Annotated in this window: 53 protein-coding genes, 1 tRNA gene, 1 other RNA gene and 3 pseudogenes (1 of these 58 cut by a window edge); 29 read left to right on the forward strand and 29 right to left on the reverse strand. The window is 62.7% G+C overall.

Annotated features, from left to right (window positions below; all coding sequences use genetic code 11):
• Window positions 1-242, reverse strand: a 242-nt coding sequence (locus M511_RS13415; protein WP_139824588.1) for a transposase, incomplete at its 3' end; no start/stop codon positions are given.
• Window positions 243-638: 396 nt separating this feature from the next.
• Here M511_RS13415 and M511_RS19665 point away from each other — a divergent pair.
• A complete protein-coding gene (locus tag M511_RS19665; RefSeq protein ID WP_441339021.1) occupies window positions 639-1,769 on the forward strand; it encodes a recombinase family protein in 1,131 nt (376 codons plus the stop codon).
• Window positions 1,770-1,790: 21 nt separating this feature from the next.
• Here the strand turns inward: M511_RS19665 and M511_RS13430 are convergent.
• Together M511_RS13430 and M511_RS13435 are read right to left on the reverse strand one after the other, a co-directional pair.
• Window positions 1,791-1,910: pseudogene (locus tag M511_RS13430) on the reverse strand (pyridoxal kinase); the annotation flags it as partial.
• Window positions 1,910-3,142: a benzoate/H(+) symporter BenE family transporter gene (locus M511_RS13435; protein ID WP_085502453.1), complete on the reverse strand. Its 1,233-nt coding sequence runs from the start codon at window positions 3,140-3,142 to the stop codon at window positions 1,910-1,912. The pseudogene M511_RS13430 and the gene M511_RS13435, both read right to left, overlap by 1 nt.
• A 110-nt stretch (window positions 3,143-3,252) precedes the next feature.
• On the opposite strand from M511_RS13435, the gene pdxR reads away from it, so the two are divergent.
• The 3 genes from pdxR (at window position 3,253) to M511_RS13450 (ending at window position 7,050) form a co-directional block, all read left to right on the forward strand.
• Window positions 3,253-4,746, forward strand: coding sequence for a MocR-like pyridoxine biosynthesis transcription factor PdxR (gene pdxR, locus M511_RS13440; RefSeq protein WP_085502454.1), 1,494 nt, complete (start codon window positions 3,253-3,255; stop codon window positions 4,744-4,746).
• Between the two features lie 131 nt (window positions 4,747-4,877).
• On the forward strand, window positions 4,878-6,182 hold the full coding sequence (glyA, locus tag M511_RS13445) for a serine hydroxymethyltransferase (RefSeq protein WP_085502455.1): 1,305 nt from the start codon (window positions 4,878-4,880) through the stop codon (window positions 6,180-6,182).
• Between the two features lie 28 nt (window positions 6,183-6,210).
• Window positions 6,211-7,050 (forward strand): YggS family pyridoxal phosphate-dependent enzyme, encoded by an 840-nt coding sequence (locus M511_RS13450; protein WP_085502456.1) that lies wholly within the window; start codon window positions 6,211-6,213, stop codon window positions 7,048-7,050.
• Here M511_RS13450 and M511_RS19670 read toward each other — a convergent pair.
• Window positions 7,001-7,246: pseudogene (locus M511_RS19670) on the reverse strand (DUF3363 domain-containing protein); the annotation flags it as partial. The gene M511_RS13450 and the pseudogene M511_RS19670 overlap by 50 nt on opposite strands.
• Between M511_RS19670 and M511_RS13455 the strand changes: the two are divergent.
• Window positions 7,130-7,522, forward strand: a pseudogene (locus M511_RS13455) (recombinase family protein); the annotation flags it as partial. The pseudogenes M511_RS19670 and M511_RS13455 sit on opposite strands and share 117 nt — an antisense overlap.
• Before the next feature lie 75 nt (window positions 7,523-7,597).
• Here the strand turns inward: M511_RS13455 and ssrA are convergent.
• The 6 genes from ssrA to M511_RS13485 form a co-directional block, all read right to left on the reverse strand.
• Window positions 7,598-7,950: a transfer-messenger RNA gene (gene ssrA, locus M511_RS13460) on the reverse strand.
• A gap of 339 nt (window positions 7,951-8,289) precedes the next feature.
• Window positions 8,290-9,342 carry an ABC transporter substrate-binding protein gene (locus tag M511_RS13465; protein ID WP_010397961.1) on the reverse strand — a complete coding sequence of 351 codons (1,053 nt, stop codon included), beginning with the start codon at window positions 9,340-9,342 and terminating at the stop codon, window positions 8,290-8,292.
• A gap of 72 nt (window positions 9,343-9,414) precedes the next feature.
• Complete coding sequence (locus M511_RS13470) at window positions 9,415-10,359, reverse strand: TPM domain-containing protein (protein ID WP_085502458.1); 945 nt, start codon at window positions 10,357-10,359, stop codon at window positions 9,415-9,417.
• Between the two features lie 11 nt (window positions 10,360-10,370).
• Entirely contained in the window at window positions 10,371-11,276 is a 906-nt protein-coding gene (gene ppk2 / locus M511_RS13475) for a polyphosphate kinase 2 (protein ID WP_010397965.1), read from the reverse strand.
• Window positions 11,277-11,280: 4 nt separating this feature from the next.
• Window positions 11,281-12,207 (reverse strand): homoserine O-succinyltransferase, encoded by a 927-nt coding sequence (locus M511_RS13480; RefSeq protein WP_010397967.1) that lies wholly within the window; start codon window positions 12,205-12,207, stop codon window positions 11,281-11,283.
• Window positions 12,188-13,084 (reverse strand): ATPase, encoded by an 897-nt coding sequence (locus tag M511_RS13485; protein ID WP_085502459.1) that lies wholly within the window; start codon window positions 13,082-13,084, stop codon window positions 12,188-12,190. Before M511_RS13485 ends, M511_RS13480 begins: the two co-directional genes overlap by 20 nt.
• Before the next feature lie 263 nt (window positions 13,085-13,347).
• Between M511_RS13485 and M511_RS13490 the strand changes: the two genes are divergently transcribed.
• The 13 genes from M511_RS13490 to recN all read left to right on the forward strand — a co-directional run bounded on the left by M511_RS13490 (window position 13,348) and on the right by recN (window position 27,712).
• Window positions 13,348-14,517, forward strand: coding sequence for a peptidoglycan glycosyltransferase FtsW (locus M511_RS13490; RefSeq protein WP_010397972.1), 1,170 nt, complete (start codon window positions 13,348-13,350; stop codon window positions 14,515-14,517).
• Window positions 14,514-15,620: an undecaprenyldiphospho-muramoylpentapeptide beta-N-acetylglucosaminyltransferase gene (gene murG / locus M511_RS13495; RefSeq protein ID WP_085502460.1), complete on the forward strand. Its 1,107-nt coding sequence runs from the start codon at window positions 14,514-14,516 to the stop codon at window positions 15,618-15,620. The genes M511_RS13490 and murG overlap by 4 nt, the downstream gene beginning before the upstream one ends.
• Window positions 15,617-17,044 (forward strand): UDP-N-acetylmuramate--L-alanine ligase, encoded by a 1,428-nt coding sequence (gene murC, locus M511_RS13500; protein ID WP_085502461.1) that lies wholly within the window; start codon window positions 15,617-15,619, stop codon window positions 17,042-17,044. The genes murG and murC overlap by 4 nt, the downstream gene beginning before the upstream one ends.
• The gene (locus M511_RS13505) at window positions 17,041-17,316 is read left to right on the forward strand and encodes a DUF2484 family protein (RefSeq protein WP_010397979.1); all 276 of its coding nucleotides are present in this window, start codon (window positions 17,041-17,043) and stop codon (window positions 17,314-17,316) included. Before murC ends, M511_RS13505 begins: the two co-directional genes overlap by 4 nt.
• Complete coding sequence (locus M511_RS13510; RefSeq protein ID WP_227493514.1) at window positions 17,288-17,692, forward strand: hypothetical protein; 405 nt, start codon at window positions 17,288-17,290, stop codon at window positions 17,690-17,692. The genes M511_RS13505 and M511_RS13510 overlap by 29 nt, the downstream gene beginning before the upstream one ends.
• A gap of 54 nt (window positions 17,693-17,746) precedes the next feature.
• Window positions 17,747-18,667 carry a UDP-N-acetylmuramate dehydrogenase gene (murB, locus tag M511_RS13515; protein WP_010397982.1) on the forward strand — a complete coding sequence of 307 codons (921 nt, stop codon included), beginning with the start codon at window positions 17,747-17,749 and terminating at the stop codon, window positions 18,665-18,667.
• Window positions 18,668-18,772: 105 nt separating this feature from the next.
• Window positions 18,773-19,708, forward strand: a complete 936-nt coding sequence (locus M511_RS13520; RefSeq protein WP_085502462.1) for a D-alanine--D-alanine ligase — start codon at window positions 18,773-18,775, stop codon at window positions 19,706-19,708.
• Window positions 19,696-20,712 (forward strand): cell division protein FtsQ/DivIB, encoded by a 1,017-nt coding sequence (locus M511_RS13525; protein WP_085502463.1) that lies wholly within the window; start codon window positions 19,696-19,698, stop codon window positions 20,710-20,712. Before M511_RS13520 ends, M511_RS13525 begins: the two co-directional genes overlap by 13 nt.
• A gap of 22 nt (window positions 20,713-20,734) precedes the next feature.
• Window positions 20,735-22,069: a cell division protein FtsA gene (gene ftsA, locus M511_RS13530; protein WP_010397988.1), complete on the forward strand. Its 1,335-nt coding sequence runs from the start codon at window positions 20,735-20,737 to the stop codon at window positions 22,067-22,069.
• 220 nt (window positions 22,070-22,289) lie between these two features.
• Window positions 22,290-23,903, forward strand: a complete 1,614-nt coding sequence (gene ftsZ / locus M511_RS13535) for a cell division protein FtsZ (RefSeq protein WP_010397991.1) — start codon at window positions 22,290-22,292, stop codon at window positions 23,901-23,903.
• Window positions 23,904-24,139: 236 nt separating this feature from the next.
• Window positions 24,140-25,078 carry a UDP-3-O-acyl-N-acetylglucosamine deacetylase gene (lpxC, locus tag M511_RS13540; RefSeq protein ID WP_085502464.1) on the forward strand — a complete coding sequence of 313 codons (939 nt, stop codon included), beginning with the start codon at window positions 24,140-24,142 and terminating at the stop codon, window positions 25,076-25,078.
• A 140-nt stretch (window positions 25,079-25,218) separates the two neighbouring features.
• A complete protein-coding gene (locus tag M511_RS13545; protein ID WP_010397995.1) occupies window positions 25,219-26,061 on the forward strand; it encodes an outer membrane protein assembly factor BamD in 843 nt (280 codons plus the stop codon).
• A 7-nt stretch (window positions 26,062-26,068) separates the two neighbouring features.
• Window positions 26,069-27,712, forward strand: a complete 1,644-nt coding sequence (gene recN / locus M511_RS13550) for a DNA repair protein RecN (protein ID WP_010397996.1) — start codon at window positions 26,069-26,071, stop codon at window positions 27,710-27,712.
• Window positions 27,713-27,722: 10 nt separating this feature from the next.
• Here the strand turns inward: recN and M511_RS13555 are convergent, their stop codons facing one another.
• The 5 genes from M511_RS13555 to M511_RS13575 form a co-directional block, all read right to left on the reverse strand.
• On the reverse strand, window positions 27,723-28,046 hold the full coding sequence (locus M511_RS13555) for a hypothetical protein (protein WP_010397998.1): 324 nt from the start codon (window positions 28,044-28,046) through the stop codon (window positions 27,723-27,725).
• A gap of 106 nt (window positions 28,047-28,152) precedes the next feature.
• Window positions 28,153-29,028, reverse strand: a complete 876-nt coding sequence (mmsB, locus tag M511_RS13560) for a 3-hydroxyisobutyrate dehydrogenase (RefSeq protein ID WP_085502465.1) — start codon at window positions 29,026-29,028, stop codon at window positions 28,153-28,155.
• Window positions 29,025-30,032 (reverse strand): enoyl-CoA hydratase/isomerase family protein, encoded by a 1,008-nt coding sequence (locus M511_RS13565; protein WP_085502466.1) that lies wholly within the window; start codon window positions 30,030-30,032, stop codon window positions 29,025-29,027. Before M511_RS13565 ends, mmsB begins: the two co-directional genes overlap by 4 nt.
• Window positions 30,033-31,178 (reverse strand): acyl-CoA dehydrogenase family protein, encoded by a 1,146-nt coding sequence (locus M511_RS13570; RefSeq protein WP_085502467.1) that lies wholly within the window; start codon window positions 31,176-31,178, stop codon window positions 30,033-30,035.
• A gap of 165 nt (window positions 31,179-31,343) precedes the next feature.
• Window positions 31,344-32,843 carry a CoA-acylating methylmalonate-semialdehyde dehydrogenase gene (locus M511_RS13575; protein WP_010398007.1) on the reverse strand — a complete coding sequence of 500 codons (1,500 nt, stop codon included), beginning with the start codon at window positions 32,841-32,843 and terminating at the stop codon, window positions 31,344-31,346.
• Window positions 32,844-32,948: 105 nt separating this feature from the next.
• Here M511_RS13575 and M511_RS13580 point away from each other — a divergent pair, with 105 nt between their 5' ends.
• From M511_RS13580 to M511_RS13595, 4 genes are all read left to right on the forward strand, one after another.
• Window positions 32,949-33,842, forward strand: a complete 894-nt coding sequence (locus M511_RS13580) for a LysR family transcriptional regulator (RefSeq protein WP_029372343.1) — start codon at window positions 32,949-32,951, stop codon at window positions 33,840-33,842.
• A 95-nt stretch (window positions 33,843-33,937) separates the two neighbouring features.
• The gene (locus M511_RS13585; RefSeq protein WP_010398012.1) at window positions 33,938-34,375 is read left to right on the forward strand and encodes a CBS domain-containing protein; all 438 of its coding nucleotides are present in this window, start codon (window positions 33,938-33,940) and stop codon (window positions 34,373-34,375) included.
• 109 nt (window positions 34,376-34,484) lie between these two features.
• Window positions 34,485-34,979, forward strand: a complete 495-nt coding sequence (gene coaD, locus M511_RS13590; protein ID WP_010398014.1) for a pantetheine-phosphate adenylyltransferase — start codon at window positions 34,485-34,487, stop codon at window positions 34,977-34,979.
• A 66-nt stretch (window positions 34,980-35,045) separates the two neighbouring features.
• On the forward strand, window positions 35,046-35,900 hold the full coding sequence (locus tag M511_RS13595; RefSeq protein ID WP_240547634.1) for a DUF2189 domain-containing protein: 855 nt from the start codon (window positions 35,046-35,048) through the stop codon (window positions 35,898-35,900).
• A 53-nt stretch (window positions 35,901-35,953) separates the two neighbouring features.
• Here M511_RS13595 and M511_RS13600 read toward each other — a convergent pair whose 3' ends face one another.
• The 8 genes from M511_RS13600 to pyrC all read right to left on the reverse strand — a co-directional run bounded on the left by M511_RS13600 (window position 35,954) and on the right by pyrC (window position 44,693).
• Window positions 35,954-36,451 (reverse strand): bactofilin family protein, encoded by a 498-nt coding sequence (locus M511_RS13600; RefSeq protein WP_010398018.1) that lies wholly within the window; start codon window positions 36,449-36,451, stop codon window positions 35,954-35,956.
• Window positions 36,441-37,721 carry a M23 family metallopeptidase gene (locus M511_RS13605; protein WP_085502469.1) on the reverse strand — a complete coding sequence of 427 codons (1,281 nt, stop codon included), beginning with the start codon at window positions 37,719-37,721 and terminating at the stop codon, window positions 36,441-36,443. The genes M511_RS13600 and M511_RS13605 overlap by 11 nt, the downstream gene beginning before the upstream one ends.
• A 439-nt stretch (window positions 37,722-38,160) precedes the next feature.
• Window positions 38,161-39,555, reverse strand: a complete 1,395-nt coding sequence (locus M511_RS13610) for a helix-turn-helix domain-containing protein (RefSeq protein ID WP_010398023.1) — start codon at window positions 39,553-39,555, stop codon at window positions 38,161-38,163.
• 57 nt (window positions 39,556-39,612) lie between these two features.
• Complete coding sequence (locus tag M511_RS13615) at window positions 39,613-40,821, reverse strand: multidrug effflux MFS transporter (RefSeq protein ID WP_010398025.1); 1,209 nt, start codon at window positions 40,819-40,821, stop codon at window positions 39,613-39,615.
• Between the two features lie 64 nt (window positions 40,822-40,885).
• On the reverse strand, window positions 40,886-41,248 hold the full coding sequence (locus M511_RS13620) for a DMT family protein (RefSeq protein WP_010398028.1): 363 nt from the start codon (window positions 41,246-41,248) through the stop codon (window positions 40,886-40,888).
• A complete protein-coding gene (locus M511_RS13625) occupies window positions 41,245-42,744 on the reverse strand; it encodes a replicative DNA helicase (RefSeq protein ID WP_085502470.1) in 1,500 nt (499 codons plus the stop codon). Before M511_RS13625 ends, M511_RS13620 begins: the two co-directional genes overlap by 4 nt.
• A 237-nt stretch (window positions 42,745-42,981) precedes the next feature.
• Window positions 42,982-43,653: an orotate phosphoribosyltransferase gene (locus tag M511_RS13630; protein WP_085502471.1), complete on the reverse strand. Its 672-nt coding sequence runs from the start codon at window positions 43,651-43,653 to the stop codon at window positions 42,982-42,984.
• Window positions 43,650-44,693: a dihydroorotase gene (pyrC, locus tag M511_RS13635; RefSeq protein WP_085502472.1), complete on the reverse strand. Its 1,044-nt coding sequence runs from the start codon at window positions 44,691-44,693 to the stop codon at window positions 43,650-43,652. Before pyrC ends, M511_RS13630 begins: the two co-directional genes overlap by 4 nt.
• A gap of 63 nt (window positions 44,694-44,756) precedes the next feature.
• Between pyrC and M511_RS13640 the strand changes: the two genes are divergently transcribed.
• A complete protein-coding gene (locus M511_RS13640) occupies window positions 44,757-45,131 on the forward strand; it encodes an antibiotic ABC transporter (RefSeq protein ID WP_240547635.1) in 375 nt (124 codons plus the stop codon).
• A 129-nt stretch (window positions 45,132-45,260) separates the two neighbouring features.
• Here the strand turns inward: M511_RS13640 and gap are convergent, their stop codons facing one another.
• The 6 genes from gap to M511_RS13670 form a co-directional block, all read right to left on the reverse strand.
• Window positions 45,261-46,262, reverse strand: coding sequence for a type I glyceraldehyde-3-phosphate dehydrogenase (gene gap / locus M511_RS13645; RefSeq protein WP_010398039.1), 1,002 nt, complete (start codon window positions 46,260-46,262; stop codon window positions 45,261-45,263).
• Between the two features lie 243 nt (window positions 46,263-46,505).
• Window positions 46,506-46,649, reverse strand: coding sequence for a hypothetical protein (locus M511_RS13650; RefSeq protein WP_010398041.1), 144 nt, complete (start codon window positions 46,647-46,649; stop codon window positions 46,506-46,508).
• Window positions 46,650-46,909: 260 nt separating this feature from the next.
• Window positions 46,910-47,968 carry a flagellar motor switch protein FliG gene (locus M511_RS13655; RefSeq protein WP_085502473.1) on the reverse strand — a complete coding sequence of 353 codons (1,059 nt, stop codon included), beginning with the start codon at window positions 47,966-47,968 and terminating at the stop codon, window positions 46,910-46,912.
• A gap of 60 nt (window positions 47,969-48,028) precedes the next feature.
• Window positions 48,029-49,345 carry an adenylosuccinate lyase gene (gene purB, locus M511_RS13660; protein WP_085502474.1) on the reverse strand — a complete coding sequence of 439 codons (1,317 nt, stop codon included), beginning with the start codon at window positions 49,343-49,345 and terminating at the stop codon, window positions 48,029-48,031.
• A gap of 140 nt (window positions 49,346-49,485) precedes the next feature.
• Window positions 49,486-50,892 (reverse strand): type I glutamate--ammonia ligase, encoded by a 1,407-nt coding sequence (gene glnA, locus M511_RS13665; protein WP_010398047.1) that lies wholly within the window; start codon window positions 50,890-50,892, stop codon window positions 49,486-49,488.
• 95 nt (window positions 50,893-50,987) lie between these two features.
• Complete coding sequence (locus tag M511_RS13670) at window positions 50,988-51,326, reverse strand: P-II family nitrogen regulator (protein WP_010398051.1); 339 nt, start codon at window positions 51,324-51,326, stop codon at window positions 50,988-50,990.
• Window positions 51,327-51,467: 141 nt separating this feature from the next.
• Here M511_RS13670 and M511_RS13675 point away from each other — a divergent pair, with 141 nt between their 5' ends.
• The 6 genes from M511_RS13675 to M511_RS13700 all read left to right on the forward strand — a co-directional run.
• Window positions 51,468-53,000, forward strand: coding sequence for a bifunctional ADP-dependent NAD(P)H-hydrate dehydratase/NAD(P)H-hydrate epimerase (locus tag M511_RS13675; RefSeq protein WP_029372350.1), 1,533 nt, complete (start codon window positions 51,468-51,470; stop codon window positions 52,998-53,000).
• Between the two features lie 85 nt (window positions 53,001-53,085).
• Window positions 53,086-53,170, forward strand: a tRNA-Leu gene (locus M511_RS13680).
• A gap of 90 nt (window positions 53,171-53,260) precedes the next feature.
• On the forward strand, window positions 53,261-54,838 hold the full coding sequence (locus tag M511_RS13685) for a tyrosine-type recombinase/integrase (protein ID WP_085502475.1): 1,578 nt from the start codon (window positions 53,261-53,263) through the stop codon (window positions 54,836-54,838).
• A 62-nt stretch (window positions 54,839-54,900) separates the two neighbouring features.
• Window positions 54,901-56,109 (forward strand): phage portal protein, encoded by a 1,209-nt coding sequence (locus M511_RS13690; protein WP_254901058.1) that lies wholly within the window; start codon window positions 54,901-54,903, stop codon window positions 56,107-56,109.
• Window positions 56,106-56,432 carry a gene transfer agent family protein gene (locus M511_RS13695; protein ID WP_085502476.1) on the forward strand — a complete coding sequence of 109 codons (327 nt, stop codon included), beginning with the start codon at window positions 56,106-56,108 and terminating at the stop codon, window positions 56,430-56,432. The genes M511_RS13690 and M511_RS13695 overlap by 4 nt, the downstream gene beginning before the upstream one ends.
• A protein-coding gene (locus M511_RS13700) for a phage major capsid protein (protein ID WP_085502477.1) crosses the window boundary here: on the forward strand, window positions 56,425-56,644 show its beginning. It continues 1,331 nt past the right edge of the window; the window shows 220 of its 1,551 coding nt (coding positions 1-220); its start codon is at window positions 56,425-56,427; its stop codon lies off the right edge, out of view. The genes M511_RS13695 and M511_RS13700 overlap by 8 nt, the downstream gene beginning before the upstream one ends.

Genomic DNA, 56,644 nt, shown 5'->3' on the forward strand with positions numbered 1-56,644 from the left:
GCCAGCCCCGCCATCATCTTCGCGAAGATGCCTTTGTCGCTCCAACGCTTCCAGCGGTTGTAGAGCGTCTTATGTGGGCCGTACGCACTTGGTGCGTCGCGCCACCTTAAACCATTGCGATTGACGAAGATAATGCCACTCAGCACGCGTCGATCGTCAACGCGAGGTTTGCCATGGGACTTCGGGAAGAAGGGCTCCAGGCGCGCCATCTGCGCATCCGTCAGCCAGAAAAGATCAGACATGTTCACCGCTCGATTTTCGAACCGTGAATCACGCCGACAAGCGTAAATCAATGGGTCCTGACCCTAAGCCATGGCAGGCAAAGCTTGTGGAGGGCAGCTGAGACGATAGCCAGCGGAGATCCCGTCTTTCGGATGACCGAGGAAAAATTTTCCTCGAATCCTGATCTTGACGGCAAAACCGGTGGTTTTTGACAACGAGAGAGCTGATTGGTATCAGCGGGGAATATCGCTTGTGGAACCACAATTTTGACGTGCGTCTCGGCGCCGCCCATAAACCACCGTTTGTGTCAATGCCTTTCCGACAAACAATCGCCCTGCAACACGAGGAATAGGTTCTTCCTTATGTTTTCCAGTGCATTTCGATGAATGCGGGGATAACAATGGAGACCCCAACCGATGATCATCGGCTACGCACGCGTTTCGACAGACGATCAACGCCTCGACATGCAGTTGGCTGCCCTCAAGGATGCAGGCTGTGACAAGCTCTTCCAGGATCACGGCGCTACGGGCTCGAACATGGACAGGCCCGGACTGGAGAAGGTTCTGCGGGCGCTGAAGCCCGGCGATACGCTGGTGGTCTGGAGGCTCGACCGGCTGGGGCGGTCCCTGACCGATCTGGTGAGGTTCATCGAGGAACTCGGCGAAAGGGGATGTGAGTTCAGATCCTTCAACGAAGCGATCGACACCAGCACGTCAGGTGGGCGGTTGATCTTTCATATCATGGCCGCCTTTGCCGAGTTCGAGCGCAATCTCATCAGTGAACGTACACGGGCCGGGTTGATTGCAGCGCGTCAACGCGGACGGCGTCTCGGCAGGCCGCCGATTGCCCTGAGCGATTGTGATCTGTCCGAAGCACGGCGTGCGCTGGTGGAAAGAAGGGAAAGGCTCGGGGAGATTGCCGCCCGCTATCGGGTTTCGCCCAGCACCCTGCGCCGCCGCCTGAGCGCAGAAGGGCAGGAAAGGCGCGAACCATCCCAGAGACCCCGCAATGGGGCGGGCAGAGCGCGGCCTGTCCAACGTCGCAGTGCAGTAGTGCAAAAGCTCATGGGCAGCACATTTACTGCCTCCAGAATCTCTTGTTGGAACCCCCGAAAAACAGCAGTGATTGCGCCCGCAGGCCTGAATCTGCTGCTGCATGCCTGTCCCGCAGTTCGCCCGTCCGTAGGTATATTTGAGACATCAGAGCTTGAAGTTGATCTGAAGGAACCTGAAGCCGTTATGAGTATTCCGTTCCCTCAGATGCAAGGTGGTATCGGCCTGACAACAAGCTGCACTTCCGGGGTGACCATGCTTCCTGTTTTTCACGGTCATGCTGCTCTCGGTACGGCGGGCTTTCAAATAGGTGGCCTCGATTATCACAGTATTCTTTTCGCCATGTTCAGCAGCGAGCTTGGCCATGCCACGAGATGGTGCTGTTTTAGTGCCAGCGCTTCCACCATCGGCGATAGGGTGTCTTGTGAGTCCCATAGGCCGCAGGAGCGTGATCTGAGGGGCTGTGGAGACGAAGGATTACACAACTGCTCCTGAGTGGGGGCGGCATCATGACCGTGTCGGCACCGCCGCGACGTTCAATCCGCGCGCCTGCATGGGCAGGACGGCGGCGCTATTGCCGACATGCCCATGGACGACCTGACTCTGGATCGAAATGATGGAGGTCTGCATGGTCATCACTCGGCGGCGCTCTCGCTGATCGCAGTTTCGGCAGGTCGTTTGCGGGGAAGCTGTCCGTTCAGCACCATGTACGCGATTAGGCCGATCACCAGCCCCCAGAACGCGCCTCCGACCCCGAGCATGTTGATGTTGGCGGCCGAAGCGAGGAACGTAATGAGCGCCGCTTCGCGCGATGCCGGTTCCGCCATGGCCCCCGCGAGGCTGCCGCCGATGGTCCCGAGCAGCGCGAGGCCCGCGAGCGTGGTGATGAACGTCGCGGGGAACGCCATGAAGACCGCCGCAAGGGTCACGCCGAACACGCCGACCAGCACATAGAAACAGCCCGCCGCGATACCAGCGATCCACCGCTTCGATGGGTTTTCATGCGCTTCGCGGCCTGTGGCGATGGCGGCCGTGATGGCGGCGATGTTGAATGCATGGGAGCCGAAAGGGGCCATGACAAGCGAGCCAAGGCCGGTCGTGGTCACGATAGGGTTGGCGCTCGTCTTGAACCCGTCGTTCCGCAGCACCAGCATGCCGGGCATATACTGTCCGGTCAGCGTGATGAGGAACAAGGGCAGCGCGACGCTCAAGGCCGCGTTCAATGTAAACTCCGGCATGGTGAAGATCGGCATGGCGAGGTTCAATTGCAGGCCGGACAGATCAACACGGCCCTGCGCAAGCAGGAAGACAAGGCCGATCACCAGGATGCCGACCACGGCGTAGCGTGCAGAAAAGCGTTTCAGCACGACATAGGCGACGACGAGCAGGCCGACCAGAACCGGATCGACGCTCGCGCCGCCAAACGCCCCTATGCCGAATTGCAGCAGGATGCCCGCAAGCAGGCCCGAGGCGATGCCGGGCGGGATCAATCGGATGACTTTCTCAAAATATCCCGACATGCCGAGCAGAACGAAGGCAGCAGCGGAGATGATGTAGGCCCCGACTGCTTCCGCATAGGACGTGGCTGCAAGCGCCGTGACAAGAAAGGCGGCGGCTGGCGTTGACCACGCCGTGATGATCGGCTCGCGGTAGCGCCAGCTCAAGAAAAGCCCGGTCAGGCCGACACCAATCGAAACCGACCATACCCATGATGCCGTCAATTCCGGGCTAAGGCCCGCAACCTGCGCGGCTTGGAAGACAAGAATGAAAGTCCCGCCATAGTTGACGATGACGGAAATCAGCCCTGCGACGATGGGATGGGTAAGATCATTCAACCGGATGGGCGATGGTGACGGACTGGACGACATGGTTCCGGGGGTTCTCCAAAGACAGGGCACGAGGCCGCGAACATGCCTTGACATTTAGCCGGCCAATGGCCTGATGTTCCCCGCCAATTATTTCCAGAGGATCAGACCATTTGTTCAGGCACTCGCAGCTCGAATCCGTGAAGGCATGGCTCGCCCATCCTGCCCATGCGGCGATGCCGCTCCATGCGCGGATACAGCGGGCGATCCGGCAACTGATCCTTGACGGCGCAATTGGCCCCGGAAAGGCGCTTCCAGCCTCTCGCGCGCTTGCGGCATCGCTGGGCGTTTCGCGCGACACGATAGAATCCGCCTATGCGCAGCTTCATGCCGAGGGCTTCATTGAACGGCGCGTCGGCAGCGGCAGCTTCGTGGCGGAAATGACGGAGTTCACACCCGGACACCGGCGCTCCAAGCGCGACGCTCTCATGCGCAATCAAGCGCCAAACCTAAGTAAGCGCGGCGACGCCACGTTCCGCAGCGGTGGTGTGCGTGAGATACTGATGCCGCGCCCCTTCGCACCCGGAGTGCCGGATACGCGCAGCTTTCCCCTCCCGCTTTGGGAACGGCTGGAGCGACAGGTATTGAAGGAAACCGGCACGTTGGCCCTGCTGCATGGCGATCCGCAGGGGGCCGAGCCGCTGCGCCGGGCTATCGCCGACTATGTGAACCTCGAACGCGGGGCGCGCGCCACTGCCGACCGCGTGCTGGTGCTGACCAGTTCGCAACAGGCAATGACGCTCTGCGCGAACATGCTGCTCGATCCCGGTGATCGCATTTTCATCGAAGACCCGGCCTATTACGGCGCACGCAAGGCGTTCGACGCAGCGGGGCTGGAATGCGTGCCCGTTCGGGTGGACCGGCAGGGGATTATGGTCGAGCCGATCCTGGACGATCCCCGCCATGCCAAGGCTGTTTCGTTGACCCCCTCCCACCAGTTCCCGACCGGCGTGACACTGGCGCTGGATCGCAGGCTGGCGCTGATCCAATGGGCGGCCCGGAATCAGGCGTGGATCATCGAGGATGATTATGACAGCGAGTTCCATTATGCGGGCAAGCCCACGGCCTGCGTGCAGGGTCTCGATCCGCATGACCGGACCATTTATATTGGCACCTTCACCAAATCCCTCTTTCCGGGGTTACGGATCGGCTATGTCATACTGCCGCCGCCGCTGGTGAAACCGATGACGGTCGCCCGCACATTGCTCGACGGTCACACCGCCTCCATGGCGCAACTGGTGCTGGCGCGATTTATGGAAGGCGGGCATTTCGGCGCGCATGTTCGCGCTATGCGCGGCATCTATGCGCAACGGCTTGATGTGCTTTCTAGCTTGGTCCGCAAACACCTTTCCGATTTTGTCGAACCTCGTATTCCTATCGGTGGTTTGCAGATGCCTTGCGTTCTGACCTGCGACATTCCCGAGCGCGTGGCCGTGGATGCCGCGCGCCGTGTCGGCGTGGAGTTGTTGGGACTGTCGCCGTTACATGCCACGGGCGGCGGCAAGGCCGGTTTCCTGATGGGCTTTGCCGCCTACACGCCGGCAGAGCTTGAGGTTGCGGTTAGAAAACTGGCGAACGCACTCCAGTCGGTGAGGATGCCTACCTGAATGGTCTGGATATGATCCCGTAAATGGTTGGGAATATCAGACCACTCTCATGATAGGGACCGGCGGACCGGCTGCCGCATGATGCCCATGTGGTTAGCCGCTCCCTGCCTGAACCTTGAAGGAGATAAGCGATGGCAACATCGACAGCCGAAGCCCCAGGCCAGCCCCTTGCGGAAGGAAGTGTTGGAAGCAGCAGTCTGTCGGGTGGGGACAGCACCGTATTCGCGGCCATTAACGACGAACGGGACCGCCAGCGCAACTGCATCGAACTTATTGCCTCGGAGAATTTTGTCAGTCCCGCCGTTCTGGAAGCGCAAGGCTCGATCCTCACCAACAAATATGCCGAAGGCTATCCGCATCGGCGCTATTATGGCGGCTGCGCCAATGTCGATGTGGTGGAAGACCTCGCCATAGAGCGCCTGAACCAGCTTTTCGGCAGCACTTATGCGAATGTGCAACCGCACTCGGGAAGCCAAGCCAATCAGGCGGTATTCCTTGCGCTGTTGACACCCGGCGATACGATCCTTGGCCTCGACCTCAAGGCGGGCGGCCATCTGACGCATGGCGCTGCGGTCAACCTGTCGGGCCGATGGTTCAATGTCGTCAGCTATGGCGTGGACCCCGAAAGCCATCTGATCGACATGGATCAGGTGGCCGAGCTGGCGCGGACGCATCGCCCGAAATTGTTGATCGCTGGTGGATCGGCCTATCCGCGCACGCTGGATTTTGCCCGCTTCCGCCAGATCGCCGACGAAGTGGGGGCAATCCTTATGGTCGATATGGCGCACTTCGCGGGTTTGGTGGCCGGTGACGCCTATCCGTCGCCAATACCCTTTGCCGATGTCGTCACCTCAACCACGCACAAGACGTTGCGCGGGCCACGCGGCGGGTTCCTCCTGACCAATGATGCCGAGATTGCGAAGAAGATCAATTCAGCGACCTTTCCCGGTCTGCAAGGCGGTCCGCTCATGCACGTCATCGCAGCGAAGGCTGTGGCGTTCGGCGAGGCGCTTCAACCCTCGTTCAAGACCTATTCGCGGCGCGTGGTCGAGAATTGCCGCGTCCTCGCGCAAACCTTGACCGATGGCGGGCTGGCGATCACCACGGGCGGAACCGACTGCCATCTGGCGGTGGTCGATCTGCGTCCTCTCGGCGTCACCGGCAATATCGCCGAAAAGGCGCTGGAATCTGTCGGCATCACGCTCAACAAGAACGCGATACCGAATGACCCCGAAATGCCCATGGTAACATCGGGCATCCGGGTCGGCAGCGCGGCAGGAACTTCACGCGGCTTCGGACCGGAAGAATACAGGCAGATCGCCGCTCTGATGCTCGACACGCTGCGCGCCGTTCGCGGGGGGACGCTCGAAGCCGAGCGAGAACGGATCGGCGGGCTTGTGCGCGGCCTCGTCGGTCGCTTTCCGCTGCCCTACTGACCGCCATGATGCGGGAGCCTGTTCGGATATGACAGCATCGTTGAAACTCGATCTTTCGTCGGAAGACATAGCACGCTTCGGGGACGATCCCGCTCGCGCCTTTGCCGCCAACCTGCAAGATGTGCAGGAACGCATTGCCGCCACCTGCCTGCGCAGCGGCCGCCAGCCCGAAGATGTGCGGCTTCTGCCCGTCACCAAGACGGTTCCCGCCCATATCCTGCGCTTCGCCTTTGCGGCGGGAATCTCTGATTTCGGGGAAAACAAGCTGCAAGAGGCGCGCGACAAGCAGGCAGCACTTGCCGATCTTGCGATCCGCTGGAGCATCATCGGCCACCTCCAGACCAACAAGGTGAAATATCTCGTCCGCTTCGCATCGGAGTTTCACGCTCTCGATAGCTTCCGGCTAGCCGAGGAACTGAACCGCCGCCTCGATGCACAAGGGCGCGACCTTGACGTGTTCGTGCAGGTGAACACCTCCGGCGAGGCCAGCAAATACGGCTTGCGCCCTGACGATCTGACCGCGTTTGTGGAACGCTTGCCGGAATATCCCCGGCTGAAACCTCGCGGCCTGATGACACTGGCAGTTTTTAGCGCGGATACCGAACGGGTGCGCCCCTGCTTCCGGTTGCTGCGCGCTCTGCGGGACAAGACCATGGCCGTTCATCCCGGCTTGACGCAGCTATCCATGGGCATGTCAGGGGATTATGAGGTTGCCATCGAAGAAGGTGCTGATGTCGTGCGTGTCGGTCAGGCCATATTCGGCCCGCGTCCGACCGATGATGCCTTCTACTGGCCCGGCGCGATTTCGCCCTCATCGCCCTATGCCCCAACTGCCACGACACTGATCCGCCCTGCACGACGCCCATGACCTCGCGGCCGAGATGGCGGTCGATAACCAGCCGCCACGGAACAAGGATGCAGGCTGTGACAAGCTCTTCCAGGATCACGGCGCTACGGGCTCGAACATGGACAGGCCCGGACTGGAGAAGGTTCTGCGCGCGCTGAAGCCCGGCGATACGCTGGTGGTCTGGAGGCTCGACCGGCTGGGGCGGTCCCTGACCGATCTGGTGAGGTTCATTGAGGAACTCGGCGAAAGGGGATGTGAGTTCAGATCCCTCAACGAAGCGATCGACACCAGCACGTCAGGTGGGCGGTTAATCTTTCATATCATGGCCGCCTTTGCCGAGTTCGAGCGCAATCTCATCAGTGAACGTACACGGGCCGGGTTGATTGCAGCGCGTCAGCGATTCAATCGGACTGTCGGCGGAAATGGTCCAGCGGTACTGCCGCCACGAGGACACGAAGGCCGACGCTCACACCATTCTGAGGGATTATCGTGAACGCAAACGGTAAAACTTCGCAAAACTGGACAGCAGAAGCCCAAGGAAAACAGCGCCGCATGAGGGGAATAATAAAGTGCAGGATTCTGTTGCCAGGCTCCTGCGGGCCCCGCCTTACGCTGCTAGGCGCAAGGGCTTAAGTTTCGGTTACCCGAGCTGCTTACGCAGCCAGAGCGACCGGAGCACGGTTGTCGTTGGCAACTGTACTTTTTGCACCGATAACGGTGGTAGCTCACCGAGACAAAGCAACAGCTTTAGACGTTCGTCGATCCTGTTTCGGCCCCAGATGCCCCCAACGAGGGTTTTTGGTGGAGCCGCCGGGTACCGCCCCCGGGTCCGATCCGCTTATTACCTGCGCGTTTATGCCCATAGCCCGGGCGAACCCGAGCAGGCGGAATATAGGCGCGGCCCAGCAGACACGCAAGGGAGCGGATGTCAGGGAGATGGGGCCGACCGCCGCTGCATACCTGACTGGCCGGTATTACCACATAGGGAGGAACACGTGCCGGTGAGTTCCGTGCTGAGGAAATCGACCGTCGTCCACACGGGCACCCATCTGTGGCGTGATCCCGCTCACATCGTCCGGGATCCCATCCCGCGTTTACGTCGAACGTGTGGGTGATGCGCGCGGCCAGGATGCGCTGACCGGTCTATCGCCACGCGTGCGGGGAACATTCTGCAAAATCACCGCTTGGGCGGCGGTTATTTGGCTTGTTCCCGCGCGGTAGCTGATGCGCCCTGCCGGGGCAGAGCGCATCAGGCGGCGATCAGAAGCCGGCCTTGATTTTTTCGAACTCTTGCAGCTGACGCTCGCGCTGCTGGGGATCGTTCGGGGTTTGCGAAAGAATCGGGGCGTCGACGGGCGAAAGCCCCTCTTGCACCGCAGGCTCGTCCTTGATCGTCTCCATGGCGACGTTGGAGGTGTGGCCATAGCCGATCGTGTCAAGCAGGCCCTTGCCTGCCTCGGGTGCCAGCCAAGCGTTGATAAAGTCATAGGCCTTGTCTTCCTTGCCCGGCCCGTTCTTGAGGTTGATGAACCCGCAGAAGAAGGTCGAGCTGCCTTCTTTGGCCGCACGCTGGAAACCGACCGGGAAGCCGTCGTTTTCCAGCAGAACCACCGCGTCGTTCCAGGACCAGGCCACATCTACCGCGCCCGATGCCATCAGCTGTGCCTGTTCGGCCGGATCGGCCCAATAGGCGGCGACGTTCTGATGGGCCTGACGCAGCCAGTCGGCGGCCGCCTTGAACTGTTCATCCGTCACCTGCGTCCAATCCGTGGTGCCGGTGGCGAGATAGGCCAGCGCCCAGGTATCGTCGGCCGAATCGGGCAGCGAGGTGCGGCCCTGATATTTCGGGTCGATAAAGACGTTCAGGCTGGCGACATCCTCGGCCGGGACGGTGTCCTTGTTATAGGCGATGGCGGTCGCACCCCAGTCGGTCGGGATGTACCAGACGCCCTGATCGTCCTTGAAGATCGGAGAATTCAGGAACTTCGCGTCGATGGTCTCGAACGCAGGGATCTTCGAGACGTCCCAGGGCTCGATCAGGCCGGCATCACGGTATTTCGACACCATCTGCGAGCAGGGGTGGGCGACATCCGCCTTGAAGCCGGACGAGAGCTTTTGATAGGCCTCGTCATCATCGCCGTAAAAGGCGAAGGTCGGGCTGTCGCCATGCTGGTCGATATAGCCCTGAAAGATCACCGGCTCTTCGAACCCGGCCCAGTCAAAGACCGTCAGTTCAGGATCGGCGGCCCATGCAGCGGTCAGGCTGGAACTGGCCAGCGCAAGGGCAAGGGCGGGGAAGCGGAGAGGTTTCATGTCGGAGCTTTCCTTGAGGCACTCTGGCTTGACGCTAGCCGCCTCACGCCAAGCTCGCAAGCATGACAGAGCCTACCAGCGGCCCGAGGCCCCGCCACCGCGCGATGAGCCGCCGCCAAAGCCCGGGGACCCGCCCGAGAGGCTGCGATAGCCCGGTGTCCGCTCGCTGCGCAGCACGGTGCCGGTCGGTCCATACCAGACGGTCTGCGGGCGCAGACGCTCACGGTTTTCGGACCAGCCGCAGGCCGGGCACCGCCGCGTCACGGTTTCATGCGAGACCATATGCCCGCCTTCCGGCAGCGGGGTCTCAAGGGGGGTGGCCTGTGTCTCCAGTCCACGCCGGCGGCATTGCGGGCAGCGATTGCGCCGCCATGCCTGCCGCGCAATGCCGCCAAGGATCACAAGCCACGCCCCGCCGAACAACAGTGGCACGATGCGGTCGACAATGCTTGTTTTCGGGGCGCGGACCGGCTGTCCTGCCGCTGTCGGTCGGGCGATCAGGTCGATTGCTGCCAGGGTGCCTTCGCGGATGCCGCGCGACATTTGCCCGTCACGAAAGGCAGGCAGCATGGTGTTGCGCATGATTTCCTGGGCAAGGATGTCGGCGTCGTTTTCATAGCTGCGTCCCAGCTCGATCCGCGCTTCGCGGTTTTCAGACAGCACCAGCACCATGAAGCCGTCGTTGCGGGTCGCGTCGCCGACGCCCCAATGGTTGAAAAGCCGGGTGGTAAAGGCTTCAAGCCCGTCCGTGCCGCCGTAGCGGGCGCGGTCAGGCAGGGTGACGACCGTGCCCTCGACCCCGGTTTGATCGCGCAGGGCGGTCAGCGCCTCATCAAGCGCCCGGGCATCCTCGGGTGTCAAAAGCCCGGCAAAGTCGTTGATCTGCGGGTCCTGCCAGTCAGGCAGCGTTTGCGCCCCGGCGGGTGTCAGCATCGCAAGCCAGAGGGCCGCCATCATCCATGCTGCCACCAGAAAAAGGCGCGGCCTGCGTTCGGAGGTAAGCGTCCGATCCGGCATCCGCGCGCCCCTCATTCCGGCAGGATCTCGGGTCCGCCGGTGATCTGCGGGTCGGGCTGGCCAATCAGTCGATCGTCACGGCCCCTGAACTCGACCGACCGCAGGATGGTCTGGATTGCGGCAATCCGGGCGCGGCGTTTGTCATCGGCGCGGATTACTGTCCAGGGCGCGATGCCTGAGTGACTGCGCAGCAGCGTGTCGCGGATCGCCGCGCTGTAATCGTCCCATTTCGCCAGCCCGTCGACGTCAATCGAGCTGAGCTTCCATTGCTTCAGCGGATCACGCTCGCGCGCCAGGAAACGGCGCAGCTGCTCGGCCCGGCCAACCTCGAGCCACAGTTTGACCAGGATAACCCCGTCATCGACCAGCATGTTTTCAAACAGCGGCAGTTGGCGAAAGAAGGTCTCGCGTTGCGCATTCGAGCTGAAGCCAAAGACTTTTTCGACCACACCGCGGTTGTACCAGCTGCGGTCGAAAAGCGCGATCTCGCCCCGGGCGGGCAGCCAATCGACATAGCGCTGGAAATACCACTCATCCGCCTCGCGCTCGTTGGGTTTCGGCAGCGCGACGATATAGGCTGAGCGCGGGTTCAGGTTCTCGCGCACGCGCTCGATCGTGCCGCCCTTGCCGGCAGCGTCGCGCCCCTCGAACAGCACGATCATGCGCTTGCCCTCGCGGATGACGTCATGCATCAGCCGCACGAGCTGCAATTGCAGCCCGGCCATCTGTTCATCATAGTCCTTGCCCTTCATTTCCTCGGGGTAAGGATATGATGGGTCAAGCACCTGTTTGTCCTTGCCTGCCGCGATGGCCTTGCGCAGCGCGGCGGGGGCGTCCTTTTCCAGATAGCGCGTGATGGCGCCGACGAAAGGCAGGTCCGGCAGATTGTCATTTGCGTCTTTGCCGTTCCGTGTCATGGGATCATGCCTCGCCGATGCGGTTCAGGTCAAAATAGGTCGTCTGATAGATCTCGTTGATCCAGTTACCGTAAAGCAGATGCGCATGGCTGCGCCAGCGGTTCATCGGTGCCTGCGACGGGTCGTCGTCGGGGTAGTAATTCACCGGCACGTCGATCGGCTTGCCTGCCGCGACGTCGCGGTCGTATTCGTCCTTCAGCGTCGTGCTGTCATATTCAAAGTGGTTAAAGACATAGAGCGCGCGATGCGCCGCATCCTCGATCAGGCAGGGCCCGACCTGATCTGATGCGATCAGCGTCTTTAGCCCCGACCTTGCATCGACGTCGGCCTGGCTTACCTCGGTCCAGCGGCTGACAGGGACCAGCACATCATCGGAAAAGCCCCGCAGATAGGGGCTGGCCGGCGCAAGGTTGCGGTGGCGGAAACAGCCAAAGGCCTTTTCCTGCAATATGTGTTTCGGCAGCCGGTTAAAGTGCCATGCCATCGCCATGCCGCCCCAGCAGACGCCAAAGGTCGAATGCACATGGGTCTGGGTCCAGTCAAAGACCCGCTTCAACTCATCCCAATAGGTGACTTCTTCAAAGGGCAGGTGCTCGACCGGCGCGCCAGTGATGATCAGGCCATCGAATTTTTCGCCCGTCGCCTCGACCTCGCAAAAGCGGCGGTAGAAGGCTGCCATGTGATCAGCGGCGGTGTTGCGGCTTTCATGATCCGACATGCGGATCAACTGAAAGTCGATCTGCAGCGGCGTCGCGCCGATCAGCCGGGCGAACTGGTTCTCGGTCTGGATCTTTTTCGGCATCAGGTTCAGCAGCCCGATGCGCAGGGGCCGGATATCCTGGGTCGCGGCCCGGCCCGGCGACATGACCATGACGCCTTCGTTCGACAGGATGTCAAAGGCAGGCAGGTCATTAGGCAGGGTGATGGGCATCATGCGTCCTTTCAGTCGGTGACTGTCTTTCGATCGCCTGGCCGATCAGGGCGATCAGATCCTCCGGGGTTTTTACGGTCGCGACCTCTTCGGCCAGCAGCGTCACGCCGCGCCGGGCCATGGCCTCGTAACGGGGCTGGCGATGCGCAAGCGCCCGGGCATAGGTCCAGCGGATAAAGTCGTCGGGGTTGACCTGATCCTCGCGCAGGCCCTTTTCGACCCGGTAATCGGTCCAGGCGCGGTCAAGGAACGCGGGCTGGTAATACATCGGTTTCGGCGCGCGGTCGAAGCGGCGTACCAGTTCCTCGGTATGCGCGTCCGAACCCTTGATCCAGATCAGCAGCAACTCCCGTTCCAGCGCATCAAGCACCGGGTCGCCATCAGCGAACGGCTCCACCACTTCGCAGACCGAGCCGCCAGAGTCGCAAACGAAATGCTCAAGCCCATAGATTTCTTCGGCACGGCGGATGAAATGCCCGGTGTCCAGCAATGCCGCGATCTCGGCGGCGCGGTGCTGGGCCTGGCGGCGCATGTATTCTTCGAACTCAAGTCCGCCGCGGGTGACGCTGCCCGGTTTGCCCAGATAGGTCGACAGCGGCGCAAGGTTCTCGAAGGTGATGTTCGAGGCGATATAGACCGAATCCGACAGCAGCAATTCGCGCAGAAAGGGGACCTTCATCGCCTCGCGCTTGAAGTTGTCGGCAATAAGCTCGCCCATGTAGCGGGTGCCGATGCGGTAATCGACCGAATAGTGGAACCAGTCACCCGAGGCGCGCAGCATCGAGGCAAGGAAAGTCTTGCCCAGACCCGACATGCCAAAGAACAGCACGCGCTTTTTCGGGGCGGCCAGCCATTCGGCTTTGGTCTGGTACAGCATGGGCCTTCCTTTTGCTGGGCTTGGCGATAGTTAGTCCCCCAAGGGGCCGAGGAAAAGGGGGCCGTGCAAGCTGGCCCTGATCCTGCGGCGGGGGTGCCGCACAGACCTGCGGCCTGTCACCTGCTGGCGGGCTCAGCGCGATGTGATCCGCCCCTGTCGCCGCGTCAGTGAATCCGCAGTAGCGTCGGACGGCCAATCGCGCTATGCTTTCAGTCAGACCCGGCAAACGGGCGATCAATTCGAGGCAGTGACGGCGGTATCCCATGACCGAGATGGTCTTTGGCACCACGCCCGTGCGGGCTGGTGATCCGATTCTTCCCCGATGGTGGCGCACGGTGGACCGATGGTCCCTGGCCTGCGTGCTGGGGCTATTTGCGGTGGGGCTTCTTTTGGGGCTGGCGGCTTCGGTGCCGCTTGCCGAAAAGAACGGCCTGCCGCAGTTCTATTACGTCAGCCGTCAGGCGGTCTTTGGTGCCATGGCGCTGGGGGTGATGTTGGTCGTCTCGACCTTTTCGCCCCGGCAGGTGCGTCGGCTTGGGGTCCTGTGCTTTGCCGTTGCAATGGCGGCGATCCTGCTTTTGCCCTTTATCGGCACAGACTTCGGCAAGGGCGCGGTGCGCTGGCTGCGGCTGCCGGGTGGCATGTCGGTGCAGCCGTCCGAGTTTCTGAAGCCCTGCTTTGTCGCCATCTGCGCATGGTTCATGGCCGCAAGCCAGGAGGTCGGAGGCCCGCCTGGCCGTGCCTATTCGGCGGTGCTGGCAGGCGTGGTCGTGGTGCTGCTTGCGCTGCAGCCTGACTTTGGTCAGGCCTCGCTGGTGCTCTTTTCGTGGTGCGTGATGTATTTCATCGCCGGCGCGCCGCTTTATCTGCTTTTCGGCGTGCTTGGCATGGCGATGATGGGGGGCGTCTTTGCCTATGGCGCCTCTGATCACTTTGCCCGCCGGATCAACGGCTTTCTTGCTGCCGAGGTCGATCCGCGCACCCAGCTGGGCTATGCGACCAACGCCATTCAGGAGGGCGGCTTTTTTGGCGTTGGCGTGGGCGAAGGCTCGGTCAAATGGTCGCTGCCGGACGCGCATACCGACTTTATCATCGCCGTCGCGGCCGAGGAATATGGCCTGATCCTGGTGCTGATCATCATTGCGCTATACGCGACCATCGTTATCCGTTCGCTTCTGCGCCTGCAGAATGAACGCGACCCCTTTGCCCGTATTGCCGGGACGGGACTTGCCTGTGCCTTTGGCGTGCAGGCGCTGATCAACATGGGGGTTGCGGTGCGGCTGCTGCCTGCCAAGGGCATGACGCTGCCCTTTATCAGCTATGGCGGCAGTTCGGTCATCGCTTCGGGGATTGCGGCGGGGATGCTGCTTGCGCTGACCCGCACCCGTCCTCAGGGTCGCATTGGCGACGTGCTGGGCCGAGGTCGGGGATGAGCGCCGTACAGACTCAAGGCCGGCCGCTCTGCCTGATTGCAGCAGGCGGTACCGGAGGCCATATGTTTCCCGCTCAGGCGCTGGCCGAGGTCCTGCTGGAACGCGGCTGGAGGGTAAAGCTGTCCACCGATGAACGCGGCGCGCGTTATGCCGGGGCTTTTCCGCAAGAGGTCGTGCGCGAGGTCGTCAGCTCGGCCACCACCGCACGTGGCGGGGCGCTGGCCAAGCTGGCCGTGCCGTTCCGCATTGGGGCGGGTGTCCTTGCCGCTATCCGCGCGCTGCGTGCCGACCGGCCTGCCGTGGTCGTAGGCTTTGGCGGCTATCCGACCATTCCGGCCATGTCGGCGGCGCTGGCACTGCGCATCCCGCGCATGGTTCATGAACAGAACGGCATCATGGGGCGCGTCAACGCAGCTTTTGCCCGCCGCGTTGATCGCGTCGCCTGTGGCACCTGGCCGACCCGGTTGCCATCCGGGGTGAAGGGCCTCCATACCGGCAACCCGGTGCGACAGGCGGTGCTGGATCAGGCGGGGGCTGCCTATACGCCTGCCTCCGAAGAGGGGGCGCTGAACCTTCTGGTCATTGGCGGCAGTCAGGGCGCGCGCGTGCTTTCCGACACCGTGCCCGCTGCCGTCGCCGGCCTGCCTGATGCGATGCGCGCCCGGCTGTCGGTCAGCCATCAGGCCCGCGCCGAGGATGTCGAGCGTGTGACCGCTGCCTATCTAGCCGCCGGCATTCCCGCCGAGGTGCGCCCGTTTTTCGAGGACGTGCCGCAACGGCTTGCCTCGTGCCAGTTGGTGATCAGCCGAGCCGGCGCCTCGTCGATTGCGGATATCACTGTGATCGGCCGTCCGGCCATCCTGATCCCTTATGCCGCCGCCACCGGGGACCACCAAAGCGCCAATGCCCGTGCGCTGGCGGATTCGGGCGCGGCGATCCTTTTGCCCGAATCCGTGCTTGACGCCGAAAGCCTCAGGCGCGACATGCGGGATATCCTTTCCGACAGCGCCCGCGCCACCGGCATGGCAGCGGCGGCGCTTTCGCTGGGTCGCCCGGATGCGGCGCAGCGCCTTGCAGATCTAGTGACGGAACTGACCCGATGAACGCAGCGACCAAACTTCCCGGCGAACTGGGCCCCATCCACTTTATCGGCATTGGTGGCATCGGCATGTCTGGTATCGCCGAAGTGCTGATGACGCTGGGCTATACGGTTCAGGGGTCGGATGCGAAACGCTCAAGGATCACCGACCGGCTTGAGGCCCTTGGCGCCACCGTTTTTGAAGGGCAGAGAGCCGAGAATATTGGCGATGCGGGCGTCGTCGTCATCTCGACCGCGATCAAGAAGGGCAACCCCGAGCTGGAAGAGGCGCGCCGCCGCGGTCTGCCCGTCGTGCGCCGGGCCGAGATGCTGGCCGAACTGATGCGGCTGAAATCCAACGTCGCCATTGCCGGGACCCATGGCAAGACCACGACGACGACCATGGTGGCGACCCTGCTGGACGCCGGTGGTTTTGACCCGACCGTCATCAACGGCGGCGTGATCCACGCCTATGGTTCGAACGCCCGTGCCGGGGCTGGCGAATGGATGGTGGTCGAGGCTGATGAATCGGATGGCTCGTTCAACCGTCTGCCCGCGACCATCGCCATCGTCACCAATATCGACCCCGAGCATATGGAGCATTGGGGCAGCTTTGACGCGCTGCGCAAGGGCTTTCAGGATTTCGTCTCGAACATTCCCTTTTATGGCCTTGCCGTCTGCTGCACCGATCACCCCGAGGTGCAGGCGCTGGTCGGCCGGTTGACGGACCGCCGCGTTGTCACCTTTGGCTTTAACGCTCAGGCCGATGTGCGGGCGATGAACCTGCGCTATGAGGACGGAGTAGCACATTTCGATATCGCCCTGCAGGCCGAGGCCGATCTGAATGGCGGCGATGTCCCGGTGATCGAGGGCTGCACCCTGCCGATGCCGGGCGATCATAACGTCTCGAATGCGCTTGCGGCCGTGGCGGTCGCCCGCCATCTGGGCATGAAGCGTGCCCAGATCCGTGAGGCGCTGGCCCGGTTCGGAGGCGTTGGCCGCCGCTTTACCCGCGTTGGCGTGGTGAACGGGGTCACGATCATTGATGATTATGGCCATCATCCGGTCGAAATCGCGGCGGTGCTCAAGGCCGCGCGGCAGGCGACCAAGGGACGTGTCATCGCAGTGCACCAGCCGCATCGCTATTCGCGGCTGTCGAGCCTGTTTGACGATTTCTGCACCTGCTTCAACGAGGCCGACGTCGTTGGTATTGCCGAGGTCTATGCCGCGGGCGAGGACCCGATCCCCGGTGCCTCTCGCGATGATCTGGTTGCGGGGTTGATTGCCCATGGCCATCGCCATGCCCGGGCTGTGATCGACGAAACCGATCTGGCGCGGCTCGTCCGCGAACAGGCGCGGCCCGGCGATATGGTGGTCTGCCTTGGGGCGGGCACTATTTCGGCCTGGGCGAATAATCTGCCCGAACTTCTGGCGGAGAAAGCGGCGTGATCGCCCTTGCAAGCCATCCTGCCACTGCGGCGCTTGCTGCTGTCCTTTGGGGCGTGATGGCCTGTCTCTTGCCCTTTGTGCGGCTGCGCTGGCGCTATTCGGCCTTTTGGACGCTGGTTCTTTGCGGGGTGCCGGTGCTGGGCTGGCTGACCTATCTGTGCGGGCCGGGTTTTGGCGTGCTGTTCTTTGCACTTGGCCTGTCCCTGCTTGTCTGGCCGCCGTTTGACCCCCGGCGTCGGCGCCGTGCGCTGGTCCAGCGCGGTCTGCGCTGAGCGCGAGGCTATGGGAGAGGTCTGGCTGATCGTCGCCGGGGTCGTGGTGCTGACCGGCATCATTGGCGCATTGCGGGTTGCCGCCCGGACCGGAGGCAAGCTTGCGATCGACTTTGCCTTGCTGCTTGGCTCGGCCCTGTTGTGCTACATGATCGGCGCAAGCAAGACCGGCGGTCATTTGCCCGGCCTTGCGGGCATGCTGATGAGTCTGCTGATGCTGATCGCGGCAGGTGGGCTGCTGCTGGGGGCAGGGGTGCGCTGGCTCTTTGACGGGATCGCCCGGTCAGCGCCGAAACGCCCACCCGTCGGCAGCTGGGACATCTGGCTGTTGCTGGTCCTGTCGACCCTGGCGGTGGGTTTCAGTATCGCTGAGTGACTGCTTTCCCCTGGCTGCATTGACGGCATCCGCAACGCTGATTAACGAACCGACATGACCCAGACGCTTCCTTCGCCGCGCGGCGCACTGACCCCGAACCGAGTTCTTGCCGATCTGACCTGGCTGCGCGTCGGGGGCCCTGCCGATTGGCTGTTCCAGCCTGCGGATGAGGCCGATCTGGCCGATTTCCTGGGTGATCTCGATCCCGAGTTGCCGGTTTTCCCGATGGGCGTCGGATCGAACCTGATCGTGCGCGACGGCGGTATTCGTGGTGTGGTGATCCGGCTGGGACGTGGCTTCAACGCCATTTCATGCCAGGACGGGACTGTTACCGCCGGGGCAGCCGCGCTTGACGCCCATGTCGCGCGCCGCGCGGCCGAGGCGGGGCTGGACCTGACCTTTCTGCGGACCATTCCCGGCAGTATTGGCGGTGCGGTGCGGATGAATGCGGGCTGTTATGGCTCTTATGTCGCAGATCACCTGATCTCGGTCCGTGCCGTCGCCCGTGACGGCAGTCTGCACGAAATCCCGGCCGCGGATCTGCGCCTGGCCTATCGCCATTCGGAAATTCCCGAAGGCTGGGTGATCACCGAGGCCCGCTTTCGCGCCGGGCAGGGTGACCCGCAGGCACTCGCGGCCCGGATGGATGAGCAGCTTGCCCGTCGTGACGCAAGCCAGCCCACGCGCGACCGCAGTGCTGGCTCGACCTTCCGCAATCCGGCAGGCTATTCCTCGACCGGCCGTGCCGATGACAGCCATGAATTGAAGGCATGGCGCCTGATCGACGAGGCGGGCTTGCGCGGCCACCGCCTGGGCGGTGCGCAAATGTCTGAAAAGCACCCCAATTTCCTGCTGAATGCCGATGGCGCCACGGCCGCCGACCTTGAGGCGCTAGGCGAGCTGGTGCGCCGGAAGGTGCGCGAGACGAGCGGCCATCAACTGGAATGGGAAGTCATTCGTATTGGTGAGCCGTAACTTGCCTGCCTGTCCCGAAATATCGCGCCCGATGCGAAAAGGGACTTTTGTGATTCGGCCATAACAGCTATCCTCACCGAACAAATACCCGGATCAACCGGGGACATGAGGCGGAAATTGGCGGGCAGGTCGAGCAGGACAGCCCCGAAAGTCGTGGTCCTGATGGGCGGCCCCTCGGCAGAGCGCGAGGTGTCACTGTCCTCTGGGCGTGAATGCGCGAAGGCGCTGCGGCAGGCGGGCTTTGAAGTCGTGGAACTGGATGCGGGCAGGGATCTGCCCGCGCGTCTGGCCGAGTATGCGCCTGACGTGGTCTTTAACGCGCTGCACGGCCGCTGGGGCGAGGATGGCTGCGTTCAGGGCCTGCTAGAGTGGCTGGGCTATCGCTATACGCATTCGGGCGTGCTGGCCTCGGCGCTGGCCATGGATAAAAGCCGCGCCAAACAGGTGCTGCGCCTTGCCGGGCTGCCGGTCATGGATAGCGTGATCGCCTCGGCCGATGAGGTGCGCACCCGTCATGTCATGGCCCCGCCCTATGTGGTTAAACCGAATGACGAGGGCTCTTCGGTCGGCGTGTATATCGTGCACGAGGCCGCGAACGGTCCGCCACAGCTCTCGGACCAGATGCCCGCGCGGGTGATGGTGGAAACCTATGCCCCGGGCCGGGAACTGACCGTCGCTGTGCTGAGCGACCGTGCGCTTGGCGTCACCGAGATCGTGACCAGGGGCTGGTATGATTATGATGCCAAATACAAGCCCGGCGGTTCGACCCATGTGATCCCGGCTGATATCCCGGCCGAAATCGCCGCCGCCTGCCGCGACTATGCTGTCCGCGCGCATCAGGCGCTTGGCTGCCGGGGGCTTACCCGGACGGATTTCCGCTGGGACGAAAGCCGCGGGCTGGACGGGCTGATCATCCTTGAGGTGAATACCCAGCCCGGCATGACGCCCACCTCTCTGGCCCCGGAACAGGCGGCCCATACTGGTATGGACTTTCCCGCGCTTTGCCGCTGGATCGTCGAGGAGGCGCTGTGCAGGGCCTGAATCCCTTTCACCGTGGGCATGGTGACGGTGGCCGTCCGGCCCCGGTGCGGCACGTTCCTGCGCGTCCTGCCCCGGCGCTGAACCGCGCGCCACGCCGCGATCCTGCGCCTTCGCGCCTTGCCTATCGCCTGAACCGGATGATGCTGCGTCCGCTGGTGCGGCGGCTTGTCCATATCGGCCTGCCGGCCTTTCTGGCGGCAATGGTCGCGGGGCTGTGGCTTTCCGATGAAACGCGCCGCGCCAATCTGACCGGTGGTATCAACGCCATCGTTGATCGCATCCAGCACCGCGAGGAGTTCATGGTCAAGATGATGACCATCGAAGGGGCCTCGCCGGTCGTGGACAAGGGCTTGCGCGCCATGTTGCCGGTCGATCTGCCGGCCTCCAGCTTTGACATCGACCTTGAAAAGCTGCGCGAGCGGGTGCTGAAGCTTGACGCGGTCGAGGCGGTTGATCTGCGCATCAAGCCGGGCGGGGTGCTGTCGGCGGTGGTGACCGAACGGGTGCCGGTGGTGCTGTGGCGCCATGCGCGGGGGATCGAGCTGCTTGACAAGACCGGGCATCGCGTTGCCTCGGTCACCTCGCGTGAGGTGCGGGGCGATCTGCCGATCATCGCGGGTGAGGGCGCAGACCTTGCCGCCCCCGAGGCGCTGGCCCTGATCGACGCGGCCGGGCCGATCCTGCCCCGTCTGCGCGGGCTGGAACGTATTGGAGAGCGGCGCTGGGACTTGGTTCTGGATCGCGGCCAGCGCATCAAGCTGCCCGAAGACAAGGCCCTGCAGGCGCTTGAGCGTGCCATTGCGCTGGACCGCGCCCAGGACATGTTTGAACGCGACATCGCGGTGATCGATCTGCGGCAGGAGGCACGGCCGGTGGTGCGGCTGGGGCTTGAGGCCCAGAACGCCATTCGCCGCGCGCGCGGCCAACCCGAGATCGGGCCTGACGGCAAACCGGTCGAAGCCGCCGGAAAATCCGGTGGAAAGAGCACGAAAAAGAGCGGCTAACAGCTTGGAGAGGCAGGAAGATATGAAGGATCTGTATCAGGGCCAGCGGGCAATGCGAAACATGCGCCGCCAGGCGATGCAGCGCGGCGTCATCGCGGTTCTGGATATCGGGACCTCGAAAATCGCCTGTCTTGTCCTGCAATTCGACGGTCCAAGTCAGTTCCGCGAAACCGATGGCGTCGGCCCTATGGCCGGTCAGTCGAATTTCCGGGTTATCGGTACCGCCACCACCCGTTCGCGCGGGATGCGCTATGGCGAGATCGAGACCATGGCCGAGACGGAACGCGCCATCCGCACGGTGATCCAGTCGGCGCAAAAGGTCGCCGGAACCCGGGTAGATCACGTCATCGCCTGTATCTCGGGCGCGCGTCCGGCAAGCTATGGGCTGGCGGGCGAAATCACGCTGCCTTCGGGCAAGGTCACCGAAACCGACGTGGCGCGGGTGCTGGCCTCATGCGACGTGCCCGATTTCGGGCGCGGGCGAGAGGTGCTGCACGCCCAGCCGGTGAACTTTGCCATCGACGGGCGTTCTGGTCTGTCGGACCCGCGCGACCAGTCGGGCAGCCGCCTGGCCTGCGACATGCATGTGCTGACCATCGACGGTGATGCTGCCGGGAACCTCGTCCATTGTATCCGGCGCTGCGACATGGAGCTGGCGGGCGTGGCCTCGGCCTCTTACGCCGCAGGGCTTGCTGCGCTGGTCGAGGATGAGCAGGAACTGGGCGCGGCCTGTATCGATCTGGGCGGCGGTACCACCGGCGTGTCGGTGTTCATTAAAAAGCACATGATATTTGCCGATGCGGTGCGCTTTGGCGGCGATCTGATCACCCAGGACATCGCCAAGGGTCTGCGCGTCAGCTACGCCGTGGCCGAGCGGCTGAAGACCCTGCATGGCGGGCTTGAGGCCACCGGCCGTGATGACCGCGAAATGATCGAACTGGGCGGTTCGACCGGGGACTGGGATACCGACCGCCGCAGCGTCAGCCGTGCCGATCTGATCGGCATCATGCGCCCCCGCGTCGAAGAGATCCTTGAGAAAGTGGGTGAGATCCTTGAGGCAGCGGGCTTTGATTGCATGCCCGCGCGTCAGATCGTCCTGACCGGCGGGTCAAGCCAGATCCCGGGGCTGGACGTCCTTGCCTCGCGCATTCTGGGACAGAATGTCCGTATCGGCCGGCCGCTGCGCATTCAGGGCCTGCCGCATAACGCGACCGCGCCGGGCTTTTCCTCGGCCATCGGGCTGGCGCTGCTGACGGCCCATCCGCAGGATGAATGGTGGGATTTCGACATGCCCGCCGAACATTATCCGGCGCGCAGTCTGCGCCGGGCCTATCGCTGGTTCCGCAACAACTGGTGATCAGGCAGAACCCGGATGCGGTGGTGTGGGCGGGCGTCCCCACCACATGCTGGAGTTTGGGCAAGATACCGCCGAGAACCCCGGCGATTACCGCCATATTTGGTATGCGACCTGTGTTTTTCGGGTGACGCTCGGAGAGAATCTGGCTAGGCTGAGAGCCATAGGGGATTCGACCGGACTGCGCAGATGTCCGGCGCAACAGATGTAAGGCAGGCGAGACATGGAACGGCAGATCCACCTGATGCTGAATGATGACCAGGAACTGAAGCCGCGCATTACCGTCTTCGGCGTCGGGGGCGCGGGCGGAAACGCAGTCAACAACATGATCGAAAAGCAGCTTGAGGGCGTCGAATTCGTCGTGGCGAATACCGATGCGCAGGCGCTGCAGCAGTCCAAGGCTGAAAGCCGCATCCAGCTGGGCCCGAAAGTGACCGAAGGTCTGGGCGCGGGCGCCAAGCCGACCATCGGTGCCAAGGCGGCCGAAGAAACGATCGAGGACATCGTCGATCACCTCATGGGTGCGCATATGTGCTTTATCACCGCCGGTATGGGCGGTGGCACCGGCACCGGCGCTGCCCCGATCATCGCTCAGGCCGCGCGTGAGATGGGCATCCTGACCGTCGGCGTTGTGACCAAGCCCTTCCAGTTCGAGGGCACCAAGCGGATGCGCCAGGCCGAGGAAGGGGTCGAACAGCTGCAGAAAGTTGTCGACACGCTGATCATCATTCCCAACCAGAACCTGTTCCGTCTGGCGAATGAAAAGACCACCTTCACCGAAGCCTTCGCCATGGCTGACGACGTGCTTTATCAGGGCGTCAAAGGCGTGACCGACCTGATGGTGCGTCCGGGCCTGATCAACCTCGACTTCGCCGACGTGCGCGCGGTGATGGACGAGATGGGCAAGGCGATGATGGGCACCGGCGAGGCCTCGGGCGAGAACCGCGCCGTTCAGGCGGCCGAGAAAGCCATCGCCAACCCGCTGCTGGACGAAATCAGCCTCAACGGCGCCAAGGGTGTGCTTATCAACATCACCGGTGGCTATGACCTCACCCTGTTCGAAATGGACGAGGCGGCCGAGAAGATCCGCGAGAAAGTCGATGCCGATGCCAATATCATCGTCGGTTCGACCCTCGACCCCCAGATGGAAGGTTCGATCCGCGTTTCGGTCGTGGCGACCGGCATCGACGCTTCGGTGGCCGAAATCCCGGCCCCGCGCCGTGGTATGCGCGAGCCGCTGACCCAGACCCCTTCGGTCACGCAGAAAGCGGTCGAAGAAGATATCCCGGTTCCCCCGCGCCGTACCGCTCCGGTCGCCGAATCGACCCTGCACCAGCCTGTTGCGCGCCCTCAGCCCACCGCGCCTGCCGCGCAGCACGAAGACGACGACATGCCGCGCCCGGCCTATCAGCCGGAACTGCGCCAGACCCCCGCTGCGCCTCAGGCCGGCGATGTTCTGAACGGTGACGCTGGCGGTTTTGTCGCGCCGACCCGCCGCCCGCAGGCCCCGGCCGGTACCCCGTCGGACGAGGTGATGCAGCGTCTTGCGCGCGCCGTGCAAAAGGCGCCTGAGCGTCAGGCCGCCCAGCAGGCGGCCGCCGAGCAGCCGCGTGGTCAGGGCCGCATGGCCGGTCTCAGCCGGATGCTTGAGCGCATCTCGGGTCATACCGAACAGGCGGAAAAGCCCGCGCCCTCGACCATCGCCGAACGTGTCAGTGAGCGTGTGGCTGCGCGGAATCGCAGCGGTTTTGATGCTGGGTTCGATGATCTGGCCAGCCCGGATCGTTCGGACGACAATGTTGAAATTCCCGCGTTCCTGCGCCGTCAGGCCAATTGAGCAGATCACAAAATTTCTGTGGCAGAATCGTGGAGGACCGCTTCGGCGGTCCTTTTTATTTGCAAAATCAATGGTCTGCCCGGGTCTTGAGGCTGTGTTGCAGTCCGGGGGAGTGATTGTTTCACGCCGTTACAAAACGTTAATTGAGCAATCTGCAGGGCGTGCCTAACTCAATCTGGCGGCCGTGGGGAGATTCTCCCGGCGCGGGTCGTCAACAGAGAACGGCGGGTAAGACCATGCAGATCACCATTGCTCAGAAAGCGCAGTTCCGTGGCGTCGGGCTGCATTCCGGTGCAGCCGTGCGGCTGGTGATCCTGCCTGCGCCGGTGGATCATGGCATTGTGTTCGTGCGCACCGATCTGGACGGCGCCCGCATTCCTGCCCGTTGGGACCATGTGACGCCCTCGCAGCTTTGCACCCTGCTCGACAATGGCGAGGGGGCGACCGTCTCGACGGTCGAGCATGTGATGGCGGCGCTGACCGGGACCGGAATCAACAACGCTGTGGTCGAGGTGAACGGACCCGAGGTGCCGATTCTGGACGGTTCCTCCGCACCCTTCGTGCGTGGCATTCTTGAGGCGGGTCTGCGGCAGCAGAACGCCCCGCTGCGCGCCATTCGCGTGCTGCGCGAGGTCGAGGTTCAGCAGGGTGAGGCTTATGCCCGCCTGTCCCCTGCCGATCACCTTGAGATCCATTTCGACATCGACTTTGTCGATGCGGCCATCGGCCATCAGGAAAAGCGACTCGACATGGCCAACGGCACGTTCGTGCATGAGCTCATGGACAGCCGCACCTTTTGCCGCAAGGCAGACGTGGTGAAGATGCAGGAAAGCGGTCTGGCGCTTGGCGGTACCTATCTGAACGCCGTGGTTTTTGATGGCGACAAGGTGCTGTCGCCGGGTGGGCTGCGCCACCGGGACGAGGCTGTGCGCCACAAGATGCTGGATGCGGTCGGCGATCTTGCGCTGGCCGGGGCGCCGCTGCTGGCGCGCTACACAGGCCACCGCGCGGGCCATGCCATGACCAACCGGCTGCTGCGGGCCCTGTTTGCCCAGCCGGATGCCTGGGAATGGGTGACGCTGACCCCGACGATGGAAAGCCGGCTGCCCGGTGCAGGGGTGCTGGCCTCGGCTCAGCGAATCGCTGCTGCTACCCGTCAGCTGGCCGTCGCCTGAAGGTGATGGCCGGCTTCAGCCTGCATCGCTGTTTTTCCGGTTTTGGCATTTTGCGCAACCAGATTTTCTGTGCTAGGACGACCAGGCTGCACGGGCTGTTTCCTGATGCGGCGGCATGAATTTCTGACGGGCAGGGTAGAATGACAGGCATCAGATCGGGTTCCTTGGTCGCGGCTGTGCTGTCGTTGGGCCTTCTGGCAGGATGCGCGGGCGGGGGCGGCAAAGAACCCGAATCGTTCGAGAACTTCACTGCCGAAGAAATCTACAAGCGCGGCGAGTACGAGCTTGAGAATTCGCGCAAGCCCAAGGATGCGGTGAAGTATTTCTCTGAGGTCGAGCGGCTTTACCCTTATTCCGAATGGGCCAAGCGTGCGCTGATCATGCAGGCCTATTCCTACCACCGTGCCCGCCAATACGAAGAGGCGCGGGGCGCGGCCCAGCGGTTCATCGACACCTATCCGGGCGATGAGGACGCAGCCTATGCGAAATACCTGCTGGCGCTGTCCTATTACGACCAGATAGACGAGATCGGCCGCGACCAGGGCCTGACCTTTCAGGCGCTGCAGGCGCTGCGCGAGGTGATCGAGCAATATCCCGATACGGAATATGCGCGTTCCTCGATCCTCAAGTTCGACCTAGCCTTTGACCATCTCGCCGCCAAAGAGATGGAGATTGGTCGCTACTACCTCAAGCGCGGCCATTACACCGCTGCGATCAACCGGTTCCGCGTGGTGGTCGAGGACTTCCAGACCACCTCGCACACGCCCGAGGCGCTGATGCGGTTGGTCGAGGCCTATCTGGCGCTGGGTCTGAACGATCAGGCTCAGACGGCGGGGGCGATTCTCGGCCATAACTTCCGCTCCTCGCCCTTCTATGCCGATGCTTATGCGCAGCTGCGCGGTCGCGGCCTGTCGCCCGAGGCGCGTGGCGACAGCTGGCTGACGCGTGTCTATCGGCAGGTCATTCAGGGCAAGTGGCTGTAAGCGGGCGATGCTGCGGCATCTCGATATCCGCGATATGCTGCTCATCGACCGGCTGGAGCTGGAGTTCCGGCCCGGCCTGAACGTGCTGACCGGAGAGACTGGGGCGGGTAAATCGATCCTGCTTGATTGTCTTGGGTTTGTCCTCGGCTGGCGCGGTCGTGCCGATCTGGTCCGGCAGGGCGCGACTCAGGGCGAGGTGACGGCCGTCTTTGACCTGCCGCCCGATCATCCCGCCCGCACCCTTCTGGATGAGGCGGGTTTTCCGGTCTCGGATGAACTGATCATCCGCCGCGTGAACGGTGCCGATGGGCGCAAGACCGGCTGGATCAACGACCGGCGCGCCTCGGGTGAGGTGTTGCGGACCCTGTCCGAGGTGCTGGTCGAGCTGCATGGCCAGCATGATGACCGCGGACTTTTGAACCCGCGTGGCCATCGCCTGTTGCTTGATGCCTTTGCCGGGGCGGACCTTGGCCCGACCCGCGCGGCATGGGCCGCCCGGCGCGAGGCGCGGGCCGCATTGGCTGAGGCCGAGGCCGCTTTGGCAGCTGCCAAGGACGAAGAAGAGTTCCTGCGGCATGCGGTGGCTGAACTCGATAAGCTTGATCCTCAGCCGGGCGAAGAGGACACGCTTGATACCCGCCGCCGCGCCATGCAAGGGGCCGAGCGCATCCGCGAGGACGTGGTTCGCGCCCTGCAGGCGTTGGGCACAGAGGGGGCCGAGGGCGCGATGCTGGACGCCGCGCGCTGGCTTGACGGCGCCGCCGAACGTGCCGAGGGGCGGCTTGAGGGCCCCGCAGCCGCCCTGCAACGGGCGCTGATCGAACTGGGTGAGGCGGTGTCAGGCGTCGAGGCGGCTCTTGATGCGATGGAGTTTGACCCGCGCGAGCTTGAGGCGACCGAAGAGCGGCTTTTTGCGCTGCGGGCGCTGGCGCGCAAACATGGCGTTCTGGCGGATGATCTGGCGGTGCTCGCGGATGAACTGCGTGGCCGTCTGGGTCGGATCGACGCGGGCGAGGATAATATTGCCCGTCTGCGCACCGCCGTAGACGAGGCCGATGCGCATTATGACGCCGCCGCCTCTGACCTTACGCAGCAGCGCATCGCGGCGGCCAAGCGGCTCGATGCCGCGATGGCGGCCGAACTTGCCCCGTTGAAAATGGAACGCGCGGTCTTTGCGACCCTGATATCTGAGGGCGATCCGGGGCCAGAGGGACGCGATATGGTCGCCTTTACCGTTGCGACCAATCCCGGTGCCCCTGCCGGGCCACTGGACCGCATCGCCTCGGGTGGTGAGCTGTCGCGGTTTCTGCTGGCGCTCAAGGTTTGTCTGGCGCGCGGTAATGATGCGCTGGTGCTGATATTCGACGAGATCGACCGCGGTGTCGGCGGGGCTACTGCGGATGCGGTTGGCCGTCGCCTCGCCCGGTTGGCCGAGGACGCACAGGTCCTGGTCGTCACCCACAGCCCACAGGTTGCGGCCTTGGGCGGCCATCATTTCCGGGTGGCGAAGTCGGTTCAGGGCGGCATGACCACTTCAGAGGTGGCGGCGTTGACCGACAGCCAGCGTATCGAAGAGATCGCGCGGATGCTGTCGGGCGAGGAAATCACCCCCGCCGCGAAAGAGGCTGCGCGGTCGTTGCTACGCGGCTGATCGTCGGGCTCTAGTCCATGATCTTGTCGACCTGTCGGATGATGGACAGGACACGCGCGCTTTCCGGATCATAGCGGATCAGTTTTCCATCGACGATGCCATAGCGGCTGCCGGCGGGGGCCTGACTCATTCCGTAAAGGCCGGGGCGCGTCACCTGATGCAGACGTGCGCTATCCAGCTGGTCGCCGACACGCAGCGCCGAGGATTGGGATTGGCCGACGGCCTGTGATTTGCCCGCCCCTTTCGCCTGCCCCGCCGGTTCCGCAAAGCTGGGCGGAACAAGGGCGGTAAGCAGGCAGACGATAAGAATCAGGCTCTGGCGATTGCGTGACATGGGTCCAGCCTAGCACAAGAAGCTTGCTTGTAGGTTAAACGCCGCAAGCTACCGATTGGCTCCCTCACGAATGCGAGAAATCCGGGCCCCCGGGGTGCGGGCGGTGTCAGTCGTGGCGGTGCCTTGCCTCGAATCTTGGCAGCATGGCTGAAAAATCCCTGCCTTTTCCGTCCTCTTCGTCGACAAAGCGGGCGTAAAGCGCGGCGGCAAGCTCACCCATCGGCGTGTCGGCATCGGCGGATTCGGCGGCCTGCTGGCTTAGCCGCAGGTCCTTCAGCATCAACTCGGCGGCGAAACCGGGCTTGTACCCATTATCTGCGGGCGAAGTCGGGCCAACCCCCGGTGCCGGGCAATAGGCGTTCATCGACCAGCTGTAACCCGAAGAGGTCGAGACGACATCGAACATCTTTTGCCGGTCCAGCCCCAGTTTGTCAGCAAGGGCAAAGGCTTCGCATGTGGCGATCATGGTCACGCCAAGGATCATGTTGTTGCAGATCTTTGCCGCTTGTCCGGCGCCAGATTCGCCGCAATGGACCGCCTTTTGCCCCATGATGTCGAAAAGCGGGCTGACCTTTTCAAAGGCAGCAGAGCTGCCGCCGACCATAAAGGTCAGCGTGCCGGCGCCTGCGCCCCCGACCCCGCCCGAGACCGGCGCGTCAAGTGCGCCCAGCCCTGCCGCCTGCGCATCGGCCGCGACTGCACGTGCGCTATCTACGTCGACCGTCGAGCAGTCGCACAAGACCGCGCCCGACTGCATGGCGGGGATTACCTCGGCGGCAACGGCACGCAGGATGGCGCCATTAGGCAACATGGTGATGACGACCTCGGCGCCCTGCGCCGCCTCGGGGGCACTGGCGGCCTTGGTCACGCCCTCGGGCATCGGTGCCGCCAGGTCAAAGCCGGTGACCTCATGGCCTGCCTTGGCAAGATTGGCTGCCATTGGGCCACCCATATTGCCCAGGCCGATGAATCCGATCTTCATTTGTTCTCCTCCCAGATGAGTTCATCTGCGCCCAGCGGCGCCAGCATTTCTGCGACATGCGCGGGACTCGCGTCGGCGGACCAGCGCGGGTTGCGGTCCTTGTCGATAATCTGCGCCCGCACCCCTTCCAGAAAGTCGCTGCCGGCGGTGGCGCGGGCGGTAAAGCGCAATTCGCGCGCAAGGCTGTCGCGCAGGGTGGCATCCTTGCGTGCCGCCCGCACCAGCGCCAGCGTCGCCGCCATCGACAGGGGCGAGTTGCGGCGCAGGGGTTTCAGGGCGGCCTCATTGCCAGCAGTTTCCAGCGCGGCGACAATCTCGGCCACGGTTTCGCCGGCAAAGGCAGACAGGTCCACCGTTGCAAGCGGCGCCTCGGGCGCGGGGTGGGCGCCGATCGCTGTCACATCGCCGCTTTCGGCCAGCCGCTCGATCAGCGCGGGCCACTCGGCCTCGGGGATATAGCTGTCGGCAAAGCCGGTGAATATCGCATCACCCGCACCCATCCGCGCGGCGGTCAGCCCCAGATATTCGCCGCAGCGGCCCGGAGCATGGCCAAGCAGCCAACTGCCGCCGACATCCGGGATCAGGCCGATGCCGCATTCCGGCATGGCGATCTGGGTCGTGTCGCCGACGATACGATGGCTGGCATGGCCGCCGACACCGACACCGCCGCCCATGACAAAGCCCTGCATGAAGGCGACGATGGGCTTGGGATATTCCGCGATCCGCGCATTCATGATGTATTCGTCGCGGAAGAACTCGCGTCCGACGCGGTGGTCCCCGGCCAGACCGGCGCGATAGACCGCTGCGATATCCCCGCCCGAGCAAAAGGCGCGCTCGCCCTCGGCGTCGATGATGACCAGCGCCACCTCGGGGTCGTCGCGCCATTCCCTAAGCGCGGCGTCGATTGCCAGCGCCATTTCATGGCTCAGCGCGTTCAGCGCCTGGGGCCGGTTAAAGGTCAGCCGTCCGGCGCGGCGGTCCTTACGGATGATCATATCATTCATTCAGTCACGCTCCGCCAGCAGGGCGCGGCCTATGATCAGCCGCATGATTTCATTGGTGCCTTCCAGAATCTGATGTACGCGCAGATCGCGCACGATCTTTTCCAGCCCGTAATCGGCAAGATAGCCATAACCGCCATGAAGTTGCAGGCACTGATTGGCGACATCAAAGGCGCGGTCGGTCACATGCAGTTTGGCCATGGCGCAGAATTTGGTTGCGTCACGCTCTCCGCGGTCCAGCTTCCACGCTGCCTGGCGCAGAAAGATGCGCGAGGATTGCAGTGCTGTCTCCATCTCGGCCAGACGGAATTGCAGCGCCTGAAACTGGTCGAGCGTCTGGCCAAACGCGCGTCGCTCACCCATGTAGCGCAGCGTCTGTTCAAGCGCGGCCCGAGCGCCGCCAAGCGCGCCTGCCGAGATATTCAGCCGCCCGCCGTCAAGCCCGGCCATGGCATAGGAAAAGCCGCGGCCTTCCTCGCCGATCAGGTTCTCTTCGGGGATGATGCAATCGTCGAACTGGACCTGCGCCGTCGGTTGCGCCTTCCAGCCCATTTTGTGTTCAAGCGCGCCGAAACTAAGGCCGGGGGTGCCGGCCTCGACCACCACCGTCGAGATGCCGCGCGGACCGTCCTGCCCGGTGCGCACCATGACCAGATAGCAATCCGAGTAGCTGCCACCCGAGATAAAGGCTTTGGTGCCATTGAGCTTCCACCCGCCGGGGACACGCTCCGCCCGGGTGCGCAGCGCCGCCGCGTCCGAGCCCGAGCCCGGCTCGGTCAGGCAATAGGAGAACACTTTCTTCATGCTGCACAGGTCGGGCAGCCAACGGGTCTTGTTGGCCCAGGTGCCGAATTTGTCGATCATGCCGCCACACATATTGTGGATCGACAGGAACGAACCGACCGAAGGGCAGGCCATGGCCAGTGCCTCAAAGACCAGTGTCGCGTCCAGACGGCTTAGCCCGGTGCCGCCATGTTCTTCGGCGACATAGACGCCGCCAAAGCCCAGTTCGGCCGCCTTTTGCCACAAGTCGCGGGGGATGGTGCCGGCCTCTTCCCAGGCGCGGGCGTGGGGGGCAATCTCAGTGGCCCCAAAATCCCGGGCCATGTCAAAAATCGCCTGCTGTTCCTCGCTCAGCGCGAAATCCATGCTCACTCCCTCATGTCTTTCGTGTGATATGCCGTGCCGGACATGGCCGGAAAATGTTGCGCAAGTATTGCAAGCCCTGCGCAAAGGGGCGGGGCGGTTGTCCCGGCCCATTCCTGCCCCGGTGGTCCGGGATGGAAGGGGGCGTTTCCACCCCCCTCGCTGCCATCAGTCCATGGCCTTGAAGTTCAGCGCAACGCCGTCCTTGATCCCCGAGAACCAGCGCGCGGTCACTGTCTTGGTCTTGGTGTAAAAGCGGAAGGCGTCCGGGCCATATTGGTTCAGGTCGCCAAATGCCGACTTTTTCCAGCCGCCAAAGGTGTAGTAGCTAAGCGGCACCGGGATCGGGAAGTTGATCCCGACCATGCCGACGTTGACGCGGCTGGCAAAGTCGCGCGCCGTGTCGCCGTCGGCGGTATAGATCGCGGTGCCGTTGCCATAGTCGTTGTCCATGACGAGACGCAGCGCATCTTCATAGGTCTTGGCCCGCACGGTCGAAAGCACCGGGCCAAAGACCTCTTCCTTGTAGATGTCCATCTCGGGCGTGACATTGTCAAAGAGCGACGGTCCGCAGAAGAAGCCGTTCTCATAGCCCTGGATTTTCAGCCCGCGGCCGTCCACGACCAGTTTCGCGCCCTGATCCACGCCAGAACCGATCAGGCGGTTGATGCGCTCTTGTGCGGCCTTGGTGATGACGGGACCGTAATCGACATCCTCGCCAGCGGTATAGGGGCCGACCTTCAGTTTTTCGATCTTGGGCACCAGCCGTTCGATCAGCGCATCGGCGGTCTTGTCGCCGACCGGCACCGCGACCGAGATCGCCATGCAGCGTTCGCCCGCCGCGCCGAATCCGGCGCCGACCAGTGCATCCGCCGCCTTGTCCAGATCGGCGTCGGGCATGATCAGCATGTGGTTCTTGGCGCCGCCAAAGCACTGCGCACGCTTGCCGTTGGTCGCGGCGCGGCCATAGATATATTGCGCGATCGGGGTCGAGCCGACAAAGCCCACCGCCTGAACGGTCGGATGGTCAAGGATCGCGTCGACGATCTCTTTGTCGCCATTGACCACCTGCAGCACGCCATCGGGCAGCCCGGCCTCTTGCGCCAGCTTGGCCAGCATGATCGAGGTCGAGGGCACGCGCTCGGACGGTTTCAGGATCATTGCGTTGCCGCTGGCCAGCGCCGGGCCCATCTTCCACAGCGGAATCATCGCCGGGAAGTTGAAGGGCGTGATGCCCGCGACCACGCCCAGCGGCTGACGCATCGAATAAAGGTCGATGCCCGGGCCGGCGTTGTCGGTATATTCACCCTTGAGCAGCGCCGGGGTGCCCATGCAGACCTCGATAACCTCAAGGCCACGCTGCACATCGCCGCGCGCGTCGGGCAGGGTCTTGCCGTGCTCGCGCGCGACCAGCTCGGCCAGTTGCTCCATATTGTCCTGGATAAGCTGACCGAATTTCATCATCACCCGCGCGCGGCGCTGCGGGTTGGTGGCGGCCCAGCCGATCTGCGCCTTTTCGGCGCTTTTGACCGCGGCGTCCAGCTCTGCCGGGGTTGCCAGCGGCACGCGGGCGATTACTTCGCCGGTGGCGGGGTTATAGACATCGCTAAAGCGGCCCGAGGTGCCTTTGACCTCTTTGCCGTCGATCCAGTGGCTGAGTTCTTCCATGAATGCCTCCCAGGAATGCCAGTCGGAGCGGATGATAGACTTGCAGCATTGCCGAAAAAAGAGGAAGTCTGGCAAAATCGTTTTGCATTTCTGCAAAGGGGTAAGATGGACTGGGACGATCTGCGCATCTTTCTGGCCGTGGCGCGCGCTGACAGCCTGTCGGGCGCGGGGCGCCGTCTGGGCATTGATGCCTCTACCGTCGGGCGGCGTGTGGCGCGGCTTGAAGCATCGCTGGGGGCCAAGCTTTTCGTCAAAACCCCGCAGGGATACGGGCTTGCACCCGAGGGTGAGCGGCTTTTGCCCCACGCCGAGGCGGTCGAGGCGGCGCTAAGCGAGGCTGAAGAGGCGCTCTCGGGTCCCGGGGACCTGACCGGGCAGTTGCGCATCGGCGCGCCAGACGGTTGCGCGAACTATCTTCTGCCGCAGGTCTGCGCCAAGTTGTCGCAGGATCACCCGCGGCTGGAGATTCAGATCATCGCCCTGCCGCGCGTCTTTAACCTGTCGCGGCGCGAAGCGGATATGGCCATTGCCGTTTCCCAGCCGCAGGCCGGGCGGCTGGTGGTGCAGCGTCTGACCGATTATCAGCTGCACCTTGCCGCGCATCAGGATTATCTGCGCGCCCATCCGCCGATCCGCTCACGCGAGGATCTGCATGGCCATCGCATGATCGGCTATATCGCCGACATGATCTTTGACCGGGAACTGGATTATCTGCCTGAAACCGGGATGGAATGGGCGGCGCTGACGTCGAATTCCGTTTCTGTGCAGATGCAGGCGATCCGGGCAGGGGCGGGACTTGGGATCGTGCATGATTTTGCCATCCCCTTTTGCCCCGGAGTGCGGCGGGTGCTGACCGATCAGGTTTCGCTGACACGCAGTTTTTGGTTGATCCGTCATGCTGATGACCGCCGCTCGCAACGCATGAACCGACTGGCCGAGGCGCTGGCGCAGGGGATCCGCGCCGAGGTCGCGCGCCTTCAGGCTTTGGTCGTGCCCTGAGACGCTGCACTGCAACAGCAGTCTTGACGCAAGGCCGGCTTGAGGTGACGCTGATGGTCACGAGCTAAGCCAGCCCGACCCGAGGAGGAACCGCGATGCTAGTTACTCAGATCCTGTCGATGAAGCCTAGCGGCGATATCATCACCGTCGCACCGGATGCCAGCGTGGCCGATGCCGCCAGGCTGCTTTCGGAAAAGCGCATCGGTGCGGTCGTGGTCTCTGAGGATGGGCGCATTCCGCTGGGCATCCTGTCCGAACGCGACATCGTGCGCGAACTGGGCAGGCGCGGTGCCGCTGTCCTGACCCTGCCGATCAGCGAACTGATGACCCGCAAACTGATTACCTGCACCACGGGCGAGGATGCGTTGGTCATTCTGGACCGCATGACCCAGGGGCGTTTCCGTCACTTGCCGGTGGTGAACGACGAAGGCGAAATGGTCGGTCTGGTTTCGATCGGCGATACGGTTTCGGCCCGGCTGAAAGAGTTGGCGGCCGAGAAAGAGGCGCTGACCGGCATGATCATGGGGAACTGATTGCCGGGGAGCCTTTTTTTGCTGTTATGGCAAAAAAAGCTCACTGCCTTGCATTTTCTTGCAAAACTCTGTTTGACTGCCGGCATCAGGCGAGGAGAAGGACCTTTTCATGCGCATCGGGCTATACCCCGGCACCTTCGATCCTATCACCTTGGGACATCTCGATATTATTCAGCGCGCGCTGGAACTGGTGGACAGGCTGGTGATCGGCGTTGCCATCAACCGCGACAAGGGACCGCTGTTCGAGCTGGAAGATCGCGTCGCCATGGTGCGCGAGGAATGTGACCGCATCGTAGCCCAGCGTGGCGGTGAGATTGTCGTCCATCCCTTTGAAAACCTGCTCATTGATTGCGCCCGCGATGTGGGGGCCAAAGTGATCGTCCGCGGTCTGCGGGCAGTGGCCGATTTCGAATATGAATTCCAGATGGTCGGTATGAACCGGGCCATGGACGACAGCATCGAAACCGTCTTTCTGATGGCCGATGCCCGCCGTCAGGCGATTGCGTCAAAGCTGGTCAAGGAAATCGCCCGGTTGGGCGGGGACGTATCGAAATTCGTCTCGCCCTCTGTCCGGGATGCGCTGGTCGGCCGGTTCACGCGCTAAGGCTTTTGCTGTTTCTTTATGTTTGGCCTGCTAACCTTTGTCCAGGCGACGGAGGAGCGGTTGGCCATGCACGATTCGGAACCAAAGCCCATTCCCATCCCGATCCCCGAACCGGGGCGGTCGCCGCTGCCTGATCCCGCACCGGATCCCGGCCCGGATGAAATTCCATTGCCTGCTGTGGTCGGGTTCGAGGCCATCCCTGCGGCCCTGGCTGAGGGCTGGCGGGATTTCCGGCGTGCTCCGGCCTTTGGGCTGCTGTTTGCTGCCTTTTACGTCGCGGGCGGGCTGGTCCTGTCCGCCGTAACCATGGCTGCAGGACGGGAATGGTGGCTTATCCCCTTTATCGTCGGGTTTCCCCTGATCGCGCCCTTTGCTGCTGTGGGGCTTTATGAGGTCAGCCGCCGGATCGAGGCGGACCAGCCGCTGATCTGGCGCGAGGTGGTGGCGGTGGTCATCGCGCAAAAAGACCGGCAGATTCCCTCAATGGCCATGGTGATCCTACTGCTCTTTATGTTCTGGGTCTTTGCTGCCCATACCATCTTTGCCCTGTTCATGGGCGCATCGGCGCTGACAAATATCTCCTCATCTGCCGAGGCGGTGTTGCAGGGACGGGGGCTTGCGATGCTGGCCACCGGCACGCTGGTCGGAGGCGGGCTGGCTGCGCTGCTTTTCTCGATCTCTGTGGTCGGGCTGCCGCTGATCCTTGATCGTGAGGTGGACCTTATCTCGGCCATCATCACCAGCTTTCAGGCGGTGGCGGTCAATTTTCCGGTCATGCTGGTCTGGGCTCTGGTGATCGCCGGGCTGCTGTTTGCCGCGATCCTGCCGCTGTTTCTGGGGCTGTTTGTCGCGCTACCGGTGCTGGGTCACGCAAGCTGGCACATGTACCGGCGGCTGATGCCGGACGACGCTTGGGAGTGAGAAAGGGCGGCCAATGGGCCGCCCAGGATCCGGTCACAGGTCGAACAGACCTTTTATTCTGAATCGTCGCTAACCGGGCGCGCGACGGGCGGCGCCAGCTTCGGCGTCACGCCATTGGCCAATGGGTCCTCTTGACGCTGGACCGAACCTTCGAAATGGGCCCCGGATTCGATCGCGATGGTCTTATGGATGATGTCGCCTTCGACCCGCGCAGTGGCGGTCAGGCGAACTTTCAGCCCGCGGACGCGGCCAACGACACGGCCGTTCACCACCACTTCTTCGGCGACGATTTCCCCACGGATGGTGGCGCTTTCGCCGACGACCAGTTGATGGGCGCGGATATCGCCTTCCACGGTGCCCTCGACCTGAATGTCACCTTGGGTCTGGATATTGCCGGTGACCGTCAGGTCCGCCGCCAGCACCGAAGGCGGCGTGCGCGTGCGCGCAGTGGTCGCGGGGATATCGTAACTCGTGTCGACGCGCGCGGGTTCGGGCTCGGGCGTAGGCTGGGTACGGGGGCCTGGTTCGGTAACACGGGTCTTAGAAAACATTCTGGGCTGCCTTGATGAATCGCATAGGGTCCACGGCACGGCCGTTCACGCGAACTTCGTAATGAAGATGCGAGCCGGTCGATCTGCCGGTATTGCCCATATCACCGATCAAGCTGCCGCGCGATACCTTTTGGCCAACCTTGACCCGAATCTTGGACAAATGGCCAAAGCGGGTTTCGGTGCCCAGCTCATGCTGGATCTTGATCAGGTTGCCATAGCCGCGCTGCCAGCCGGCAAAGATGACCGTGCCTTCGCCTGTCGCATAAACCGGCGTTCCGACCGGAGCGGCCATGTCGATGCCCTCATGCGAGCGGCCCCAGCGGCGGCCAAAGGGCGAGGTATAGCGAAAGGCCGATTTGACCGGCATCGCCAGCGGCATTTTTTCGACGGCGATACGATAGCTGTTCATCTGATCCAGCGTGATCAGGATCTCGTTCGCCTTGGCCTCGCCCTGAGTAATGGCGGCATTGCCGCTGGACGAATAGCTGACCGGGTTCAGGGGGCCGCCCTGGCCGGAATAGCCCTGACGGACTTTGCGCAGGACCTCGTCCGGGTTCATGCCAACGCTGCGGAACATGTCGTCAAGCGGTTTGACGGAGACACTGACAGCGTCTTCCAGCTGCGAAAGGATCTGATCGTTCCGGGCAACGATCTGGTCACGCTCTAATGCAAGCGCATCGGCCACGCGGCGCGCGTCCTCGGCCTGCTGCACGGCATCGGCGCGGGCGTTGGCGGCCTGCTCCAGCTCACCGGCAAGGATGTCCAGGGCGGCCTGCAACTCGGCGGTGCGGACGGGTGCTGCTTCACTGTTGGCGGCGTTAGCCTCGCGGCTGGCCTTTACGGCCTGTTGCAGGCTGGCGTGAACGGCGTCGAGGCCGGTTTCCAGCTCACGCCGCTGCGCCTCGGATTCCAGAAGCAGCGATTGCATGCGCGAGACCTGATCCAGCGCGACGGCAAAGCGGTTCTGCGCTGCCACAGCTTCGGCGGCACGGCGATCACGTTCGGCCGAAAGATCGGTCAGCCGCGCCTCAAGTGTGGACTGGCTATGCACTGCGCCATTACGCGCCCCGCTGGGGGCAATCGCATCAATGACAAGGATAGAGCTGGCGACGATCGACCAGCCAAAAACCAGGGTGATACCGCCGATCGCGGCAAGTTGGGTTGCGGGCCGCAGTCGCAGAAAACGGGTGCTCTTGTCCGATTTGAGAAAAAGGCGCTGCTCTGGCAGCCAGCGTTCAAGCACCGAATTCAGGCGACGGGTGATGCGCAATGTCCCAGGTCCATTGTTGTTCCGACCGTGCTGCAGGGGCAGTTTTGGTCTTGGCTGGGCAGGGATAAATCCGACCTGTGCTCAAAGCGCAACAGGGGCGGGCCGCTTAGGCAGGGTTTGGGCGGATTGATGCCGATACGCCGGGCGGGTGCAGGTGGATATCCGCCGGTGGTGGTGCGGTGAAATCTTGCAACCTTAGATAGAGAATCTGGGTTTTGCTGATAACGAGATGGAATCGCTGTATATTACTGCGATTGCTGAATTTTTGCCGGGACCGATGAAATTGCATGGGTGGTTTTGCCACAGGCTCGCCATCCCGACTGTTCGCCGGGCACCAGCCGTCCCCGGCATCGGATCGGGCACGATGGCCAGCACTGATTCTGCCCGGCGACCTAAATTTTTGACGGAACCAGTGCAGGGTTTCGGCGTTTTCGCCGGTTCAGGCGATCTCATAGGGCAGGGGGCCGGGCCGATCCTGCGGGATGCGGATATGGCGGTCCACCGGAGGCACTGACCGTTGGTGGCAGTTCGACCGTGGGCAGATGCGGCATGACACCCCAATCGGTTCAAAAAGCTGCGGGTTCCCGATATCCAGCCCGTCTGCATAGACCATCTCGCGCGCATGGCTGATCTCGCATCCCAGCCCGATGGCAAAGCGCCGGACGGGCGCGCCAAAGGCCCCGCCGGGTTTCGAGACATCGCGTGCGAGCAGCAGATAGCGCTTGCCGTCCGGTGTTTCGGCCAGCTGGCGCAGGAAACGGCCCGGGGTCTCGAACGCCTGATGCACATTCCACAGCGGGCAGGCGCCGCCGAAACGGGCAAACTGCATCCGGGTGGCCGAATGGCGCTTGGTGATCGTGCCAGCCTGATCGACGCGGACGAAAAAGAACGGCACGCCGCGATCTCCGCCGCGTTGCAGGGTAGAGAGGCGATGGGCGACCTGCTCAAGCGAGGCGTGGAACAGATGGGCCAGCCTTTCGAGGTCGTGACGCTCGGCCCGCGCGGTTTGCAAAAAGCGCGCATAGGGCATCATTGCGGCCCCGGCGAAATAGTTCGCCAGCCCCAGTCGCGCGATGTCGCGGGCCGAGGTGCTGCGGAAGCGCGCAAGCTCCAGCGTCGCTTCAAGCAGGTCACCACGCGTTTCCAGCGCCAGCAGGTGCAATAGCTGAAAGGCCTGTGTCGCGGGTTCGGCGGCGGCGTTCAGCGTGACTCGTTTGCCTTCGCGCAGATAGACCGGGGCGCTGCCAAGCTCGGCCATGGTGACCTCGATCCCGCGTTCGGCCAGTGCGGCGATAGCGCGGTCAAGCGGGCGCAGCTCGGGGCGAATGCGGGCGAAATGCTCGGCCGCGCGGTCCACCGCGTCGATGTAATTGTCGCAGTAGTGAAAGAAATCCCGCACCTCTTCCCAAGGTGAGGGGGTGGCGTTTTGCGCTCCGGCGCCAAGCGCCTCGTCCAGGGCCGCCAGTCGTTCCTGCCCCTCGCGGTGGGCGCGGTAAAGGTCCAGAAACGCGCGTGCCAACGCTGGCGCATTGGTTGCGGCAAGTCGCAGATCGGCGCGGGGCGGAGGCGAGTCGAACAGCGGATCAGCCAGCGCCTCGGCCATATCCATGACCATGCGTTCGGCATCACCCACCGCCATCGCACCCAGATCGACCGAGAATTCCGACGCGAGCTTCAGCAGCACCCCGGCCGAAACCGGGCGATGGTTGTTTTCCATCTGCGACAGATAGGGCAGCGACACGCCCAGCCGGTCGGCGAAGGTGCGCTGGGTCAGGCCCGCGCGTGCGCGGGTTTCGCGCAGGGCAACGCCAGCATAGATCTTTTGCGTGGCCATGGGACTCCTCTTTGCAAAGCAACCAATACGCTTTGCAAAGGTGTTCCGGCAAGAGGGTCAGCCGCCCGAGATGACCTGTCTTTCACGGATCATCACCCAAATGATGAAGCCGATCGAGGCGATGGCCGAGCCCGCCATGATCGTCAACAGCGGCACTGCGCCCGATTGAGCGTCAAGCAGCATCCCGGCCAGCGCGGCCAGTCCCGCCCCGCCTGCAACGGCCATCGAGCCACCAAGCCCGCTGGCCGTGCCGGCAAGCTCGGGCCGCACGCTCATCATTCCGGCATTGGCGTTCGGCAGCAGCATGCCATTGCCCAGGCCCATAAAGGCGACCGAGCCGAAAAAGACCAGCGGTGTCAGCCCGCCCAGCATATCGACCACCAAAGCTGCGGTCAGGAAGGCAGAACAGATCACCGCTCCGGCAAGGATCATCCGGTTCATGCCGATCCGGGTCGAATAGCGCGCGGACAGGAAATTCCCCAGCGCATAGCCGATAGAGGGGCCGGCGAACCAATAGCCGACCTCGGCCGGTGAAAGATGCAGCACCACCTGCCCGACGAAGGGCGCGCCGCCGAGATAGGCGTAGAACGAGCCGGCGCTAAGCGTCGCAGTCAGCGCATAGCCCCAGAACCGGCGCGAGCGGGCAAGGATTGGATAGGTCACCAGCTGCTGGGCCAGCGGCACCCCCCCGCTGCGCGCGGTTTCCTTAAGGTCGACCGCGCATAGCGTCATGACGGCAAACCCGGCCAGACCCATCGCGACAAAGCTGGCGCGCCAACCCAGGGTTTCGTCCAGGATACCACCAAGCGTGGGCGCAACCATCGGCACCAGCGACATGCCCATGGTCACATAGCCGATCATGCTGGCGGCCTGTTCAGCCGGGACCATGTCGCGCACCACGGCGCGGCTGATGACAAAGCCGGTGGTCACCACCGCCTGAATTAGCCGGAACAGCATGAACCAGCCCGCAGTCGGTGCAAGCAGCGCCCCGATAGTCGCAAGCAGAAAGATCGCAAACGATCCAAGCACGACAGGGCGGCGGCCAAAGCGGTCGCTGATCGGGCCGCAAAGCAGCTGCAGCACCGCGCTGACCCCAAGAAAGGCCGAGACGGAAAGCTGCATGAAGCCGTATTCCACGCCAAAATCCCGCGCCATGGCCGGCAGCGAGGGCAGGAAGATATTCATCGAAAGGGCGCCCGCCGCCGAGATCGAGACCAGGGTCAGAATGCTGGGACGGCGCGGGCTGGGGGAAGCCATGCTGTTCATGCACGCACCTTTGCCCCTCTAGGCGGGCAAAGGCAATCGGCTGTTTGACACGGCCCTGTCAGATTTAATGGCCCGAACCGCCGAAATTGTGAAAGATCAGAAAGGCGCCAAGACAGATGCAGGCAAAGCCCGCCGCCACGTTCCAGGTCAGCTTTTCGCCAAGCCACACCCAAGAAAACAGCACAAAGACCGACAGGCTGATCACCTCTTGGATGGTCTTTAGCTGGGCGGCGCTGAAATGGCCGTAGCCGATACGGTTTGCGGGCACCTGCAGGACATATTCGAAAAAGGCAATGCCCCAGCTGATCAGAATGACCAGAAAAAGGGGCGTGGCCTTGAACTTCAGATGCCCGTACCAGGCGACCGTCATGAACAGGTTTGATGCGGTCAGCAGACCGATCGTCGTCACAGAGACGGGCAGGTTCATTCAGACCGGTCCCAACTGCGGTTTTTTTCCAGATTGCCAAAGCGGGTGAAGCGGCCCTCAAAGGACAGCTCGACCGTGCCGATGGGACCGTGGCGCTGCTTGCCGATGATCACTTCGGCTTTGCCATGGCAGGCCTCCATGATCTGTTGCCAGGAGGCCATCTTGTCCAGATCGTGATCGGCGGGCTTTTCGCGCTCGCGGTAATACTCCTCGCGGAAGACGAACATGACGATATCAGCGTCCTGTTCGATACTGCCGGATTCGCGCAGGTCAGAAAGCTGTGGGCGCTTGTCGTCGCGCGACTCGACCTGACGGGACAGCTGCGACAGGGCGATGACGGGGATGTCCAGCTCTTTGGCGACAGCCTTTAGGCCCTGGGTGATCTCGCTCACCTCATTGACGCGGCTGTCCTTGGCCGAGGTGGCGCGCAGCAGTTGCAAATAGTCGACGATCAGCAGATCCAGCCCCATGGTGCGCTTAAGCTTGCGGGCACGGGCGGCAAGCTGGTTGATCGGCAGCGCCGGGGTGTCGTCGATGTAAAGCGGGCAGTTTTGCAGATCGTGGGCTGCTTTGACAAAGCGGCGAAACTCATCCTCGGTCATGTCGCCGCGGCGGATCGCCTCGCTTGGTACTTCGGCGGCCTCGGAAAGGATACGTGCGGCGAGCTGCTCGGCCGACATCTCAAGGCTGAAGAAGCCGACGACACCGCCCGCAACCGTGCCATGGGTGCCGTCGGGCAGTTCGCCCAGCCGATGCGCCCGCGCGACGTTAAAGGCAATGTTGGTTGCCAGCGAGGTTTTCCCCATCGAGGGCCGCCCGGCAAGGATGATCAGGTCCGAACGGTTCAACCCGCCCATCTTGTGGTCAAGGTCGATCAGCCCGGTCGAAATGCCCGACAGCCCGCCGCCACGGCTGAAAGCGGCATTGGCGGCGTTCAGCGCGCCCGTCACCGCGGCAAGGAAGCTTTGGAAACCACGCTCGGCCACGCCCTGTTCGCCGAGCTTGTAAAGCACCTGCTCGGCCTCTTTGATCTGCTCTTCGGCGGAATCATCGACTGCGATGGTCGCCGCGCGGGACGAGATATCCTGCCCCAGCGAGATCAGCTCGCGCCGCAGGGCGAATTCCCGGATCATTTGCGCATAGTCGCGCGCGGCGTGGGATGAGATCGCCGCTCCGGCAAGACGGGCCAGATAGGCCGGTCCGCCCAGTTCCTTAAGCCCGGCGTCATGTTCCATGAACGCCTTGATGGTCACCGGGCTGGCCAGCGCGTTGCGGGCGATGCGCTCGGCGCAGATTTCATAGATGCGGCGGTGGACAGGGTCGTAGAAATGCTTGGCCTGAACGATGCGCGAAACGTGGTCATAAACCTCGTTATTGGTCAGGAGCGCGCCAAGAAGCTGCTGCTCGGCCTCGATCGAGAACGGTACTGCTTGCTCGGCTGCGGCCTCGGCGATTTCGCCGGGCTTTCTGATCTCAACGGCGCGTAACTCGCTCATCCCATCAGCTCCGGATATTCGACTCGGTGGGCATCGTTATCCACCTTATGAAGGGCCGGGTCTACGGCGTTGTAGGGCCGGCCAAGGCTAGGCGAAAAGCCGCCCCCTGCGCTAACGAAAGGGGCAACTGGTTACTGGTATAGCAGAAAAACCCGCACCGGGCTGGCGCTGATGGGCGCCAACCCGGTTTTTTGACGAAGAGTTATTCCGGCGGTACCGTCAGGCGACCGTGCCGGATCAGGGGTGGGCTGCCTGCCAGGCACGCGGATCGGTCAGGAATTTCTCGACCTCGGCCAGCGTTCCGGCGTCGTAAAAACCTTGCGCTTTGGCCTCGGCCAGCACGTCCCACCAGGTGCAGAGATAGTGCAGCTTGACGCCATGATCGGCCAAACGCTGCTCGGTCTCGGGGAAGATGTCGTAGTAAAACACCACTGCCGTATGCCCGCAGGTCGCGCCGGTTTCGCGGATGGCATCGACAAAGCTTAGCTTCGAGCCGCCGTCGGTGGTCAGATCCTCGACCAGAAGCACGCGCTGGCCTTCGGTCATCGCCCCTTCGATCCGGGCGTTGCGGCCATAGCCTTTGGGCTTTTTGCGCACATAGGTCATCGGCAGTTCAAGCCGTTCGGCGACCCATGCGGCAAAGGGGATGCCCGCCGTCTCACCCCCGGCGACGTTATCAAAGGCGGCAAAACCGGCCTCGCGCAGTACGGTCGCGGCCATGAAATCCATCAGCGTCGAGCGGATGCGCGGAAAGCTGATCAGCTTGCGGCAATCGATATAGGTCGGCCCCTTCAGCCCCGAAGCATAGGTAAAGGGCTCGGCGGCGTTGAAATGAACCGCCTTGATCTCCAGCAGCATGCGCGCGGTCAGCCGGGCGATTTCCTCATGCGGGGGAAAGGGCAGGGTCATGCGGGGTCCTCAACGTGCCAGTAAAGCGGGAAGCCGGGGTCAAAGACGGTGACGGTCTCGTCTCCGGCGGGGATATGGGTGGGGTATTCGGCAGGGGTGTCGCGCCGGACCAGCCGGATGCGGTCCTCATTCGGGGCAATGCCGTAGAAAGCTGCGCCATTGAGCGAGGTAAAGGCCTCAAGCTGCTCAAGCGCTCCCTCCTCCTCGAACACTTGTGCAAGGATCGACATGGTGTTCGGGGCGGTAAAGCAGCCGGCGCAACCGCAGGCCGATTCCTTGGCGCGGTCAGGGTGCGGCGCCGAGTCGGTGCCAAGGAAGAAACGCCCATCACCCGAGGTCGCCGCCTTGCGCAACGCCAGCCGGTGGGTTTCGCGCTTGGCGACGGGCAGGCAATAGTAATGCGGCCGGATACCCCCTGCGAGGATATGGTTGCGGTTGATGATCAGGTGGTGGGTGGTGATGGTCGCGCCGATACTCTCGTTGCCCAGGACGTAATCAACCCCGTCCGAGGTGGTGATATGTTCCATCACCACACGCAGGCCGGGGGTGGCGCGGCGGATCGGGTCAAGAACGCGGTCGATGAACACCGCCTCGCGGTCGAATATATCCACTGACGGATCGGTGACCTCGCCATGGAAAAGCAGGGGAATTCCCGCCTCGGCCATGGCGTCCAGGACAGGGCGCACCTTGTCGAAATCGCGCACGCCCGAGGCAGAATTGGTCGTTGCCCCGGCCGGATACAGCTTGACCGCCGAGATGATTCCCTGCGCGTGGGCCGCAACCACGTCGGCGGGATCGGTGGCCTCGGTCAGATAAAGCGTCATCAAGGGACGTAACGTCACTTTTCCCGGCAGCGCCGCCTGGATACGGTCGCGATAGGCTGCAGCCTGCGCGCCGGTCACCACCGGCGGCACCAGATTCGGCATGATGATCGCCCGGCCAAAATGGCCGGAAAAAGAAGCCACTGCCTGCAGCATGGCGCCGTCGCGCAGATGCAGATGCCAGTCGTCGGGGCGTCGGATAGTTACGGATGTGGTCATGATTCCCCTCTATACCGGGTGCGGCTTCATGGCCATAGGGCAAAGGCGGCTGCAAGGAACCTCTTGGCTTTTGCCCGCGATAGGAGCAAATTTTTCTGCCTACCCGCTGTTTCAGAGGAAGTCGTGATGGGTTTCGGAATGATGAATAGGTCGGCGATGCAGACGCTGCAGCTTTGGCAGCAGATGGCGCGCATGACCTGGGAGGCACAGATGGTCATCGCATTGCGCACGGCCGGGCTGATGGGCATGGTGCCGCAAGATGCCTCTGAGCCTCAGCGTATGGTGATGGAAAAAGCCAATGCCGCATCCGAGGCGCTACATGCAGCGTTGCGTGCGGCCGGACGGGGCGAGCGCGCGGATCGGGTCATGGCGGCGGCGCTGTTGCCGTATCGTCGGCGCACGCGGGCGAATATGCGCCGCCTGTCACGCAAAAACTGATCCTGGCCCTGCCCGATTCCTGGCCGGGCATGATGAGACGCGAAAATGAAAAACGCGCCCAGTTATGTCGGGCGCGTTCCATCTTTTCAGGCTGACCTGCGACGGTTGTCCGACGCTGGCCGACAATCCTCAGATCAGCTTGCCCATGGCGACCGCAGTATCCGACATACGGTTCGAGAAGCCCCATTCGTTGTCGTACCAGGTCAGGATGCGGCAAAGCTTGCCTTCCATCACCTTGGTCTGATCCATGTGGAAGACCGAGCTGTGCGGATCGTGGTTGAAGTCCGACGAAACCAGCTTTTCTTCGGTATAGCCAAGGATGCCTTTCAGCGGGCCGTCAGCAGCGGCGCGGATCGCGGCGTTGATTTCCTCGACCGAGGTGTCGCGGCTGGCTTCAAAGACAAGGTCCACGACCGAGACGTTGGGGGTCGGCACGCGGATTGCGACGCCGTCCAGCTTGCCTTTGAGTTCGGGCAGCACCAGGCCCACGGCCTTGGCAGCGCCGGTCGAGGTCGGGATCATCGACAGCGCGGCGGCGCGGGCGCGGTAAAGGTCCTTGTGCATGGTGTCCAGCGTCGGCTGGTCGCCGGTGTAGCTGTGGATCGTGGTCATAAAGCCGCGGACGATGCCGATGCTGTCATTCAGCACCTTGGCGACCGGCGACAGACAGTTGGTGGTGCAGCTGGCGTTCGAGACGACGAGGTCGTCCTTGGTCAGCGTGTCGTGGTTGACGCCAAAGACGATGGTCTTGTCGGCATTGTCGCCGGGGGCCGAGATCAGCACCCGCTTGGCGCCGGTCGACAGGTGCGGTTGCACCTTTTCTTTCGACGCAAAGATGCCGGTGCATTCCATGATGACGTCGATGTCGCCCCAGGGCAGCTCGGCCGGGTTGCGGATCGCGGTGACCTTGATCGGGCCGCGGCCGACGTCGATCGAGTCGCCTGAGACCTTGACCTCGGCAGGGAAACGGCCATGGACCGAGTCATAGCGCAGCAGATGCGCGTTGGTTTCGACCGGACCCAGGTCGTTGATCGCCACGACCTCGATATCATTGCGCCCCGATTCAATGATCGCGCGCAGCACGTTCCGACCGATCCGGCCAAAACCGTTGATCGCCACCTTGACAGCCATGTGTGTCCTCCGCCGCTGATGATGTTGCGGGCTGCAAATAGCCCGCATTGCCGGGTAAATGCAAATGCCAGAAACCAATGGGGGCGCTAACCCAGCCGAAAATCCGATGCCGTGGCGCGAAATCTCTGCACAAGGTCGCAAGACCTGTTGCTGAAGAGGCGCGGAAAGGGACGCAGCCATGCCCATTCATGCGGCCCGCCGCCCGATTGGAAGCAGATGGAACGAATCGCCCCGGCGCGGCGTCTAACGCCAGAAGCTGAGATATTCGATCAGGCTGACGAGCTGTTTTCCCAAAAACACCGGCAGGCCCCAATGAAGAAACAGCGCATCCACCGCGAAAAGGCCGATGATCAACAGCCCCAGCACCAGTGCGATCTGATTGGTCATGCCATACCTTCCGCGATTGTTCCTGTCCGCGTTCTCTGCCCCATGGTGTGAGCCCGCACGGACGCCGCGCCCTTCTGCTAGGGCAGCCGCCTCTGGCAGGCAAGCCCCGGTTTGGTTTCCCCCCGAGGTCGGGATCTGGCGTCTTGCAGAGACGGTTCTGATCGTCCCTGCGATGCGGTGGGGTTTCGGTATCAACCTTGGCGGATGCCGCGCGACATATGCCCGTTCGGTGCTTTGGCTTGCTCATTTGCCTGGCGCGATCATGCAGAGGGTTCGGTTGTTTCGGTCTCCTGACCATCGTCCTGTTCTTCCTGCGAGATCAGGAACAGATCGCCCGAAGCTTCCATCTGCCGGATAGCGAGGACGACCTGATCCATCGCCTCTTCTGCATCCTGCGCTGAAACCTTACCAACGGTTTCCATTTCGTCGCGCAGCGATTCTGCCAGCCGTGAAGGCAGTCCGCCAAGCAGGAAATCGACTGTAGCGCGCGCATCCTCGGGCGCGCCCGCCAGTGCCTTGATCAGCACGGCATTGTCCACTTCGCGCGTGACGCGGGGAATATCGCGGGGATCAATGCGGCGCGGGATATGCGACCAGGTAAAGATGGTCTTGCGTACCTCTCCGGCAAAGGCGGCATCATCATCCTCGAGCCCGGCCAGTACGCTGTCGCGCATGCGCGAGGGAGAAAAGTTCAGGATAGCGCCGACCTTTTCATCGGCCTTGCCCTCGATAGCCGGGCGGGGCAGGGCGTCGACCGCCTGGATCAGGGCCCGCCCGATCCGTTGCAGCGCATCAGCCCTGATGCCGCCGGTCAGCGACATCGTATAGGCGATACGCCGGGCCAGGGCCGGGTCCAGCAGGGCAAAGACCTCGGCCGCCCGCGGAACCGGCAGTTTAGAAAACATCACCGCTGCGATTTCGGGCGCCTCGGTCCGGGCAAGCTCGGCCAACACCTCGGGCGTCAATGTGGCGATGCGGTCCCAGGGGTCGCCCGTGCCGTTCAGGGCGGCAAGCCGCCGCAAGCGGTCGGTGGTGTCGGGCGACAGGTGGCCGTCAAGAAGCGCCAGCGTCCCGTCGATATCGCCCGGGAAAGACAGGCCCACCGATTCCAGATGGTCGCAGAATTCGGCGACGATGGCGTCACGCGTCTGCTTGTCGATGACCCCCATCAGGGCCATTTCCTGAGCCAGCACTGTCTGCAAGTCCTGCGGCAGCCGGGCAAGGTCGATGTCCTCGCCCTCGGCCAGAACCAGCCGTACGATCACCGCTGCCTTTTGCCGCGGGCTTAGACCCGCCGTCCCGATAGCCGGAACGCCCATGAATTGCCCCCGATTCCATAACCTTCGGGGGCAATCTGACAGCAAAAGACAAACTGCGGGTTAATGGGCGCCGTTTTCTTCGAAAACGCGGGCAAAGATCGTGTCCACGTGCTTGGTGTGATAGCCAAGGTCGAACTTCTCTTCGATCTCGGCCGGGCTCAGTGCGGCGGTCACTTCGGGATCAGACAGCAGCTCGGTCTTGAAATCGGCACCCTGTTCCCAGACTTTCATGGCGTTTCGCTGGACCAGCCGATAGGCGTCCTCTCGGCTGACACCGGCCTGGGTCAGTGCCAGAAGAACGCGTTGAGACATAACCAGTCCTTTGAACTTGTTAAGGTTTTTCAACATGTTTTCGGGGTAGATAACCAGTTTCTCGACCACGCCGGCAAGCCGGTTCAGGGCAAAGTCCAGCGTGATGGTGGCGTCGGGGGCGATACCACGCTCGACCGAGGAATGGCTGATGTCGCGTTCATGCCAAAGGGCGACGTTCTCCATCGCGGGGATCACGGCCATGCGCACCAGCCGGGCAAGGCCGGTCAGGTTTTCAGTCAGCACCGGGTTGCGCTTGTGCGGCATCGCCGACGAGCCTTTCTGGCCGGGGCTGAAAAACTCTTCGGCCTCAAGCACCTCGGTACGCTGCATGTGGCGGATTTCGATGGCGATGTTTTCGATCGAGCTGGCGATGACGCCCAGCGTGGCAAAGAACATCGCGTGGCGGTCGCGCGGGATGACCTGGGTCGAGATCGGCTCGGGGCGCAGGCCCATCTGCGCGCAGACATGTTCTTCGACGTGCGGGTCGATATTGGCAAAGGTCCCGACTGCGCCCGAGATCGCGCCGGTTGCGACCTCTTCGCGGGCGCGTTGCAGGCGTTCGCGCCCCCGGGCCATTTCGGCATAAAAGCGGGCAAAGGTCAGGCCCATGGTGGTCGGCTCGGCATGGATGCCATGGCTGCGACCGATACGCACGGTGTCCTTATGTTCATAGGCGCGCTTTTTCAGCGCAGCCAGAACCTTGTCCATATCGGCCAGCAGGATGTCCGCCGCCCGGACCAGCTGTACATTCAGCGTGGTGTCGAGCACGTCCGAACTGGTCATGCCCTGATGGACAAAGCGCGCCTCTTCGGCGCCGATATGCTCGGCCAGATGGGTCAGAAAGGCGATCACGTCATGCTTGGTCACCGCCTCGATCTCGTCGATGCGGGCGACGTCGAATTCGACGTCTTTTGCTTTCCAGACGGCCTCGGCATTCTCGCGCGGGATCACACCCAGATCGGCCTGGGCGTCGCAGGCATGGGCCTCGATCTCGTACCAGATGCGGAACTTGGTTTCGGGCGACCAGATGGCGACCATTTCGGGGCGGGCATAGCGGGGGATCATGCGGGGCTCCTGATGTTTGCCGGGCTTTTAGCGGCAAGGCCCCCGCCCCGCAACCACGGGCTGGCGAGGGTCCGCGCCGGCCCTGATGGAAAAAAGCCGCCCCAAGAGGCGGCTTTCCCTGTCACTGTCCCGAAAACGGATCAGCAGCTGTAATACATCGCGTATTCGATGGGGTGGGGCGTATGCTCATAGGCATAGACCTCTTCCCACTTCAGCTTGATATAGCCTTCCAGCTGATCGCGGGTGAAGACATCCCCGGCGAGCAGGAAGTCCATGTCCTTTTCCAGCTCTTCCAGCGCTTCGCGCAGGCTGCCGCAGACCGTCGGGATTTCAGCCAGTTCTTCGGGCGGCAGGTCGTAGAGGTCCTTGTCCGAGGCCGGGCCCGGGTCGATCTTGTTCTTGATGCCGTCCAGGCCGGCCATCAGCAGCGCGGCAAAGGCCAGATAGGGGTTGGCGGCCGGATCGGGGAAGCGGGCCTCGACGCGCTTGGCTTTCGGCGATTCCGTCCACGGGATACGCACGCAGCCCGAGCGGTTGCGGGCCGAGTAGGCGCGCAGAACCGGAGCTTCAAAGCCCGGGATCAGCCGCTTATAGCTGTTGGTCGAGGGGTTGGTCAGCGCGTTCAGGGCCTTGGCGTGCTTGAGGATCCCGCCGATGAACCACAGGGCTTCCTGGCTAAGATCAGCATATTTGTCGCCGGCGAACAGCGGCTTGCCGTCTTTCCAGATCGACATGTTGACGTGCATCCCCGAGCCGTTGTCGCCTTTCATCGGCTTGGGCATGAAGGTCGCGGTCTTGCCATAGGCGGCAGCGACGTTGTGGATGACGTATTTGTATTTCTGGATGTTGTCGGCCTGCTGGGTCAGCGTGCCGAAGATCATCCCCAGCTCGTGCTGGGCGGTCGCAACTTCGTGGTGATGCTTGTCGACCTTGATGCCCATGCGCTTCATGGTCGAAAGCATTTCGCCGCGGATGTCCTGCGCCGCATCGACCGGGTTCACCGGGAAATAGCCGCCCTTGTGGGCCGCGCGATGGGCAAGGTTGCCGTCTTCGTAAACGGTATCGGTGTTCCAGGCGGCGTCGACCGAGTCGAGCTCGAACGCGACCTTCTGTGGGGTCACCGAATAGCGCACGTCGTCAAAGAGGAAGAACTCGGCCTCGGGGCCGAAGAAGGCCGTGTCGCCGATGCCGCTCGACTTCAGATAGGCTTCGGCCTTGACGGCGGTGCCGCGCGGGTCGCGGGCATAGGGTTCGCCGGTGTCCGGTTCGACCACGTTGCAGTGCAGGCACAGGGTTTTTTCGGCGTAGAACGGGTCGATATAGGCCGAGGACGCGTCCGGCATCAGTTTCATGTCGGACTGGTCGATCGATTTCCAGCCAGCGATCGAGGAGCCGTCGAACATGAAGCCTTCTTCAAAGAAGTCCTCGTCCACCAGATCGGCGACCAGGGTCACATGCTGCAGCTTGCCCTTGGGATCGGTGAAGCGGACATCGACGTATTCGACCTCTTCCGCCTTCATCAGATCCAGAACGTCCTTGACTGTCATTTGGGTCCTTCCTCCATCAGTCTGACCGGCGCCGCCGCCGGGCATGGATACCAGTTGAATATTTCCGTGTCTTTGATCCTGCGCGGGGTCGCGGATCAGACCGCGTCGTCGCCGGTTTCGCCGGTCCGGATGCGGATGGCCTGCTCTACGGGCAGGATGAAGATCTTGCCATCGCCGATTTTCTCGGTGCGGGCGGCCGAGATGATGGCGTCCACAGCGGCTTCGACCAGGTCGTCAGGCAGGACCATCTCGATCTTCACCTTGGGCAGGAAGTCCACCACATATTCCGCGCCGCGATAAAGCTCGGTGTGACCTTTCTGCCGGCCGAAGCCCTTGACCTCGGTGACCGAAAGACCCTGCACGCCGACTTCCTGAAGGGCCTCTTTCACATCGTCCAGTTTGAAGGGCTTGATGATGGCTTCGACTTTCTTCATCGCCTGATCCTTCTCTCGCGACTTGCCTGGGACCTGATTGGCGGGTTTGATGATGCGCGTCCATGCGGCTTGACGGGGAAAGCAGCATGCAGACAGCAAATCCCGGGCATGTGCCCGTTTATTGTGCAGGTTGCCTGAATTATGTGCGACAGAATGGCCGGGCGGCGCGAGATCCTGACGACTCGACAGATGCGTGCGCTGGAAGGAACCGCGATCAACAGTGCCAGCGTGACCGGAGCCGCGCTGATGGAGCGGGCCGGAGCGGGTGTTGTGACCGAGGTTCTGACCTTTTGGCCCGAATATGCACAGCAGCCGGGGCGAGCGGTGATTCTCTGCGGGCCGGGCAATAATGGCGGCGACGGTTATGTCATCGCCCGCCAACTGGCATCGTGCGGCTGGCAGATCCGGCTGGCGGCGCTTGCGCCCCCCGTGACGCCTGATGCACGCGCCGCGGCGGCGGGCTGGATCGGGACGGTTGCGGCGCTTGACGATATTGGCCCCGAGGACTTTCCGCCCGGCACCCTGTGTATTGATGCGCTTTTCGGAACCGGGTTGACGCGCCCCTTGCCTGATGAATGCGCTGCGCCTTTGCGGCTGGCTGCTGCCTGTGGCTGTCCCATCGTCGCGGTTGATATCCTTAGCGGGCTTTGCGCTGACAGTGGCCGGGTGCTGGGTGGGCTGGATCTGCCGGCGGTGGCCCTGACGGTCAGTTTTCAGCGCGCCAGGCTTGGGCATCTGCTGGCACAGGGGGGCGAGCTTAGCGGTGCGTTGCGCCTTGTCGATATTGGTCTTGATTCGTGGATGAAGGGGGTGGATGGACCTGCCCTGCTGGCTGGTCCTCAGCCCGCGCTGGCAAAGCGCGCTGGCCACAAATACGACCACGGCCACGCGCTGATTCTGGGTGGAGGGTCGGGGCAGGGCGGCGCAGCGCGGCTGACGGCGCGGGCGGCGTTGCGGGTGGGTGCGGGCCTGGTGACGCTTGCCTGTCCGCCCGACGCGTTGGCCGAGAATGCGGCGCGGCTTGATGCGGTGATGTTGCGCCCGGTCCCCGATCGTGCCGGGCTGGAGCGGTTGCTTGAGGATCGCCGTTTCAACGCGCTGGCTCTGGGTCCGGCGCTGGGGCTTCAGCGCGCGCGCGATCTGGTCCCGGTGGCGCTGGCGTCACAGCGGGCGGTATTGCTGGACGCCGATGCACTGACCGCCTTTGCCGATGCGCCCGGAACTCTGTTTTCGGCGCTGCATCCGGGCGTGGTGCTGACCCCGCACGGAGGTGAGTTTGCCCGGCTATTCCCTGATCTGGCCCGTCAGCTTGTCGCCCCGGCCCCAACTGGTCCTGCGTTTTCACGACTGGACGCGGTCCGACAGGCGGCGGCGAGGGCTGGCTGCACCGTATTGCTCAAGGGGCCCGATACGGTGATCGCTACCCCGGGGGGAGAGGCGCGCATTGCCGCCGCTGTCGGAGAGGCCGCTGCGCCATGGCTTGCAACAGCGGGCTCGGGCGATGTGTTGTCTGGCATCATCGCCGGTCTGCTGGCGCGCGGGTTCCCGCCGCTTGATGCTGCGGCGACGGGGGCCTGGCTGCACGCCGAGGCCGCGCGTGATTTTGGCCCTGGCCTGATCGCCGAGGACCTGCCCGGGCGGCTGCCTTCGGTGCTTCGTATGCTTGGCTGTTAAACTTTCCTCTCGCCAGCCGAAAACGGCTTTGCTAAGAGGGGCGCCAATCCGTGGATGGCCGGTTTCGGTTCGCGCGGATCAGGATGCGGGTGTGGCGAAACTGGCAGACGCACCAGATTTAGGTTCTGGCGCCGCAAGGCGTGGGGGTTCAAGTCCCTCCACCCGCACCATTAAAAGCCCAGCAAACGCTAGAAATTCCTTGTTTTGCTGGGCTTAGTCCGTTCTACTGTTACAAAGTATGTTACAAAACGGACCCTGCCATGGCTGGCGCACAACGATACCTCTTGAACCGATCCGGCAGATTCTTCGCCCGGCTGGTGGTGCCGAAAGACCTTCGACCCATTGTCGGCAAGACCGAACTGCGGGCACCCCTTGGGCCGGATCGCAGGACCGCGATGAAGTTACTGCCTGGCGCGGTGGCGCAGCTACAGCACCAGATCGCCCAGGCAGAACGAAAGGCGGCATCAAGCCGCAATACGATCCTTCCAGCGCGATACCCACTTGCGCCGGATCAGATAGCAATTTCGCACTACCAGCAACGGATCGCCTTTGATGATCAGTTACGGAATGACCCGCGTTATGCCAGCCTCGGTAATGTCGATGATTTATATGTTGCCGAACTGCGCGCGGGGGTTGCCGGACGCCTTAATGACAACCGCTTGCAAGATTTGGTTGGTGAGCATGTTGAACGCTTCCGCCGCCTTGGTAATGTCGATGCTCAACCTGGTTCCGATGAGTGGCGCACAATCGCCCGCGCCCTCTGTAGCGCCGAGCTAGAGGCTCTGGCGCGCGTCGTGGAGCGCGATGAAGGGGATTTTACTGGCCGACCTACTTCACCGCCGTTGATCAATGCCAAGGCGCTAGAGGACGAACCCGAGCCGGTGAGCCTTGCGAATCTCTGGAACGATTATGTGAAAGCCCGCACCATGGCGGGCTTTATGAAGGACGGCGGGCGGCGGCAACGCCCGGTGATCGAGAGCTTGCGAAAATTCCTCGGGCATAGCGATGCCCGCAAGGTAACGCGCAAAGACCTTATGTCATGGCGCGACGACCTCTTGAACAGGATCAGCGCAAAGACCGTTGCGGGCATCTATCTTTCGACCATTCGGACCCTATGGGCTTGGGCTGTTGAGAATGACCGCCTGTCCGAGAATGTTGCCGAGAACGTCAGGCAGGCGAAGCCCAAGCGCCAGCGCAGCCGCGATCCAGGGTATTCGGACAAGGAGGCGCTGGCGATCTTGAACGCATCGCGCGTTTATCAGCCGACACCCGATCCGTTCGGGCATATCCGCGAGCATGCAACCACTATCGCGGCTAAGCGATGGGCACCCATCTTGTGCGCGTTTAGCGGTGCAAGGATTAGTGAAATTCTACAACTGCGGAAGGCCGATGTTTTCCAAGAGGGCGACCGATGGGTAATGCGGATAACCCCCGATGCTGGCGCGGTGAAGGCGGGTGACTTCCGAGATGTGCCCATTCATCAACAGATTTTGGACCTGGGTTTCCTCGACCATGTGAAGGCTGCCAAGGATGGCCCGCTATTCAATTCCTCGACCGATCCGGCGAAATCGGCCCGTTCGGCACAACGGCAATCCGAGCGCCTAGCGGCTTGGCTCCATGAGCAAGAGCTTGTCCCCAAGGGGCTGCAACCTAACCACGCATGGAGGCATCGCCTCAAAACGCAAGCCCGTAACCTTGGACTCGACATGCGAATTGTGAACGCCATTCAGGGACACTCTGACAGGGATATGTCCGATGGATATGGCGTAGTTAGCTTAATCGCCAAGGCGCGTGTGATTGACGCATTGCCCGCATACGATCTTGAATTAATTTCATAACAACATGAGCACTTGTAATGATCTGTAAATGTGTTACATTATAACACGTCAGATGTTTGCGAGTGTCACCGTTGCCCAGTATCACAAAGCGCCTTGCCGGGCTGTTCCGGCAAGGCACCATTGAACAAAAAGCTGTCACGCCAGCCGCCCCCGATCTGTCACACCTGTTCGGGATCACGCTTACCCGATCTGGTGTTCCCATCACTGCCCAAACCGCCCTGCGCGTTCCCGCCGTCAATTGCGCCATTGGGCTTATCTCGGAGGGCTGCGGAAACCTGCCATTCAAGCTGTATGACCGTGAGACGCGCGAGGCGCAAAAGGATCATCCGGCCTATAAGCTAATCCACGGCGAGGCGAACCCTTGGACCAGCGCCGAGGAACTGCGGGAACAGCTTACCCGCGATGCCATGCTAACCGGGCATGGGTTTGCCCAGGTGGTGCGCAACGGCATCGGCCAACCCCTTGAACTGCATCGAATCGACCCCGGCGCGGTTTCGATCGAAACCGACGATTATGGCGAACCTTTTTATCGTATCCGCCTGAAAGGTGGTGGCGAGACCGTGCTACCCTATACCGATGTGCTGCATATCAGCACCTTGGACGGCGTTTCCCCGATCGCCCATGCCCGCGAAGCCATTGGCCTTACGTTGGCGGCTGAACAGCACCTTGGGGATTGGTTTGCGCAATCTGGCCGCCCCTCTGGTTACATCGGGTTTGAGGGAGGTCTACAACCCGCCGAGGCAGAAAAGATCGTTGCCGGATGGGGTCAGCTTAAATCCGGCTCCACAGCCATTCTTGACCGTGGTGCGAAATATCACCCACTTTCCACCAGCAACACGGACGCGGAGTTTTTCGACAACAGGGTTGAGCAAATTCGCGAGATAGCCCGTGCCTTTCGCGTCCCGCCAACCATGCTTTTCGAACTATCGCGCGGAACGTGGAGCAACACGGAACAAATGGGCCAGCAATTCCTTACGCTGACCCTTCGCCCATGGTTAAAACGCTGGCAGGCCGCATATGCCCGCGTCCTGCTATCACCGGAAGAACGCAAGGGTCTTTATATCGAGGCCGAAACCAAAGACCTGATGAGCGTGAGCTTTGCGGAGCAGGCCACCGCTTATTCACAATATGTCGCCATGCGCGCCATGACCCCGAACGAGGTCAGGGCCGGGCTGAACCTTCCACCCATGAAAGGCGGCGATGAACTGTTGAACCCATACATCACGGGCGGAACGCCCGCGCCTGCTAATGAGGAAGGCCCTGCAGCATGAGCGACATCACTGTCACAGCATTCTTCGGCGACAAGGAACGCCCGTTCATCCTAACCGACGATATGGTGCAGGAACTAGAGGCCAAAACCCAAACCGGAATCGGCGTTCTATTCCAGCGCCTGACCGCCCATGCGTTTATGCTGGCCGATATTTCCGAGACGATCCGGCTTGGCCTGATCGGCGCGGGCACGCATCCAGAGGAAGCCGCCCGGTTGGTTCATACCTACGCCCGCAATCGCCCGGTTGCCGAGATATTGCCGATCGCCACCGCCATTCTGGCCGCCCGCTGGCTTGGTGCTGATGAGGTGCAGGCCGATGGCTGATCTTGAAACACTCAACCGGCTTGAAACTAAGGCGGAACTTGCCGTTACCGATACTGGCGAGATTACCGGAATTGCATGGCCGTTCTCTGGTCCCGATGCTGTCGGAGATACCATTGAACCGGGCGCATTTATCATTCCACCGAGCCTGCCAATTTGCCTTGAGCATGATCGGTCAAAGGCTATTGGCGTTTGGGATACCATCACCGAAACGG

The organism is Paracoccus sp. J56 (assembly GCF_019633685.1).
GTDB lineage: Bacteria > Pseudomonadota > Alphaproteobacteria > Rhodobacterales > Rhodobacteraceae > Paracoccus > Paracoccus kondratievae.

Coding starts and splice junctions, on each gene's coding strand:
- M511_RS19665 (WP_441339021.1), top strand. CDS start 639: ATGATCATCGGCTACGCACGCGTTTCGACAGACGATCAACGCCTCGAC.
- M511_RS13435 (WP_085502453.1), bottom strand. CDS start 3,142: ATGTCGTCCAGTCCGTCACCATCGCCCATCCGGTTGAATGATCTTACC.
- glyA (WP_085502455.1), top strand. CDS start 4,878: ATGGCAACATCGACAGCCGAAGCCCCAGGCCAGCCCCTTGCGGAAGGA.
- M511_RS13450 (WP_085502456.1), top strand. CDS start 6,211: ATGACAGCATCGTTGAAACTCGATCTTTCGTCGGAAGACATAGCACGC.
- M511_RS13465 (WP_010397961.1), bottom strand. CDS start 9,342: ATGAAACCTCTCCGCTTCCCCGCCCTTGCCCTTGCGCTGGCCAGTTCC.
- M511_RS13470 (WP_085502458.1), bottom strand. CDS start 10,359: ATGCCGGATCGGACGCTTACCTCCGAACGCAGGCCGCGCCTTTTTCTG.
- ppk2 (WP_010397965.1), bottom strand. CDS start 11,276: ATGACACGGAACGGCAAAGACGCAAATGACAATCTGCCGGACCTGCCT.
- M511_RS13480 (WP_010397967.1), bottom strand. CDS start 12,207: ATGCCCATCACCCTGCCTAATGACCTGCCTGCCTTTGACATCCTGTCG.
- M511_RS13485 (WP_085502459.1), bottom strand. CDS start 13,084: ATGCTGTACCAGACCAAAGCCGAATGGCTGGCCGCCCCGAAAAAGCGC.
- M511_RS13490 (WP_010397972.1), top strand. CDS start 13,348: ATGACCGAGATGGTCTTTGGCACCACGCCCGTGCGGGCTGGTGATCCG.
- murG (WP_085502460.1), top strand. CDS start 14,514: ATGAGCGCCGTACAGACTCAAGGCCGGCCGCTCTGCCTGATTGCAGCA.
- murC (WP_085502461.1), top strand. CDS start 15,617: ATGAACGCAGCGACCAAACTTCCCGGCGAACTGGGCCCCATCCACTTT.
- murB (WP_010397982.1), top strand. CDS start 17,747: ATGACCCAGACGCTTCCTTCGCCGCGCGGCGCACTGACCCCGAACCGA.
- M511_RS13520 (WP_085502462.1), top strand. CDS start 18,773: ATGAGGCGGAAATTGGCGGGCAGGTCGAGCAGGACAGCCCCGAAAGTC.
- ftsA (WP_010397988.1), top strand. CDS start 20,735: ATGAAGGATCTGTATCAGGGCCAGCGGGCAATGCGAAACATGCGCCGC.
- ftsZ (WP_010397991.1), top strand. CDS start 22,290: ATGGAACGGCAGATCCACCTGATGCTGAATGATGACCAGGAACTGAAG.
- lpxC (WP_085502464.1), top strand. CDS start 24,140: ATGCAGATCACCATTGCTCAGAAAGCGCAGTTCCGTGGCGTCGGGCTG.
- M511_RS13545 (WP_010397995.1), top strand. CDS start 25,219: ATGACAGGCATCAGATCGGGTTCCTTGGTCGCGGCTGTGCTGTCGTTG.
- recN (WP_010397996.1), top strand. CDS start 26,069: ATGCTGCGGCATCTCGATATCCGCGATATGCTGCTCATCGACCGGCTG.
- M511_RS13555 (WP_010397998.1), bottom strand. CDS start 28,046: ATGTCACGCAATCGCCAGAGCCTGATTCTTATCGTCTGCCTGCTTACC.
- mmsB (WP_085502465.1), bottom strand. CDS start 29,028: ATGAAGATCGGATTCATCGGCCTGGGCAATATGGGTGGCCCAATGGCA.
- M511_RS13565 (WP_085502466.1), bottom strand. CDS start 30,032: ATGAATGATATGATCATCCGTAAGGACCGCCGCGCCGGACGGCTGACC.
- M511_RS13570 (WP_085502467.1), bottom strand. CDS start 31,178: ATGGATTTCGCGCTGAGCGAGGAACAGCAGGCGATTTTTGACATGGCC.
- M511_RS13575 (WP_010398007.1), bottom strand. CDS start 32,843: ATGGAAGAACTCAGCCACTGGATCGACGGCAAAGAGGTCAAAGGCACC.
- M511_RS13580 (WP_029372343.1), top strand. CDS start 32,949: ATGGACTGGGACGATCTGCGCATCTTTCTGGCCGTGGCGCGCGCTGAC.
- M511_RS13585 (WP_010398012.1), top strand. CDS start 33,938: ATGCTAGTTACTCAGATCCTGTCGATGAAGCCTAGCGGCGATATCATC.
- coaD (WP_010398014.1), top strand. CDS start 34,485: ATGCGCATCGGGCTATACCCCGGCACCTTCGATCCTATCACCTTGGGA.
- M511_RS13595 (WP_240547634.1), top strand. CDS start 35,046: ATGCACGATTCGGAACCAAAGCCCATTCCCATCCCGATCCCCGAACCG.
- M511_RS13600 (WP_010398018.1), bottom strand. CDS start 36,451: ATGTTTTCTAAGACCCGTGTTACCGAACCAGGCCCCCGTACCCAGCCT.
- M511_RS13610 (WP_010398023.1), bottom strand. CDS start 39,555: ATGGCCACGCAAAAGATCTATGCTGGCGTTGCCCTGCGCGAAACCCGC.
- M511_RS13615 (WP_010398025.1), bottom strand. CDS start 40,821: ATGAACAGCATGGCTTCCCCCAGCCCGCGCCGTCCCAGCATTCTGACC.
- M511_RS13620 (WP_010398028.1), bottom strand. CDS start 41,248: ATGAACCTGCCCGTCTCTGTGACGACGATCGGTCTGCTGACCGCATCA.
- M511_RS13625 (WP_085502470.1), bottom strand. CDS start 42,744: ATGAGCGAGTTACGCGCCGTTGAGATCAGAAAGCCCGGCGAAATCGCC.
- M511_RS13630 (WP_085502471.1), bottom strand. CDS start 43,653: ATGACCCTGCCCTTTCCCCCGCATGAGGAAATCGCCCGGCTGACCGCG.
- pyrC (WP_085502472.1), bottom strand. CDS start 44,693: ATGACCACATCCGTAACTATCCGACGCCCCGACGACTGGCATCTGCAT.
- gap (WP_010398039.1), bottom strand. CDS start 46,262: ATGGCTGTCAAGGTGGCGATCAACGGTTTTGGCCGGATCGGTCGGAAC.
- M511_RS13650 (WP_010398041.1), bottom strand. CDS start 46,649: ATGACCAATCAGATCGCACTGGTGCTGGGGCTGTTGATCATCGGCCTT.
- M511_RS13655 (WP_085502473.1), bottom strand. CDS start 47,968: ATGGGCGTTCCGGCTATCGGGACGGCGGGTCTAAGCCCGCGGCAAAAG.
- purB (WP_085502474.1), bottom strand. CDS start 49,345: ATGATCCCCCGCTATGCCCGCCCCGAAATGGTCGCCATCTGGTCGCCC.
- glnA (WP_010398047.1), bottom strand. CDS start 50,892: ATGACAGTCAAGGACGTTCTGGATCTGATGAAGGCGGAAGAGGTCGAA.
- M511_RS13670 (WP_010398051.1), bottom strand. CDS start 51,326: ATGAAGAAAGTCGAAGCCATCATCAAGCCCTTCAAACTGGACGATGTG.
- M511_RS13675 (WP_029372350.1), top strand. CDS start 51,468: ATGTGCGACAGAATGGCCGGGCGGCGCGAGATCCTGACGACTCGACAG.
- M511_RS13685 (WP_085502475.1), top strand. CDS start 53,261: ATGGCTGGCGCACAACGATACCTCTTGAACCGATCCGGCAGATTCTTC.
- M511_RS13695 (WP_085502476.1), top strand. CDS start 56,106: ATGAGCGACATCACTGTCACAGCATTCTTCGGCGACAAGGAACGCCCG.